The organism is Stenotrophomonas sp. A3_2, from assembly GCF_036624925.1.
Lineage (GTDB): Bacteria > Pseudomonadota > Gammaproteobacteria > Xanthomonadales > Xanthomonadaceae > Stenotrophomonas > Stenotrophomonas hibiscicola.
In genome coordinates this window covers 1-55,638 of sequence record NZ_JAZKVY010000358.1, presented here as the reverse complement: position 1 = coordinate 55,638, position 55,638 = coordinate 1, and the positions used below count along the sequence as shown (strand labels likewise).

Here is a 55,638-nt window from a genome sequence, read left to right as displayed (position 1 = left end):
TGTCATCCAGGGCCGGCGCACGTTCAACAACATGCTGAAGTACATCCGCATGACCGCCAGTTCCAACTTCGGCAACGTGTTCTCGGTGCTGGTGGCCTCCGCCTTCCTGCCGTTCCTGCCGATGCTGCCGCTGCAGCTGCTGGTGCAGAACCTGCTGTACGACATCTCGCAGATCGCCATTCCGTTCGACAACGTGGACGAGGAACTGGTACGCAGGCCGCTGAAGTGGAACCCGGCGGACATCGGCCGCTTCATGGTGTTCTTCGGGCCGATCAGCTCGATCTTCGACCTGACCTGCTTCGCGCTGATGTGGTACGTGTTCGATGCGCGCACCGCCGCCGACCAGAGCCTGTTCCAGTCCGGCTGGTTCGTGGTCGGCCTGCTGACCCAGACCCTGATCGTGCACATGATCCGTACGCCGAAGGTACCGTTCCTGCAGAGCATCGCCGCGCCGCCACTGCTGCTGATGACCGGCCTGATCATGGCCATCGGCGTGGCCCTGCCGATGAGCCCGTTGGCCGGTTACTTCAAGCTGCAGGCGCTGCCGGCTGGCTACTGGCCGTTCCTGGTGGCGATCCTGTTCGGCTATGCGGTGCTGACCACCGCGCTGAAGAAGTTCTACATCCGCCGGTACGGGTGGCAGTAAACGCCCGCCGCTTGTCCAGGGAGAAACACAATGGACATCGATCCCAACCTGCCGGCCTTCAACGCCGGCGCGACCTTGAGCTCGCTGATCAGCCTGTCGGTGGCGTTCCTGCTGGGCACGGCCATCGGCTTGGAGCGGCAGCTGCGCCAGCGCACCGCAGGCCTGCGCACCAACACGCTGGTGGCGGTGGGCGCGGCAGTGCTCGTCGATCTGGCGGTGCGCTTCCATGACCTGTACGGTGGTCCACCCTCGCCGCTGCACGTGGTGGCCTATGTGATCTCCGGCGTCGGCTTCCTCGGCGCCGGTGCGATCATGAAGGACGGCGCCCAGGTGTCCGGCCTGAACACCGCCGCCACCCTGTGGGGCTCGGCGGCGGTGGGTGCGTGTGCCGGCATCAAGCTGCTGCCGGAGGCGGTGTTGGCAGCGGTGTTCGTGCTGGCCGCCAATACCCTGCTGCGGCCGGTGGTGAACCGCATCCAGCGGCAGCCGCTGCCGGAAGCGTTCAGCGAGGCGACCTATGCGATCAACGTGGTCTGCCAGCGCGAGCAGCAGGCCGAGGTACTGGACCGGTTGTTGCTGCTGCTTGAGCAGGCGCATTACCCGGTGCGCGCGGTGGACCAGCGCCCGTTCGGCGAGCGCGATGTGGAGATCGAAGCGGTGCTGTACGCCACCACGGTGGATGCCGGTGAGCTCGATGCCGTGCTCGGCACAAGCCCTCATCGCCCCCGCCATTCAATTGCTGTGCCGACCAACGGTCGGCACCTACCAGGAGTCGGCACCCACCGCACGAGAGCACGCCGACCAAGGTCGGCATCCAACGGTGATGGCTTTGCTATCCTTTTCCCCCACGCCAGGGAGCTCCCCGATGCCATCGCTGTCGCCCCGCCGCCCGCTGGTGCTGCTGGCCCTGATCGTCGTGATGGCGGCGATCTTCCTGATCGACACCGTCACCGATTATGCGGTTGCCGCGGCCTGCTTCTATGCAGCGGTCATCCTTGCGGCGTCGCGCGTGCTGGGCGCGCGCGGGCTGATCACCCTGGCCATCGCCTGCATCGCGCTGACCGGGTTGAGCTTCTTCCTGACCCGCTTCGGCACCTACCGCATCGGCCTGGTCAACTCGGTGATCGGCATGCTGGTGATCGGCATCACCACCTATCTCGCTCTGAACATGGAAGCGGCCAAGGCCGCAGTGCAGGAAGCGCAGGGCCGCCTGCTGCGGGTGGCACGCGCGTCCACCGTAGGCGAGCTCACCACCTCCATCGCCCATGAAGTCAACCAGCCACTGGCCGCAATCGCCAGCAGCGCCGAAGCCTGCCAGCGCTGGCTGGCGCAGGACCCGCCGAACGTGGACAAGGCCCGGCAGACCGTGGCCCGCATCCTCGCCGACGCGCACCGCGCCGGTGACGTGATCGCCCGCATCCGCGGTCTGACCCAGGGCGCGGCACCGGAACGACGCGCCTTCGACCTGAACCAGGCGGTGGAGGAAATGCTGGCGCTGTCGCGCAGCGAACTGAACCGGCATGGCGTGGCCGTAGCCCTGCTGCTGGACCCCGACCTGCCACAGGTACACGCCGACCCCGTGCAGGTGCAGCAGGTGATCGGCAACCTGATCCTCAATGCAGTGGATGCAATGGAAGCCATACCCGCAGGCGACCGGCGTCTGTCGCTGCTGACCCGGCGCGACGGCCAGCGTGTCAGCCTCAGCGTACGCGACCGTGGCGTCGGCCTGCCCGCCGACCATCCCGAACGCGTCTTCGATGCGTTCTGGACCACCAAGTCACACGGGCTGGGCCTGGGCCTCAGCCTGAGCCGTTCGATGATCGAAGCCAACGACGGCCAGATCCGCGCCGAACGGCCGGCAGGCGGCGGTGCCTGCTTCGTGTTCGACCTGCCCATCGTCACGGATGCCCAACATGCGTAGGCCCGCTACCCCTGCCGTCGATCCGGCACCCATCGTGTATGTGGTCGACGACGATCCGTCGGTGCGCGCGGCGCTGGAAGACCTGCTGGCATCGATGGGCTTGCGGGTGCACGCCTTTGCATCCACCCAGGCGTTCCTTGAACACGACCTGGTAGACGCACCGGCCTGCCTGGTGCTGGACGTGCGCATGCCCGGCCAGAGCGGCCTGGAATTCCACCGCACGATGGGCAACCATGGGTTGCGGCTGCCGGTGGTGTTCATCACCGGCCACGGCGACATCGCCATGGGTGTCAACGCAATCAAGGACGGCGCCATCGAATTCCTGACCAAGCCCTTCCGTGACCAGGAGCTGCTCGATGCCATCCACAGGGGCATCGAGATCGACCGCCAGCGCCGCCGCGACGGCGACGTGCTGTGCGCCCTGCAGCAGCGCTGGGATTCATTGAGCGCGGGCGAGCGTGAGGTGGTCGATGGCGTGGTGCGCGGCCGCCTCAACAAGCAGATCGCCGCTGACCTCGGGGTCAGCGAGATCACGGTCAAGGTGCGTCGTGCGCAGGTGATGCGCAAGATGGGCGCGCGCACCCTGGTTGACCTGGTACGCATGTACGACCGCCTGCAGGCGGGGACGCCATGAACGCCTACGTCGCCTTGCTGCGCGCGGTCAACGTCGGCGGCACCGGCAAGCTGCCGATGCGCGAACTGGTGGCGATGTGCGAGGACGCAGGCTTCGCCGATGTCCGCACCTACATCGCCAGCGGCAACGTGGTGTTCCGCAGCTCGCTCGACGAGGCGGGCGTGCGCCAGGCCCTCGGCGAGCGGCTCAAGGTCTATGCTGGCAAGCCGGTGGGCGTGCTGGTGCGCTCGGCCAACGAGATCGCCGGCGTGGTGGCGCGCAATCCATTTCCGCAGGCGGCCGGCAACCGTGTGGTCGCCCTGTTCCTCGACGGCAGCCTGCCCGCCGATCCGCTCGACGGCGTGACCGGCCTGCGCGACGAACAGCTCGCACTCGGCACGCGCGAGATCTTCATCCATTACGGAGACGGCATGGCCGGCTCGCGCCTGCGGATGCCCTATGCCCAGCAAGGCACTGCCCGCAACATGAACACGGTGGGCAAGCTTGCCGCGATGGCCGCCGCGCTGGCCTAGCCTGCCAGCATTTCTTGTGCAGCGGTGCTGAAGTCGAGTGTCAATCGACTGCTCAGCGCTTGCGCTCGATGGCGGCTGGAGCGCTTTGCTGACGCAACGGATCACGCCCGCTGCAGGCGACGCTTCAACCGCGTATCCATCAACCCCACGGCCAGCAGCACCGCACTGGTCAGCCAACCGGCGGCCAGCAGATGGCTGTGCGGCAAGACCACGCCCAACACAACCAGCGCCATGGCACCGAACAGATGCGAATACGGGGCGCGCCCGTACACAACGCGCTTGTAGAGGGCGCTGCCAAGCAGGTAGATCAACGGCCCGGCGGCCAGCACCGCTGCATATACCGGCGTCATCGCCGCTTCCGGGTGATCCATCACCAGGTCGTTGCCCACCGCGGTGGCGATGATGCCGGCGATCAGCAATGCATGCACATAATGGAAGTTGGCCCCCATCCGTCCGGGGTCTTCCGCGTGGGTGATGGCCTCTGTGGCATCGTGGCTGGAGATGCCAAAGTACAGCCACCACATGGCAATCGTGCCGGCGAAGGTGGCCAGCACCGCCGATACCACTTCAAGGTCCCAGTGCTCGACGTCGCTGAGCACACCCCCTGTGGCCAGCAACGTCTCACCCAGTGCGACGATGACGAACAGCTGGCAGCGTTCGGCCAGGTGCCCCCCCTCAATGGTCCAGTCGCGGGTGTGCGAACGACCCATGCCCGGGAACGCGAAGCCAAACATCGGCGAGATGTATTCGCAGGCCACCGCCATCGCCCACAGTGCCAGCCGCAGGTGGCCCTCGGCCGCCGCGCCGGCCAGCCAGAAACAGGCCGACACGCTGACCCAGGCCAGCATGCGGCGGAAGTTCGGCGCCAACGGATGGTTGCGGCCGACCTCCAGCAACACGAACGCGGTGCGTCCGACCTGCATCGTGGCGTACGCCCCGGCGAAGATCCACGCACGATCGGCGAATGCCTCGGGAATGGACGAGGACATCAACAACGCCAGCAGCATGGTGCCGAACATCAGGCCCCGGATGCGCGGCGCCTCCGGGTCGAACCAGTTGCTGACCCAGCACGCGTATTGCCAGCCGAGCCAGACCGCGAACCACAGCACCAGGGTCTGCAGCACGCCGGCCAGGTCCAGGTGATGCAGCAGATGGTGGCTGAGCTGGGTGACCGCGAACACGTAGACCAGGTCGAAGAACAGTTCTTCGTAGGTCACGCGGGCATGATGGCCATCGCGGTGGCGCAGCGCGGGCAGGCGCAGTCGGGTACTCATGCAACTCCTTCAGCGCGCCAGGCGCCAGTACAGGAAACCGGCCAGCAGCGCCGGCACGGCGAACACCAGCAGCAGGATCGGCAGCTCCTCGCGTACTGCGTAACCGGCCCTGCTGACCCCCACCCACATGTTGGCCACGGCCACCAGCAGCCAGGTGGCGATGAAGGCGATCAGCGCCGTGGACAGCTGCGAGGTGCCCACGCTCCAGAGGCGGCCAAACAGCAGGAACACCCCTAGCAGGAGCACGCCACCCAGCATCACCATGAGCACATGCATGGTCCACCTCCTTGAGCCTGAAAGCAGACTAGCCCCGGCCGATTCTGCGCTCCAGCCTGTGGAGATGGATTCACAATCCACAGCAAGCGAACAATCCCTGCATCGACTGCGGCGGAGCTTATGGCAGCCATGAATTATTCGCGAAACGGCCGGCGCGGCCCGCGTGCTAGCTTCATCGGCCCCAGTCCAGACACCTTTCTGCCATGCGCCTCTGCCTGACTACCCTCGCCCTGGCTGCCACGCTTGCCTTTGATGTCACTGCCGCCGACGAACCGCTGCCCCAGCTCCGGGCCTACACGGTGGACAGTTCATGGCTGCAGCCGATGGCACCGCTGCAGATTGCCGACCACACCTGGCAGATCGGCACCGAGGACCTTACCGCACTGCTGGTCCAGACCGCCGACGGCGCCGTGCTGCTGGATGGCGGCATGCCGCAGATGGCCGGTCACCTGCTGGACAACATGAAGCTGCGCGACGTGGCCCCGCAGGACCTGCGATTGATCCTGCTCAGCCATGCGCATGCCGACCATGCCGGCCCGGTGGCGGAACTGAAGCGCCGTACCGGTGCAAAAGTGGTGGCCAACGCCGAATCGGCCGCGCTGCTGGCGCGCGGTGGCAGCAACGACCTGCACTTTGGCGACAGCATCACCTTTCCGCCGGTCAGCACCGACCGCATCATCATGGATGGCGAGGTGGTCAACGTGGGCGGCATCGCGTTCACCGCGCACTTCATGCCGGGACACACCCCGGGCAGCACTGCCTGGACCTGGACCGATACCCGCGATGGCAAGCCGGTGCGCATCGCCTATGCCGACAGCCTGAGCGCGCCGGGCTACCAGCTCCAGGGCAACGCCCGCTATCCCCGCCTGGTCCAGGACTACCGACGCAGCTTCGCCATGGTGCGCGGCCTGCCCTGCGACCTGTTGCTGACTCCGCATCCGGGCGCCAGCAACTGGAACTATGCTGCTGGCAGCAACGCCAGCGAGAACGTACTGAGCTGCAAAGCCTACGCGGATGCGGCCGAGAAGAAGTTCGACGCGCAGTTGGCCAAGGAAACGGCCACGGCACGCTGATCCTGTAGAGCCGAGCCCATGCTCAGCTTGCCGGCCAAACACAGCCGAGCATAGGCTCGGCTCTACACAAGACGCGTCGGAGAGTGCCGGTCAGGACGACCGGCACCCTCCGTCCATCAGCCGCCCTGACCGTGCTCGGCAAACGGCTCGGTGCTGCCGTCGGTGCGCACCAGCTCGACGGTGTACGGCTGCACGTAGCCGTCCGGCATTTCCATGCCCGGCGAACCGGCTGGCATGCCGGGCAGCACCAGCCCGCGCGCGGCCGGGCGTTCGGCCAGCAGGCGCTTGATGTCCTCGGCCGGGATGTGACCCTCGACCACGTAACCGCCGATCTCGGCGGTATGGCAGGAGGCCTTGCCGACCGGCACGCCCAAGCGGACCTTGATTGGATTCATGTCATCGGTGTCGCGCACATCGACCTGGAAGCCGGCGGCCTTCAGGTGGTCGACCCAGATGCCGCAGCAACCGCAGCTGGCGGTCTTGTGCACGATGGCGACCGGCAAGGCTGGATCGATCTTGGCCGGGCTGGCCTGGGCCGGTGCTTCGCTGGCGACCGGTGCCGCGGAGGATTCTTCGGCGGCACGAGCGCAGGCGGTCGTGGCCAGCACGGTGCCCAGCAGCAGGCCGAGGGAAAGAGTACGGTTCATTGAGTGATTCCTTTGCAGAGGCGGGCAAAGCGGCCCGCCACCCACGCATTGAAGGCGCAGGTAGCGCCGAGAGAAAGTCGAACAGTCATGGCAGGCGCTTGAGGCCTGCAGGAATTCACGCGATGGGGGGACGCAACGGATCCGGCATCAACGGGGGCGCGCGTTGCTGGCTACTGGCTGGAGCGGGCGCCTCGCGCCAAAGGGAGGCTGGTGTCCCGTTCAGCGTTGCCAACATGCCCAAGTACGCCAGCGGGCATTCGCACTGGCCACTCTGGCAAGCCGCCGGACCTGCATCATCGCAACACCCCGCCGAAGCTATCCCGGCCGAGTGCGGTGCCACGCAATGGTCCTGGCTGGCCGGACCGCTGTAGGAAGACGCGGCGAGCGCCAGCGCCGGTGCATTCAGCACCAGGGCAACAAGCAGCATCCATCGCAGTATGAGGCCAGGCAGGTTCACCCGCCGATGATAGCCGATGCACAACTGCACAGCATGGGGTGGCAGCGCCCACGCCCGCCTGGCATCCACGCTGCCGACTTGCGCGACGGCCCCTGCTATGGCGAGATGGCGATCGTGGCCCACTGCCTTGCCATGCCCCTGTCCCTGACACGGAGTTTCTCCCATGAATGGATTCATGCGAACACTGCTTGTGATGCTGTTGTTGTCGTGCGCGACCATCGCCCACGCCGGTGCATCCGGTGAAGATGAAGCAAGCGAACGCGCCGAAGTCTCCCGGCAGGCAAAGCAACTGCTGGAGAAGCAGGATTTCGCCAGACTGGAGCAACTCGCCAGTCGTTACCGGGATACGGATCGCTACTTCAGCAGCGGTGTCTGGAAGCTCTCGGCGTACTACGTTGGCATCGGCTATGCCTTCAGCATGAGCAACCGTGACCCGGCCTATTGGCAGGGTCGCGAGAAACTCGTGCAGGCATGGATCTCGCGCTACCCCAGGTCGCCGTCGGCGCGCCTGGCCATGGCTGAGATGCTCAGCCACCAGGGATGGAGCATCCGCGGCCCCGGCTATGCAAATACGGTGAAGGAAGAGGACTGGGCTCCGTTCAAGGCGCTGCAGCAGCAGGCCGTTGACTACCTGCTGAAGTACAAGGACATCGCCAGCACGGACCCGTACTGGTACGAGTCGATGGAACACCGGGCGATCGAACAGAGTTGGGATGCAGACCGCTTCTTCGCATTGCATGACGAAGGCATCGCGCGCTATCCGGGCTACTTCCCGCTCTACTTTGCTGCCGTGCGCTATTTCGCTCCGAAGTGGGGCGGCGATCCGGCTGGCCTGGAAGCCTATGCACGCAGGGTCATGGCTGCGGCCCCACCGCAGGACCAATACATGCTGTACGCCCGTATCTACTGGGTCGCCTCGCAGCGGGAGTACGAGGACCGTCTGTTCACCGAGTCGAAAGTGAACTGGCCGACCATGAAGCGCGGCTTCGAAGACGTGATGTCACGTTATCCCTCGCCATGGAACCTGCAATCATTCGCGTACTTCGCCTGCCAGGCCAACGATCCCGTCAAGGCCCGTGAACTGCTGGCGCAGATCCAGGAACCGATCGTTGGCGCCTGGCGGGATACCGCCAACTATTTCCGTTGCTCCTTTGCGCTGGATGAACCCAATCCACATGCCGGAAGCCCATAGGACTGGATTGATCCACTGCTAGGTGACCGCCGGCATCGCCCGCATCCGCACCGGGATCGACTTGGCTGCGGGGGTGCCGCTGATCCCGTCGTGGTAATCCAGCGGCAGCAACGGGTTCAGTTCGGGGTAGTAGCCGGCCAGCGCGCCGCGCGGCATCGGGTAATCGAGCACGGTCAAGCCTTCGATGCGTCGCTGCACGCCATCACTGCTGATCGTCTCCAGGCTGACCAGCGCCTCCTTCCGCAGCCCGCGCGCCAGCCGGTCCTCGATGTTCATGAACAGCACCATGCGATCGTTGTACACGCCGCGATAGCGATCGTTGTAGCTGTAGATGGTGGTGTTGTACTGATCGTGCGAGCGCACGGTGGCCAGCCGCAGCATGTCGGGATCGTGAACCGGATCATCCACGTCCAGGCCAGGCATCACCAGGATGTTGGCCTTGCCATTGGGCGTGGGCCAGACGCGGCGACGCGGCGGGATATCCAGATGGAAGCCGTGCGGCTGCTGGATGCGCTGGTTGAAGCCGGTGTAGATCTCCGGGTACACGGCCGCGATCAACTCACGGATGTGTGCGTAGTCGTGCATGCAGCCTGCCCAGTCGACCCTGCTGCGTGGCAGCGTGGCCATCGCCATGCGACAGACGATCTCGACCTCGGGCAACACATCGGGGCTGACCGGCTCGAGTACGCCCCGCGAGGCGGTCACATTGGACATCGCGTCTTCAATGGTGACGAACTGCTCGCCGGCCGGCGTGACGATGCGCTCCGAGCGCGCCACCACCGGCAGGATCAGCGCATCGCGGCCATGAACAAGATGCCCACGGTTGAGCTTGGTGGCGATACCCACGGTCAGGTCCAGGCCACGCATCGCCTCGTACGCGCGCGGTGTGTCAGGCACTGCATGGATGAAATTCCCGCCCAGGCCGATGAAAACCCTGGCGCTGCCCGCCAGCATCGCCTCGATCGACTCGACCACGTGATGGCCATGCTCGCGCGGCGGGTCGAAGCCGAATACCTGCTGCACGCGGTCCAGGTAGGCCGGCTTCGGCTTTTCATCGATGCCGACAGTGCGGTCGCCCTGCACATTGGAATGGCCCCGGATCGGCCCGATGCCAGCACCGGGCTTGCCGAAGTTGCCACGCAGCAACAGCAGGTTGGCGACCTGCTGCAGCAGGCGCGAGCCGTACTGGTGCTGGGTCAGCCCCATGCCGTAGCAGATCACGGTGGCATTGGAGCGGATGTAGATCTCCGCACAGCGACGGATCTGCGCCTGCGAAATGCCGGACACCTGCACGATCTGATCCCAGTCCTGCGCCATCACGTCGTCGCGCAGCGCCTCCAGGCCCACCGTGTGTTCGGCGAGGAATGCATGGTCGAGCACACGCTCACCCTGCGCCTCGCGCTCGAACATCACCTTCATCATGCCCTTGATCAGGGCCAGGTCGCCGCCGATGCGGATGTGCACGAACTCGCTGCTGATCTCTGTCGAACCGAACGTGGCCATCTGCACCACGTCCTGCGGTTCTGCGAAGCGGATCAGCGCGCGCTCGGGCATCGGGTTGACCGCCACGATCGGGATGCCGCGTTTGCGTGCCTCCACCAGGTTGCTCATCATCCGCGGCGAATTGGTGCCGGTGTTCTGGCCAATCACGAAGATGGCCTCGGCGTGATCGAAATCCTGCAGCACGATGGTGCCCTTGCCCACCCCGATGGCCGGCGGCAGCCCGCGGCTGGTCGGCTCGTGGCACATGTTCGAGCAGTCCGGGAAATTATTGGTGCCGAACTCGCGCACGAAGATCGAATACAGGAACGCCGCTTCGTTGGGCGTGCGCCCGGAGGTGTAGAACTCGGCCTGGTGAGGACTGTCCAGTGCCCGCAGGTGACGGCCGATCAGTGCGAAGGCATCGTCCCAGCTGCACGGCACATAGTGATCGGTCGCAGCGTCGTAGCGCATCGGCTCTGTCAGCCGCCCCTGCATCTCCAGCCAGTAGTCGGTCTGCGCCATCAGCTCGGTCACGGTGTGCCGGGCGAACAGCTCACGACCGGCACGGAACTGCGTGGCTTCCCAGGCCAGTGCCTTCGCGCCGTTCTCGCAGAACTCCAGCTTCCTGCGTTCGTCGGCATCGGGGAACGCACAGCTGGGGCACTTGAAGCCACCGGGCTGGTTCATCGCCAGCAGCGCCTTCGACCCCTTGCCGATCACACTCTGCTGCAGCAGCACTTTGGCGGTGGCACCAGCGGCACCCCAGCCTCCGGCCGGCTGGTTGTAGGGCTTGTAGCGCGGCGGTTTCTGCTCGGACATGTTCGGGAACCTGGCGGAAGGAACGCAGCAACGAACGGCACAACGCGGTCCGGCGGTGCATTCAGTGGCACGACCAGCCGCACAGTCAAGCACGGCCCGCGGCGCTTCGCCAGAGGGCACAGGCTGTTTTCAGCACAACCTGCCATGGCAACGGTTACAGCCGCGTCTGCGCGCGACCACTGCGCTATCCTCGAAACCGCAGGCGGTGGCCCGCCCGCGTTTCTCCCTTGTCCGGACGCGCTGCATGCCTGATTCGATCCCGCCGCACACCCCGCCTGCCGGCACCGCCCAACGCCCGTTGCAGCGCTGGCGCGGCGGCACGCAACAGCAGCAGGTCGACGTGGTGGCCGAGGAAGTGCCGGTGGCGCTGCGCTACAACGATGCCGCCTTTGCCGTGATGATGGCCACACCCTGTGATCTGGAGGACTTCGCACTCGGATTTTCGCTCAGCGAAGGCCTGATCAGCGCGCCCTCGCAGCTGCTGTCGATCGATATCCACCCACAGCTGGAAGGCATCGAGCTGCAGATGACCGTGGACGAGGCTGCGCCCGGCGCAAACCTCGACCCCGACAATGGGCGCCTGCTGCCCGGCCGTGGTGGCTGTGGCCTGTGCGGCACGCGCCAGCTGGAAGAAGTGCTGCGCCCACTGCCGCAGATCCGCGAGCGCCGCAGCTATTCCGCCACCGCCCTGCAGCGGGCGTTGGCCAGCCTGGCGCAGCACCAGCCGATGAATGCGGCAAGCGGCTCGATCCACGCCGCGGCCTGGGCCGACGCCAGTGGGCGCATCGGCTGGGTACGCGAGGACGTGGGCCGCCACAATGCACTGGACAAGCTGATCGGTGCCCTGCACCACAACGAACACGCCATCGAAGGCGGCCTGCTGGTGATTTCCAGCCGGGCCAGCTACGAGATGGTCAGCAAGGCAGTGCGCGCCGGCGCCAGCGTGCTGGCGGCGGTGTCCGCGCCGACCGCGCTGGCGATCGATCTGGCCCGCAGCGCCGGCCTGTGCCTGGTCGGGTTCGCGCGGGAAAGCGGGTTCAATGTGTATACCCATCCGGAGCGGCTGCAGGCGCACGACGGCCACGCCCGCTGAGGATGGCCGGGAGCACTGCGTCCCCCGGCCCGGTACACCTCAGCGCAGCGCGACCTTCGGGAAGTCCACCGGCACGTCGAACGCCACGTTGACGTAGTTGGTGAACAGGTTGAGCGCCACATGCGCGAGGATCTCGACGACCTGCTCATCATCGAAGCCAGCCGCGCGCAGCGCCTGCACGTCGCCGTCGGCGATCTGCGCACGCTGCTCGACCACCTTCAACGCGAAGTCGAGCGCCGCCGCAGTGGCCGGGTCGCTGGACTGGCCGATCTGCGCGGCAGCCATCTGCTCGCTGCTGGCGCCGGCCTTGCGGCCCAATGCCGTGTGCGCGGCCAGGCAGTACTCGCAGGCGTTGCGGTTGGCGATGGCCACGGCGATCTGCTCGCCCAGCAGCGGCGACAGGCGACCGCCGCCCAGCGCGCCGAACGAACCCCACATGCTCTGCAGGGCAGCCGGCGAGTTGGCCACGGCGCGGAACATGGCCGGGGTGGCGCCGAAGGCAGCGTGGACCTGGCCCAGCAGGGCCTGGCGGTCGGCGGTGGTGTTGGCGGCATCGATCAGGGGGACACGGGACATGGTGGATCTCCTTGGGAAAGCGCCCGGGATTGGACGACCCGCTCATCCTAGGTAGACTCCCTGGACGCCACATCCTCAATGCGCCACATATGTTGTCCATACGTCCATGAGCATGCGCGCCGCCACCCCTGCGCCAGATCGACTCTCCTCTCTGCTGGAACGCTTCCGGGTGCAGGCGGCCCTGTTCCACAGTGGCCCGCTGTGCGGGCAGCATGTCTTCGAGCCGCAGCCCGGTCGTGCGTTCCTGCACATCCTGCGCCAGGGTGAGATGGAAGTCCGTCATCCTGGGGGCGATAGCACGCTGCCCCGGTTGAAGGTCGATACACCCAGCCTCCTGCTGTATCCGCAGCCGCTGCACCATGTGTTCTTCAACGCTCCGCTGGACGGCCCGGATTTCACCTGTGCCACGCTGGATTTCGATGGTGGCGCGCGCAATCCGATCGTGCAGTCGCTGCCACCGGTGATGGTGGTGCCGCTGGCCGCGATCACCGAACTGGATGACACCCTGCAGCTGCTGTTCGCCGAAGCCGATCGCCAGCGCTGCGGGTCACGGCTGCTGACCAACCGCCTGTTCGAGGTGGCGCTGATCCAGATCCTGCGCTGGGTGGTCGACCACCCGGATGCAGCCGGCGTCAGCCACGGGTTGATGCGGGGGCTGTCCGATGCGCGGCTGGCACGCACGCTGGTGGCGATGCACCAGGCACCGCAGGACGAATGGACGCTGCCGCGCATGGCCGCGACCGCCGGCATGTCGCGCAGCGCGTTCGCGGCCGTGTTCAAGGACGTGATGGAGGCAACGCCAGCCAGCTACCTGCTGGACTGGCGGCTGAGCCTGGCCTGCGCGCAGCTGCGGGCAGGCGTGGCGGTCAAGCAGGTGGCGATCGAGGTGGGGTTTGCCGATACCGCCTCGCTGTCGAAGGCGTTCCGCAAGCGATTGGGGGTATCGCCCAGGGCGTGGCTGGCCGCGAGCGCCGCGCAGGCTGGGCAGACGCGCGAGCGGTAGAGTCGACTGTCGGTCGACTAGCGCGCGAAGCGCGGGGTTTTCGTTGTCTGAGCGAAGAGCAGTCGACTGACAGTCGACTCTACAAGTGCGGTGATCCGTCAGACTTCGCCAACAGCCCGGCGATGCGCTCGGCAACACGGGCGCGCACGCCTGCATCCAGCTGGCCCTGGTACATCGCCTCGTAGATCCACAGGCCATCGGCAGCCAGCCGCGCCACGAAATTGTCGAGCGCTGCGCTGTCTTCCGCTGTACCCGCCTCCGGCGGCAGCGGTGCCCAGCGACGCACCGCCGGTCCCCACGGGCGCTCTTCGGCGTCCGGGTCGGCCGATTCCAGCATGAACATCAGTTCGGCACGGGTGGCGCTCTGGGCAGACACGCGCACGAAGGTCTGGTAACGCTCCAACGCAGTGGCCTGCTCGGCGGTCTTGCCCAGCAACGCTTCCATCGACGTCTCCCAAGCCTGCACCAGGTGCTCGTCGATGCCGCGCAGCAGCGCCTCGCGCGAAGGGAAGTGGTACAGCAGGCCGCCGCGGGTCAGCTTGGCCTCGGCCGCCACCGACTCGAAGGTGACCGCACGCACGCCGTCACGATTGATCACGTTGACGGCGGCGTCGAGGATGCGGTCGCGCTTGCTGGTTCTCATTGCCTCATTTTACGCGATCGGCCGCGCCCTCGCGGCTGCCGACGCGGCCGCGCAGCAGGCGCGCGATGATCGCCGCACCCAGCGCCAGCACCGCCGTGATCACCAGCAGCACGATCTGGTAGCCAAGGTCATACGCGGCCGCAGCCAGTGCGAACCACTCGCCCTGCCCGCTCTCGCGCGCGGCATGCAGCGCCTGGGTGAAACCCTCGCGGGCAAGCGCGGGCATATCGGCCGAGACCGGCAGGAACGCGCTGTACATTGCGGCACTCAGGCTGCCCAGCATCGCCACCGCCAGCAGGCCACCGAACTCATAGGACACTTCTTCCACCGACGAGGCCATGCCCGCACGGTGCGCCGGCACGTTGTTGAGGATGGCGGTGGACGCCACCGAGATGGCCGAACCCATACCGAAGCCGGTGATGGCCATGCCAGCCACCACCCAACCAAGGCCGTGCGGGAAACCGAACGCCACCACGCCGACGCCCAGCGCACCTCCGGCCAGGCCACCACAGATCAGCGGGCGCAGGCCAACCCGGTGCAGGATGCTGCCGCCGAGCAGCGCACTGGGCAGGCTGCCCAGTGCCGCCACCGACACCAGCAGGCCCGCCTGCAGCGGCGTGAAACCTGCCACCAGCTGGAAGCGCTGCGTGGTGACCAACTGCAGGCCGGCCATCGCGAACAGGGTGAACACCGCCGACAGCGTGCCGGCCAGGAACGCCGGATTACGGAAGATCGCAAAGTCCAGCAGCGGGTACGGCAGCTGCTGCTGGCGGCGCGCGAACGCCGCACCGCTGATGACGGCCAACACCAGCGCGCCTGCGCCCAGCGCATATGAGGGCGGCGTGGCGATCAGCGACTTGATCGCCAGCACCAGGCCGGACAGTGCAGCCAATGCCAGCACTGACGACACCAGGTCCCATGGCCGCGAGGTGTCGCGCCGTCCTTCCGGCGCCAGCAGCAGCGTGGCCACGAACGCGACCACCACCACCGGCACGTTGATCAGGAACACCGAGCCCCACCAGAAGTGCTGCAGCAGCCAGCCGCCAATGATCGGGCCGAGCGCCGCACCGACAATGGCGACCGAACCCCAGATCGCGATGGCGATGTTGCGTTCGCGTTCTTCGTGGAAGCTCAGTCCGATCAACGCCAACGTGGCCGGCATCATCGCTGCGGCACCGATCGCCAGGAATGCACGCGCGGCAATCAGCTGCGTTGCAGAGTCAGCGAACGCCGCTGCCAGCGAGGCCACGCCGAACACCACCAGGCCGATCAGGAACATGCGGCGGTGGCCGATGCGGTCGCCCAGCGTACCCGCCCCCAGCAGCAGACCGGCCATCACCAGCGGATAGGCGTTGATGATCCACAGCGCCTGGCCGGCACTGGCCGAGAGTTCTTCGGTCAGCGTGGGCAGTGCGGTGTAGAGCACGGAGTTGTCGAGCGTGACCAGCAACAGGCCAGCGGCGACGGTGAACAACAGTGCCCAGCGACGGGCACGCGACAGGGCCGGCGCACCGGCCAAGGGCTGGGACAAAGCCATGGGAGAACCTGGTGGGGTGGAGTACGGTCATAACTATACAGGATGTCCTGTATAGTTATGAAAACAGCGCCACCGATTCAGATTGGGGCCCGGGCAATGTTCATGTTGTCGTGCCCCTCATGCCGGGTCATGCCCGGTGTCAGGGATGATCACCGGCAATCTTCCGGCAGCGCGGCAATCGCCGATACCACCGCGCTCTGCATGCCCTGCCCCACGGCGGCGTCCAGCTCGCCGCCGATGCCCCCATGCTGGCGCCGCAGCTCGTCCTCGCACAGTCCACGCACGCGCGCACGGGCATTCGCGCGCAGGCTGCTGCACCGCCAGTCGGCGCCACCCAGCGGCAGCACCGAATACACCACGCTGTTGCAGGCGTTGCCGGCACGCTGCTGCAACGGCAGTCCACCAAAATCCCGCGGTTCGCTGCTGCGTTGCGGGTCGAAGTAGCTGTCCGGAAACGTGCGCGCGTACTGTTCGATATCCACCGCCATGCTGCGCCCACCGGCCAACGGCATCTGCAGCGGCTGCCCGCACGGCGTCGCATCGGCGCGGTGCTGGATGTACTGGTAGATCGGCCGGTCCAGCGATGGGTCCTGCTGGGTCACCGCGCTGACTGCCGCCAGCACCGGCAGCGATGCACGATTGGCCATGCGCGCCAGCAGCCCCGCCTGCGCCGGCTGGCAGCGGTCGCGCAATGTTGCTGCGAGCAGGAAGAGCACGTCGTTGCGAAACGCGGGGTCATCAACCAGACGCTGTTCGATACGCTGGCTGGCATCGGACGCCGGTGCCGGAAACGCGACTGCCGGCGGAGCAGCGGGTGCCGCCCGCCGCTGCCACCACACCAGCAGCACAACTGCGCCCAGCAGCACCGCGGTAGCCATGAGCCATCGCCTGCGCATCAGTTGCGGATCGCCGTCAGCGTGGCTGCCGCGGCATCGTAGGACGCGCTGGCGATGTCCGCGTCGAAACGCTTCACCTGCAGGCGGCCGGCAAGCCGGTACGGATCCCACAGATCGCCCAGCGCGATCGGTGTCGCCAGGGTCACGTGGATGATCTGGTTGGGTGGCGGCGGCGGCACATGGATGCACGCGCCGTAGAACGGCACGAACAGCAGCTCATCGACCAGGCCGGCATCGTTGGTGCCGAGCGGCACCACGTAGCCATCCAGATCCACCGCGCGACCGTCGACAGCATCGACCACGCGCGAGGAGCCGAACTGATTGGCCCGGTCCGGGCTGGAATGGTCGATCTCCAGCCCCGGTGGCGTGCCCGAGCCGGTGTCGTCGATCAGGCCACCCACGCCCTCCATGCCATTGCGTGACAGGCCGATCTGCGGGGGTGGGCGCTGGTAGGTCACTTCGTCGGGTCGCAACGCGTCCCAACGGTCGATGGGGGCTTCGGCCGTGGCGGAGGGCGCCGGCTTTTCCTGCGGCCCGACCACCAAGGCATCGCCGCCCGGCGCCGTACAGCCTGCCAACCACAGGCATCCCACCGCCAGCAACAGGTGACTACGGTTCATAGGGCCTCAGCTGTGCGTCACGCATGGTGTAGGCCGAACCGGCCAGATCGTCATCCAACCGTTCGGCGCGCAGGGTGCCTGCCAGGAAGAACGGTGAGTACATGTCCGGCATCTCGATCGGGCGCGGCAGCACTACGTGCACGATCTGGTTCGGTGGCGGTGGTGGCACGTGGATGCAGGCGCCGTAGTACGGCACGAACAGGAATTCGGTCAGCCGCCCGTCCTGCGCGTTGGCCAGTGGCACCACGTAACCCGGCAGGCGCACCGGCCGCTGCAGCACCGTGTCCACCGTGCGGAAGGTACCGAACTGCGGCATGCGCCGGTTGCCGTTGTGCTCGACCTCCGGGCCCTCGCCCCGCTCCAGCGCGGCCAGCTCGTCCTTGGGCATCATCTGCAGCCAGTCCAGCTCCTGCTCCACAGCGCCTGCAGGGTCATCGCGGTCGACGACCGGCGAGGGTGGCAAGGCCTGTACGCCGGTATCCACCGGCCGCTCACAGGCGGCCAGCGCCAGCACCATTGCCACTACCCGCATCCATCGCATGCTCAGCCTCCCGGTGAAAGGCCATCGGCCAAGGTGCGCCGGTAAGCGAGCAACGCCGGGACCAGCCCGGCTACGGCGCTGATCAGCAGCACGCCCGCAGCCCATGCCAGTTCACGGCCATCCGGCCAGACATGGGTGATCGACAGACCGAAGGTGGCCAGTACCCAGCCGCGCCCGGCAATGCTGGCGACCACCAGCAGCGACAGGGCCAGCACGCAGGCCACCGCACTGGTCGCCACCGCCTCCACCACCAGCAGGCCAGCGATGTAACCCGGTCGCGCGCCGGTGGCACGCAGGATGGCCATCTCACGCCGCCGCTCCTGCAGGGTGGAGACCAGCAGCGCCACCAGGGAGCCCATGCCCAGCAGCACCACCATTGCACTGATCAGCTGCAGGGCTCGCTCGGCGGTGCCCAGCGACTGCCACAGCTGCTGCAGGGTCACGCCGGGCAGGATCGCCAGCATCGCCTCGTCCGGATGCTCGTTGATCCTGCGCTGTACCGAGAACGTGGAGATGCGCGAGTTCAGGCCGAGCATGAAGGCGGTGATGCTGGTCGGTGTCAGGTCCAGGTGGCGCGCCTGCTCGGCGCTGACGCTCTGGCTGCGCAGCTGCACGCCCGATCGCCAGTCAACATGGATCGCCTCGATGGCCGGCAGCGAGACCAGCAGCGACGAATCCACCGGCGTGCCGGTGCGCTGCAGGATGCCGGCAACGCGGAACGGCTTGTCGGCATGCGTGGCCAGCGTGACCGCGCCGGTGCCGTGCGCCAGCACGATCTCGTCGCCGAGGCCGACCTTCTGCGCGCGAGCCACCTCCGCGCCGATCACCGCGTCATACAGATCATCGAAGGGCCGCCCCTGTGCAAAGGCCAGCGCGTGGCCGGAACCATAACGATAGTGTTCAAAGTAGCCGCCAGTGGTACCCACTACCCGGTAGCCGCGCCAGGAATCGCCCAGCGACAACGGCACCGACCACTTCACCTGCGGCAATGCGGACAGCTCCTGGTAGGACTGCCAGGACACGTTGTTGGTCGGGTCGCCGATATGGAACACCGAGTACAGCAGCAGGTTCACAGGTCCCGAGCGCGCACCGACGATCAGGTCGGTGCCCGATACGGTGCTGGCGAACCCTTCGTGCGCCTGCGTGCGCACGCGTTCGACGCCCAGCAGCAGCACCACGCTGAGGGTGATGACCAGCACGGTCAGGCCCACGCTCAACGCGCGGCTGCGCAGGCTGGCCCAGGCAAGCTCAAGCATGGCCGGCACCTGCCTGGTTGATCTCGGACAGTGAAATGGTGCGGTCGAACAACGGCTGCAGGCTGTCGTCATGGCTGACCACCAGCACCGTGGTGCCGGCCGCCTGGCACTGCGCGGACATCAGCTGCAGGAAGGCGGTCGCCGCTTCGCGGTCGAGCGCCGAGGTAGGCTCATCGGCCAGCAGCAACGCCGGCCGGCCGATCAGGGCGCGCGCTGCCGCCACGCGTTGTTGCTGGCCAACACTGAGCGTACCCGCCCGCCGCTGCATCAGCTCAGGATTGAGCTGCAGGGCCTGCAGCAGGCGGGCGATCTCGGCATCCAGCGGCCCGCTGATGCGTGCGCTGCGCAGGCGCGAGAAGCGCAGGCCCAGCGCGATGTTGTCGCGCACGGTGAGGAACGGCAGCAGATTGAACTGCTGGAAGATCACGCCCAACTGGTCGGCACGGAAACGATCCCGCGCCGCACCCCCCATGTCCTGCAGTGCGTGGCCGGCCACCTCGACACGGCCCTTGCCGGGCAGCAGCACGCCCGCCAGCAGGCCCAGCAGGGTGCTTTTGCCGCCACCGCTGATGCCGCGCAGCAACACGCTGCTGCCCTGCTCGACCCACAACCGCGGGATGTCCAGCACCAGCCGCGTGCCGTAGCCGAACTGCACGTCTTCCAGCGAGATCACCGGTGCCGCGCTCACGGTGCCAGCACCACGCGCAGGTTGTCGGGCGTCAGCACACTGCGGTTCTGGCCATTGGCGGTTGCACTGTTGACGATGACTTCGTGCAGGCCCGGGAACAGCACGGGCAAGCGCACGACGATCGCCCGCAGCTCGGCAGGTTTGGCACAGTGGTACTGCAGCGTCGCGCTGAAACCTGCGTGCCGGTGCTGTCCCGGCGGCGGCGCGGCGGCCGTCGCGTCGAAACCCTCCGCATCGGCTTTACCGGTGGCCAGACGGCACTCTGCAGCGGTGGGCAAGGTGACCCAGTTGCCGCCCTTCAGCAATGACGTCGCCCGTGCCAGCGCGGCCTGCTCGGCTGCATTGGCCGGCGGCCGCTCGTAATCGAGGATGCCGATGCCGGGGGCCTGAAGGGCGAATTCCAGGGTTTGCTGGTCAAGCGCAACATCCACTGTTGCCTGGCCATGCACGTGCGGTGCGTGCTGGCGGATGTCATGGGCCTGTGCGGCGCTGGCAGCCAGCAGCAGGAATAGAACAGCAGGAAGCTTCATGGGGGAGTCTCCAATTGTTACTATGTAACATTATGGACCATATCCCCACGACGCCCGCAAGGGCCCTGGCCCAGCCGCCAACTTCGGCACGCTGGCACCCCCGCTTCGATCTTGCCGGTGCCTGGCTGTCCCTGGCCTGCGCCGCCCACTGCATCGCCCTGCCCCTGCTGCTGGCCTTCGTGCCGGCAGCGATGATGGCGCTGCGCTCGTTCCAGCATCCCGGCCATGGCGCGATGACATTGCTGCTGATGATGTCGCGCTGGGAGTGGCTGTTCGCGCTGCTGGCCTCCTCGCTGGCCTTGGCGAGCACCTCGGCCGGGGTGCACCGGCACGGGCGCTGGCAGCCCCTGCGGCTGGCCTGCGCCGGCGCCATCCTGCTGCTGTCGGCCTCTCTGTATCTGCCGCTGAAGGAATCGCTGCTCTGGCATGGCGTAGTGACAGCCAGTGGTGGCGCGCTGCTGGCGTTCGCTCACATCGGCAACCGGCGGGCGCTGCGCAAACGATAGTGCCGGCCGCAGGTGGGTTGGAGCACGCCATCCACGCATGGCGTGGATCTACCGATGCGCTCGACGCAGCCAACGGTAGTGCCGGGCCGCTGGCCGGCAGCTGCGGTGATCCGGCAGGAAAGCCGGCCAGCGGCCGGCTCTACCCTTCTCTATTCGTCGAACGGTCGCTGTCCCAGCGTCTGCGTCACGTGGTCGACGAAACACGTGATGCGCGCGGCCAGCGCGGTGTTGCGGTAGTACACCGCGTTGATTGGCTGCCGCACCTCCTGCGTCTGCCTGGCCAACAGCTGCACCAGGCGGCCATCACGCCGGTCCTGGCGGGTCAGGAAATCAGACAGGCAGGCGATGCCCAAACCGGCCACCGCCATCTGCCGCAGCGTCTCGCCGCTGGATGAAGCGATCGCCGGCTCGATCACGAAAGGCCCGCCATCGGCATCGTGCAGCGGCCATTCGTTCAACGAACTGGGCTGGGTGAAGCCCAGCAGGTCGTGCTCGCGCAACTGCTCCACGCGCGTTGGCGTGCCGCGGCGGCGCAGGTACTCGGGGCTGGCCACCACGCGGATGCGGCTGTGGCCGATCGGCCGCGCATGCAGGGTCGAGTCGCGCAACACACCGATGCGGAACGCCACGTCGGTGCGCTTTTCGATCAGGTCGGTGATGCCCTCGTTGGAATTCAGCTCCAGCTCCACCTGCGGGTAGCGCTCGCGAAAGCCCTCCAGCAGCGGCACGATCACGTGCAGCATGAACGGCGTGGCGGCGTCCACGCGCAGGCGCCCGACCGGCTGCAGCCGCCGCGCGGCCATCTGTTCCTCGGCCTCGTCCACCGTGGCCAGGATCGTGCGCGCGTACTCCAGGAACGCCGCGCCCTCTTCGGTCAGTTCCAGCCGCCGCGTGGTCCGCCGCAGCAGCGTGGTCTGCAGCTTGTCCTCCAGCCGCGCCAAGGTGCGGCTGGTGGCGGAGATGGTCAGCTCCAGCTCTTCGGCCGCGGCCGTGATCGAACCGCTGTCGACCACGGCCACGAAGGCCTTCAGCTCATCCAGGGTGGTTTTCATTTTTTACCTCGGCGCAAAAGCATTTCCCGTATACACGGCTTAATCAACAAATGTAAAGCGCCCACACTTCGCCCTGTCCCGAGCCCACCGGCTCTCAACGAAGTCCCTGGAGTCCATCATGAGCGTTCCTTCCTTTGGCGTCGGCACCTTCCGCCTGACCGGCCAGACCGTCATCGATTCGGTGCGCAACGCCCTCGACGTCGGCTACCGTGCGGTCGATACCGCGCAGATACACGGCAACGAAGCCGAGGTCGGCCAGGCCATCGCCGAATCCGGCGTGCCACGCGACCAGCTGTTTCTGACCACCAAGATCTGGGTGGACAACTACGCCGCCGACAAGCTGATCCCGAGCCTGCGCGACAGCCTGGCCAAGCTGCGCACCGGGTACGTCGACCTGCTGCTGATCCACTGGCCGGCGCCGGGCAATGGCGTTGAACTGCGCGAGTACATGACCGCGCTGGCCGAAGCCAAATCGCTGGGCCTGACCCGTCAGATCGGTGTGTCCAACTTCAACATCGAACTGACCCGGCAGGCCATCGAGGTGGTCGGCGCCGGCGAGATCGCCACCAACCAGATCGAACTGAGCCCCTACCTGCAGAACCCGGCACTGACTGCCTTCCTGCAGGAACAAAGCATCACCGTCACCTCCTACATGACCCTGGCCTACGGCAAGGTGCTGAAGGATCCGGTGCTGGCCGCCATCGCCGACAAGCACCAGGCCACCGTGGCCCAGGTCGCGCTGGCGTGGGCACTGCAACTGGGTTACTCGGTCATCCCGTCCTCGACCAAGCGCGAGAACCTAGCCAGCAACCTGCTCGCCCAGGACCTGCACCTGGATGCCGATGACATGGCCGCGATCGCTGCGCTTGACCGCAACGGCCGCGAAGTCGATCCGCCGGGCCTGGCACCGGCCTGGGACTGAGGAGCCTCGCCATGGGCAGTGCGTTGGCGCGGCTGCAGGCCGGTGGTTTCAGCATCGGCATCGAAGCACCGCTGGACAATGACTGGACGCCGCTGGGCGAACAGGCACGACGCGCCGCGCGACGCCTGCCCGGCGAACCGGACCTGCAGCGCCATGCGGAACTGGCACAGCTGGCCGACCGTCTCGGCTTCCGTGCGCTGTGGGTGCGCGACGTGCCGGTGTACGACCCGGCCTTCGGCGATGCGGCGCAGGTGTTCGAGGTGTTCAGCTACCTCGGCTACCTGGCCGGCATCACTGGGAAGATCCTGCTGGGCACCGGTGCAGTGGTGTTGCCGATCCGGGAGCCGTTGCTGACCCTGAAGTCGGCGCGCAGCGTGCAGCGGCTCAGCGGTGACCGCCTGCTGCTGGGCGTGGCCAGTGGCGACCGCCCGGTGGAGTACCCGCTGTTCGGCCGCGATTTCGACACGCGGGGCAGCCGCTTCCGCGAGCAGATCGCATTGCTGCGCGAAGGCGCCGCCGCGCACCTGCCGCAGGGCTTGGACGTGCTGCCTGCGGTTGGCCCAGCCCTGCCGTTGTTCGTGGCCGGCCTGGCCCAGCAGCAACCGGCGTGGATCGGCCAGCACATGGATGGCTGCCTGGCCTACCCGGGCACGCCACAGGACCATGCGCAGCGCGTGGCGGCCTGGCGCGCCGTGGCCGGCAACAAGCCGTATGCCAGCTTCATCCACCTGGACCTGGTGGCCGATGCCGATGCCCCGCTGCAGCGCTGGCGCTTTGGGCTGCGCGGCGGCCGCAAGGCCCTGCTGGCCGAGCTGCACGCCACGCAGGCGGCCGGTGTCGACCACATCGGCCTGCAGTTCCGCCGCAACGAACGGCCGTTGGCCGAGACCTTCCACGAGATCGCCGAGTACGTGCTGCCGCACTTCCCGGCCCATGCCGACGCCGCTGCGCCGCATGCCCCGCTTGCCGCCCCCGCGACGGCCTGACAGTTACCGGAGCTTTGCCATGAAGATCAAGACCCTGGCCGCGCTTGCGCTGGCCACCCTGCCGCTGTCCTTCCAGGCCACCGCCGAGGACTGGTATCCCTCTGCCTACGGCGCCAACGACGAGATCGGCGCCGCCAACCTGCTCACCACGGACGTGGTCAAGCACGCGGTATCGCTGGTCAGGACCGGCAAGACCTATCCGCTGGCGGTGCCGGTGGACAAGAACCTGCCCGCGTTCCGCCACCGCAGCTTCCGCCTGTACAACGTGCAGGTCGGCCAGCAGGCCGGCACGTCGCTGGGCCCCAACAAGTTCACCTTCAACGATGAACTGGTGAACGCCTGGACCGGCGTTGGCACCCAGCTCAACGGCATCGGCCATATCGGCATCGACAACGTCTACTACAACGGCAACAAGGCCGCCGACTTCGTCACCGTGGACGGCGTGCGCAAGCTCGGCGTCGAGAAGGTGCCGCCAATGGTCACCCGCGGCGTCGTGCTGGACATGACTGCGTACTACGGCAAGGCGATCGTGCCCGGCGGCACCGAGTTCACCGTGGCCGACATCCAGGCCGTGCTGAAGAAGCAGGGCCTGAGCCTGCGCAAGGGCGACGTGGTGCTGTTCAACACCGGCTGGCTGGAACTGGTCGGCAAGGACGACAAACAGTTCCTGGAAGTGGAACCGGGCATTGGCATGCAGGCGGCGAAGTGGCTGGCCGACCAGGGCATCGTCGCCTTCGGTGGCGACACCTGGGCCTCGGAGGTCTACCCGAACCCGAACGGTGCCGAGGAGTTCCCGATCAACCAGTACATGCTGGCCAAGCGCGGCATCTACAACCTGGAGCTGATCGACAGCCGTGCCCTGGTGCGCGACAAGGCCTGGGAATTCCTGTTCGTGCTCGGCCAACCGCTTTACGTCGGCTCGACCCAGGTCAACATCAACCCGGTGGCGATCCGATGAACACTGCCCCCGCCTTGCCGTTGTTCGCCGGCCGCCGCTTCCGCGTCAGCTATGACGGCCTGGCCGCCGACAATGTCTACAGCGCCGATGGCAGTCACGTGCGGTACGCCATCGTCTCCGGCGCCTACGCCGGTGCGCAGGGCGACGCCGCCTGCGAGTGGCAACAGATCAGCGAAGGGGTCTATGCCATTTCGTGGCAGGAAGCCGATGGCGCTACGGTCGTGCATGTCGATGACTTCGCGTGCGGGCATTCGCTGGCCTGGTTCACCGCCACCGATGGCAGTTTCCATCGCATGCAGGGGCCGCTGCACGCGCTGTGATGCCGGCCAGCGGCCGGCACTACCCCCTGCGGTCGGACAGCTTCGCGTGCCGCTCCGGTAGGGCCGGCCGCGGGCCGGCAACCCCGGTCTGCTCGAACACCCCGGCCACCCAGTCGATGAACACCCGCAAGCGCGGCGACGGCGTGCGGTTGCGCGGGTAGACCAGGCTCAACGGGCTTGGGGTCGGCGGCGCGTCCGGCAACAGCTCCACCAGCTGCCCGCGCGCGATATACGGGTCCATCCGGTAGCGCGGAGCCTGGATGATGCCCAGGCCCGCCAGCGCGGCGCCGAGGAACGCATCCGCACCGGACACACGCACCCGCGCCGGCAGCGGCACGTAGCGCACCTGCCCGCCCTGCTGGAACTCCAGCGGAATCAGCTGGCCGGTGGCGCTGGAGCGATAGCCCACCATTTCATGGCCGCCCAGCAGGGACGCGATGCTGCCGGGCACACCCTTGTCCTGCAGGTAACCCGGCGAGGCCACCGTCACCTCGCGCAGCATCGTCAACCGGCGCGCCGCCAGATCGCTATCGGCCAGCGTCCCCACCCGCAACGCTGCATCCACGCCTTCGCGCAGCAGGTCGACATAGCGGTCGCCTTCGCTGACGTCCAGTTCGATCTCCGGGTAGCGCTGCAGGAAGTCCGGCAGCTGCGGAAACAGCAGGTGCCGGCCCAGCGTGCCGTGCACTTCAATGCGCAAGGGGCCGCGCGGCGGCGCGTCACGGAAGGCGGCCTCGGCATCGTCCATGTCGGCGATCAGGCGCAGGCAACGGCCATAGAAGGCCTCGCCTTCCAACGTCGGCACCACCAGCCGCGTGGTCCTGTGCAGCAGGCGCACGCCCAGCCGCTGTTCCAGCGCCTTGATCGCGTCGGTCACCGTGGCCCGCGGCAGGCCGAGGTCCTCGGAGGCCCGGGTGAAGCTACGGCGCTCGACGATACGGACGAAGGCGCGCATGGCCGTAAAGCGGTCCATTGTTCGGCTATCCGGATGATGTTGGCGGATTATGCAGGATTATCCGAACGTGCGATGGCGCGAACATGGCCCTGCGCCGCTCCGGCGCGCCCCAGTGGAAGCCACCATGACCCTCTCCCCCGCCCGCTCTGTCGCTCTGGTCACCGGCGGCTCCCGTGGCATCGGCGCGGCCATCTCCCGCCGCCTGGCCGCCGATGGCCACGCGGTCGCGATCAACTATGCGGGCCGCCGCGACGACGCCGAAGCCTTGGCGGCCGAACTCGACGCAGCCGGCGCGCAGGCCATCGCGCTGCAGGCCGATGTGGCCGATCCGCAGGCGGTCTACCAGCTGTTCAACGCCATCGAGGCCCGTTTCGGCGGCATCGACGTGGTGGTCAACAGCGCCGGCGTATTGCAGCTGGCGCCGCTCGCCGACACCGACGACGCCCTGTTCGAGCGGGTGATCGGCATCAACCTCAAGGGCGCCTTCAACGTGCTGCGCGAAAGCGCGCGACGGGTGCGCGACGGCGGGCGCATCGTCACGCTGTCCACCAGCGTGGTCGGGACCCGGCTGGAGAACTACAGCGTGTATGCGGCCAGCAAGTCGGCGGTGGAGACCATGGGCGCGATCCTCAGCAAGGAGCTGCGCGGGCGCAACATCACCGTGAACGCCGTGGCGCCGGGCCCGACCGCCACCGATCTGTTCCTGGATGGGAAATCGCCCGAGCTGATCGAGCGGTTGGCGAAGATGAACCCCCTGGAGCGGCTGGGTACGCCGGAGGACATCGCCGGTGCGGTGGCGTTCCTGGTTGGTGCCGATGGCGGGTGGATCAACGGCCAGGTGCTGCGCGCCAATGGCGGGATGGTGTAGTCCGCACAGGTGGCATCCACGCATGGCGCGACGCCCTTGTAGAGCCGAGCCCATGCTCGGCTGCTCTTCGCGCAAAGGCCAGAAGCAGCCGAGCATGCGCTCGGCTCTACAGGTAGGTCAGGCGATGCGCGCCTCGCGGCGGCGATGCACCCAGTAGTACAACGTGGGCAGTACCAGCAGGGTCAGCAGCATCGCCGACAGCAGGCCGCCGATCACCACCACCGCCAGCGGTTTCTGGGTCTCGGCACCAATCGCATGCGAGGTGGCCATCGGCAGCAGGCCGAACATCGCCAGCAGTGCGGTCATCAGTACGGTGCGCAGGCGCTGCAGCGAGCCCTGCACGACCGACTGCAGCAGGTCCATGCCCTGCTCGCGCAGCTGCGCGAAGCGACTGAGCATCACCACCCCGTTCAGCACCGCCTGCCCGAACAATGCAATGAAGCCGATCGCCGCCGACACCGACAGTGGAATCCCAGTCAACCACAGGGCGAGGATGCCCCCGATCATCGCAAGTGGCACGTTGGCCAGGATCAGCGCGGCGCTGCTGATGTCCTTGAAGGCATCGAATAGCAGCACGAAGATGATCAGCACCGACAGCGGAATCACCCAGCCCAGCCGCTTCATCGCACGCTGCTGGTTCTCGAACTCGCCAGACCACTCCAGTCGGTAGCCGTCCGGCAGCTGCACGTTGGCGTCCACGCGCTTGCGCATGTCGGCCACCACGCTGCCCATGTCACGGCCGGCGATGAAGATGCTCACGGCCTTGACGCGCTGTGCGTTCTCGCGCGAGATGTTGATCGCGCCGCTGGCCATGCGGAAATCGGCGACGTCGGACAGCGTCACCGTGTGGCCATCGCCGATGCCGACCGGGACCGTGCGCAACTGTTGCAGGTCACGGTCGGCGTCGTCCAGGCGCAGCGTGATCGGGAACCTGCGGTCACCTTCCCACAATTCACCGACCTGGCGCCCGCCCAGTGCGGTCTCGATCACCTCGTCGATGTCGCGCACGTTCAAGCCATAGCGCGCGGCGCGGTCGCGATCGATCTCGATCTGCAGCTGCGGCAATGAACCGTCACGGTCGATGAAGGCACTCTCTACGCCCTCCACGCTACGCACCTGTCCCAGGATCGCCTGCGCCTGCTGGTTGAGCACGTTCAGATCCGAGCCGCTGACCTTGATCACCACCTGGCCCTTGATCTGCGAGATGCTCTCCAGGATGTTGTCGCGCACCGGCTGCGAGATCGAGAACTCGGGGCCCGGAATGCGCTGCTCCAGCGTGCGCTGCAGGTCGCTCACCAGCTGTCGCTTGTCCACGCCTTTCGGCCATTCCTTCTCCGGCTTCAACGCCACCAGCGCCTCGATCTGGTTGGCGCCCTTGGCATCGGAGCCGTCTTCCGGGCGTCCCAGCTTGGCCACCACCGTCGATACCTGCGGGAACGTGCCGACCAGTTCGCGGATGCGCCGCGACTGCTGCTGCGCTTCGGCCAGGCTGGTGCTGGGGTCTAGCGTGGCGGTCAGCCAGATCGAGCCTTCGTCCAGCTCGGGCAGGAACTCCGATCCCAGGCGGGTGCCCAGCGCCAGCGTGCCCACCAGCAGCGCGACTGCGGTCAGTACCACCGCACGCGGGCGGGCCAGTGCGCGCTCCAGGACCGGCCGGTACCAGCCGGTCAGGCGGTCCATCAGCGGATTGCCATCGCGCATGCGGTCCCGTCGCAGCCACCAGTAGCAGAACAGCGGCACCACGGTCAGCGCGAGGATCAACGCACCGATCAGGGCCGAGGTCACCGAGTACGCCATCGGTGCGAACATGCGGCCTTCCTGGCGCTGCAGCGTGAAGATCGGGATGTGCGCGGCGATGATGATCAGCATCGAGAAGAACGTCGGCCGGCCCACTTCCGATGCAGCTGAAAGAACGGTCGAGAACCGTGTCTTCCGATCGGCCGCAGGTGGCAGCTTCGACAATCGCGAGACGATGTGCTCGGTCACGATCACCGCGCCATCGATGATGATGCCGAAGTCCATCGCACCCAGCGACAGCAGGTTGGCCGGCACACCCCACAGATGCAGGCCGAGGAAGGTCGACAGCAGGGCCAGCGGCATCATCGCAGCAACGATCAGCGCGGCCCGGGCGTTGTACAGGAACAGCCACAGCACCAGGAACACCAGCACCGCGCCTTCCAGCAGGTTGCGGAACACGGTATTCAGCGTGGTCGAGACCAGCCACGAGCGGTCGTAGAACGGCTCGATGCTGACCCCGGCCGGCAACTGGTTGGCCTCGATCTCAGCGATGCGCGCATGCAGGGCGTCGAGCACGTCGGACGGGTTCTCGCCCTTGCGCATCAGCACCATGCCGAACACCGCATCGTCGTTGTCGTCCTGGCCGACCAGGCCCTGCCGGGGCAGCCCGGTATCGGCGATGCCGGCCAAGTCGCGTACCAGGATCGGCGTTCCTCCGCGTTGCGCCACCACCACGTTGCCGACGTCGGCCGGCGAGCGCATCAGGCCCACGCCACGGATCAGGAACTGCTGCTGGCCGCGTTCCACGTAGCCGCCGCCGGCATTCGAGCTGCCCCTCTCCAGCGCCTCGGCGAACTCACCCAGGCTGATGCCGCGATCACGCAGCTTGTCCAGGTCCGGCTTGACCTGGAAGGTACGCGCGAAGCCGCCGAAACTGATCACATCGGCCACGCCCGGCACGGTGCGCAGGCTGCGCTCCATCGTCCATTCCTGCACGGTGCGCAGCTGGGTTGGCGTCATGTGCGGGCCTTTCAGCACATAGCGGTAAATCTCACCTACCGCCGAGCTCATCGCCTCCAGTTCCGGGGTCACCCCTTCCGGCAGCTCCACGCCCTGCAGGCGCTCCAGGACCTGCTGGCGTGCGAAGTAGTCATCGGCCTTGTCGTCGAAGGTCAGGATGATCATCGACAGGCCGAACTGCGTATGCGAGAACACCCGCACCGAATGCGGGATGCCGGACAACGCCACCTCCAGTGGCATCGTCACCTCCCGCTCGACCTCTTCGGCGGCACGGCCCGGGTGCAGCGACACCACGGTCACCTGGGTGTCGGATACATCCGGAAAGGCCTCCACTGGCAGCACGCGGAACGCGGCAATGCCAGCGCCGATGAACAACAGCAGCGCCAGCATCACCATCAAGGGCTGGCGCAGGCAATAGGCAATCAGGCGATCGATCATGGCGCGGCGTGCCCCGTGCCGGTGCTGACGGTTGCCGGCGCGCTGTCCACCAGTTGCTGCAGCAGCAGGCCGCCCTCGACCACCACCCTGCTGCCAACCGCCAGGCCGTCACGCACCCACAGCCGGCCATCGCCCAGCTCCTCGGCATGCACGGCGCGGCGCACGAAGCGGCCCTTGCCCTCCTCCACGAACACCACCTGCTTGCCGTCGATCAACAACACGGCCGCATCGGGCAGCGAGACACCGCCCTCGGCCGGCAACGCCACCTGGGCGCGCACGTACTGCCCCGCCTTGAAACCGCGTGCGCGGTTGTCCAGCTCGGCGCGCGCCTGCACCACGCGGCGTTCGCTGTCGACGAAGTCATCCACGTGCTGCAGGGTCGCCTGCAGCGGCTGTCCATCGGCCCCGGGCACGCTCACCTGCATGCCCGCCTTCAAACGTCCGGCCAGGCCCTCCGGTACATCCAGCTGCAAGCACAGGCGGTCCGGATCGCCAATCACCGCCAATGGCCGTTCGCTGTCGGGGCTGACCGCCATGCCCGGGCTCATCCGCCGCTCCACCAGCACGCCATCGATCGGCGCGCGCAGCGGCAGGCGCTGATCGACGTGCTGGCCATTGCCATAGGCCTTGGCGAAGGCGGTTGCACGCGCATGATCGGCCTGGCTGCCGGCGAAGTTGGCCTCGGCCTCGTCCAGTTCGCGGCCCGACGCCACACCCGCCGCATGCAGCTCGCGGGTGCGCTCCAGCTCCTTGCGCGCCTGCTGCAGCTCGGCGCGGCCGCGCACGCCCTCCGCCTGGGCCTGGCCGAATTCGGGCGAAGTGATCCAGGCGATCACCTGGCCCGCCTTCACTTTCTGCCCCGGCTGTGCCTCGATACGCGCCACCTGCCCCGCCAACGGCGTACGCAGCGCGCTGGAGCGCGTCTCGTCCCAGACCACCCGGCCCGGCAGCTGCAGGCTGGCGCTGGCGCCGGCGGTGACCGCCTCGCTGCGTAGCACGTCCAGCTGGCGGCTACCGGCAGGAAACTGGATCTGGCCAGCACTGACCTTCGGCGCGTCCTCGGTATACGACGCCGGTTCGCGGCCGCAGCCGCCCAGCAGGGCCAGCGCCAGCAAGGCCGGCAGCACGGCCTGTCGCGCCTGCGGTCGATAAGCGACGGTGGACTTCATCGGGACTCTCCTTCAGCAACGGATGTGGCCGCTTCCCAGCGCGCCAGAGCAATGGCATGGTCGGCACGCGCTTCAATCAACGCGGCCTCGAACTCGCGCCAGCTGCGGCGCGCATCCAGCAGATCGGTCAGGCTGGCGGCGCCGCGGCGGTAGGCCAGCTCGATGCCCTGCACCGCCCTGCGTGCGGCGTCGGACTGCAGTCCTTCGTAGTCGCTCCGGCGCTGCGCGGCGGACTGGGCGCTGGCCCGCAACTGGTCCAGTTCGGCACGCGCTTCGCGCTGCAGCACCTGCAGCTCCAGCGCGGCGCTGTCACGGTCGGCCTCGGCACGCTGGATCGCGCCGCGTGCACGTGACGGGCCGCCGAGCGGAATGGTCAATGACACTCCCCAGGTGACACCGCTGATGTCGGTCGGCTCGCGCTCGACCTCCACACCCAGCTGGATGTCGCGATGGCGCTCACTGCGCGCCAGTGCCACACCGGCGTCGGCCGCGGCCAGGCGCGAACGTGCCGCGCGCAGATCGGCACGCTGCTGTGGGTCGAACGCACGCGTATCGACCCTGCCCGCGGGGTCTGGCCACGGATCATCGGCGCTGAGGTCATGGCTGTCGTCGCGGCCGAGCAGCAGCCCCAGCGCATGCCGTGCATCGCGCAGATCCAGGGCCGCCTCGCGCGCCGCATCGGCCACCGCCAGGTCGTCCACTGCCAGCCGCGCGCGGTCGACCGGCGCCATCGCCCCGGTGGCAACCTGCTTGTCCGCCGCCGCCATCTGCTCGGCCGAACTCTGGCGGTTGGCATCGGCAATCTGCGCCCGCTCCTGTGCGCCCTTCAGAGCGAAATAGGCTTCATGCAGTGCCACCTGCTGCCGGCGCCGGGTATCGAGCATGTCCAGCCCGGCCACTTCCAGCAGCGCGTCCGCCTGGCGGATGCGCAATGCGCGCTTGCCGCCGCGCTCCCAGGTCCAGCCCAGGCCCACGGTGCTGTCCACCCGCTTGTCCTGCCAGCGTCCCGAGCCGATGCCATGCTTGGGGCTGATCTTGCTGGTGCCGATCGACAACTCGGTCGCCGGGCGCAACGCCGCCGTCTGCACATCGCCCTGCACGCCGCGCAGCTCCAGTGCCGCCGCACGCAGGTCCGGGTTGTGTGCTTCCATGGCGCGCTGCGCTTCCTGCAGGGACAGCGCCGAAGCGGTGGGCGCGCACAGAAGAGTGGCCAGCACGGCCGCAAAACGAGGGGAGAAATTCATGCACGTCACGGTAAGGTGATGCACTTGCGCCAAACTTGCCCCAACCTTGCACGAAGCTTGCAATGCGAATCCTGCTGATCGAAGACGACGCCGCGCTGGCGGATGGACTGATCCGCGCCCTGCAGGGCGCCGGCCATCTGTGCGACCACCTCTCGCGTGGGCTGCACGCGCCGGCGGCACTGGCCAGCGCACCGTATGACGTGATGGTGCTGGACCTTTCATTGCCTGACGTCGATGGCCTGGACCTGCTCTCACGCCTGCGCAACGACGGCGTCACCCTGCCGGTGCTGATCCTGACCGCACGCGATGGTGTGGAGGACCGCATCCTCGGCCTCGACCGCGGTGGCGACGACTACCTGGCCAAGCCCTTCGCCCTGGGAGAACTGGAAGCGCGCCTGCGTGCGCTGTCGCGCCGCCGCAGCGATGCACCGGCGCAGAAGCGGCTGGGCCGGTTGTGTTTCGACAGCGTCCGCAATGAAGTGCAGGTGGACGGTCAGCGCATCGAGCTGACCGCGCGCGAGCTGTCGCTGGTCGAGGCACTGATGCAGCATCCCGGCCGCACGGTTACCAAGCAGCGCCTGTTCGACGCGCTGTACAGCTGGGACCACGAGGCCAACCTGTCGGTGATCGAAGTGCATGTCAGCCGCCTGCGCCGCAAACTGGAACAGACCCACGCCGGCGTCGGCATCCGCATGCTGCGTGGGCTTGGATACCGGTTGGAGGCCGTGGGTGACTGAGCGCGTGCACAGCCTGCGTGGCCTGCTGCTGAGACGCCTGTGGCTGCCACTGCTGCTACTGCTGTTGTGCAGCGCAGTGGGTTCATTCGCCTTGGCGCGCTTCTACGCCGGCCAGGTCTACGACCGCTGGCTGCTGGATTCGGCGATGTCGTTGTCCGAGCTGGTGACGGTGCAGGACGGCCGCGCGTCCATCGAGATCACCCCGGCGGTGTCGCGCATGTTCACCTGGGACACCGCCGACGAAGTGCATGGCGAGGTGGTCGACGCCGCGGGTGGGCGCCTGTATGGCGACTTGCCCGAGGCATTGCCACGCCCGTCGATGTCCGCCGGCAGCGACGACCCGGTCTACTATGACGCGCGGCTGCGTGGGCAGGCCGTGCGCATGGTCGAAGTGGTGGTCAACGCCGGACCGGGTCATGACATCCGGCTGCGCGTGGCCGAGACACTGCGCAAGCGGCACCGGCTGGAGCGCAAGCTGCTGCTGACCAGCGTTCCGTTCCAGGCTGCGATCCTGGCACTGGCGGCATGGCTGGCCTGGTCCGGTACAGGCGCTGCCGCACGCCATGCCAACCAGGTGGCACGGCGGTTGGCCAGCCCACGCCGCGACCCGCTGGCGCCGCTGGAGCCGGCGCAGGAGGCGCCGCGCGAACTGTGGCCGGCGGTGGAGGCCTACAACGCCCTGCTGCAGCGACTGGACGCCATGCAGGCCGCGCAACGGCGCTTCGTCAGCAACGCCGCGCACCAGCTGCGCACGCCGCTGGCGGCAATGCAGGTGGAGCTGGAGAGTTCATTGCGGCAACAGGATCCGCAGGCCCAGCAGCTGGCGCTGTCCGGCACGCTGGCCGGGCTGGCACGGCTGCAGCACCTGGTCAATCAGCTGCTGATGCTCAGCCGCTCGGAAGATCCACAGGGCAGCGCACTGCCGCTGCAGCCGCTGGATCTGGCCGCGCTGGCGCGGGGCGTGGTCGAGCGCTACGCCGACCGTGCGTTGGCGGCGGGCGTGGACCTGGGTTACGACGGACCCGACGACGGCGTGCAGGTACAAGGCGATCCGCCGCTGTTGCGCGAGGCACTGGGCAACCTGCTGGACAACGCGCTGCGCTACGGCGCCGTGCCCGGCGTGATCACCCTGGGACTACAGCGGGATGCCGAGGGCGTGCAGGTGTGGGTGGACGATGACGGTACAGGCATCGCCGAAGCCGAACACGCGCGCGTCACGGAACGCTTCTATCGGGCGAGCAGCGAGGGCGACGGCTGCGGGCTGGGGCTGGCGATCGTGGCCGAGATCGCGCAGCGGCATGGCGCGACCTTGATGATTGATACCGCCCCGATCGGCGGTGCGCGGGTGGGGTTGCGGTTCCGATGAGCGCTGTTGAACCACCCTTGTAGAGCCGAGCCCATGCTCGGCTGCTCCTGGCACGATGCCTGGGCCGAGCATGGGCTCGGCTCTACAGGTTCCTGGTCACCCGTGAAGCGTGCCGACCAAGGTCGGCACCTACCGAGTGCGCGTCATCGGCTCATCGAATAGGGCGCCTGCGCGCCCTGCCCCGGCCAATCCTTGTTCGGCTCGGCCTGCATGGTGAAACGCAGCTCGCCACCTGCCAGGATCTCGTCATGGCGCAGGAAGGTGCGCTGCAGCGGCTTGCCGTTGAGGCTCACGTTGCCGACGTAGGTGTGCCTGTCATCCAGCCCATCGGCCACGATGGTGAACGCCTTGCCGTTCGGCAGGCGCATCGCGGTCTTCGGCAGGAACGGGCGGCCGAGGATGTACTCGCCCGAGCCCGGGGCCACCGGATAGAAGCCCAGGGCGGTGAACACGTACCACGCCGACATCTGGCCGACATCATCGTTGCCGGCCAGGCCATCGGGGCGGTCGGCGTACTGGGTGTCCATGATCTGCTTCAGGCGCGCCTGGGTGCGCCACGGCTGGCCAGCGTACGAATACAGGTAGGCCACATGGTGACTGGGCTCGTTGCCATGCGCATACCAGCCGATCAGGCCGGTGATGTCTTCCATGTGCTCGAAGATGGACGGATCCACCTTGGCGTTGAATACATCGTCCAGGCGCGCGAGCAGCTTGTCGCTGCCCCCGTGCGCCGCCGCCAGGCCGGCGACGTCCTGCGGCACGTACCACGAGTACTGCCAGGCGTTGCCCTCGGTGTAGTCGGTGCCATAGCCGCTGGCGCTGGGGTCGAACGGCGTGCGGAAGCTGCCATCGCGCTTGCGCGCACGCATGAAGCCGGTGTCCTTGTCGAAGGCATTGCGCCAGTTGCCGGCACGCTTGTCGAAGGTCGCCGCGATATCGCCCTTGCCCATCGCCTGCGCCATGCGTGCGATGGTCCAGTCATCAAAGGCGTACTCCAGCGTCTTGCTGGCGGCCTCGCCTTCCTCGTCGATCGGCACATAGCCCAGCTCGCGGTACTGCGCGATGCCGTCATAGGGGCCGTAATTGGCGGTCTCGACCATCGCCTTCAGTGCCTTGTCGGCATCGAAGCCACGGATGCCCTTCACGTAGGCATCGGCAATCACCGGCACCGCGTGGTACCCGATCATGCACCAGTCTTCCAGGCCATGGAACGACCACACCGGCAGCATGCCGTAGGGGCTGTGCTCGTGGTGGGCCAGCATCGAATTGACGAAGTCGCTGTTGCGCTTCTCCGGCTGCACCAGCGTCAGCAACGGGTGCAGCGCACGGTAGGTGTCCCACAGCGAGAACGTGGAATAGTTCGTGTAGCCCTCGGCCTTGTGCACGGCATTGTCCGGCCCGCGGTACTGGCCATCGGCATCCATGAACAGCGTCGGCCCCAGCAGGGTGTGGTACAGCGCGGTATAGGCACTGCGGCGGGCGTGCTCGGGCGCATCGATATCGAGCACCGACAGCGCCTGCGTCCATTCCTGTTTCGCCTGCGCACGCACGCGGTCGAAATCAAAGTCGGCCACTTCCGCGTCGAGGTTGGCAATGGCGCCGGCTTCGCTGACCGGCGAGATCGCGACCTTGACCACCAGCGGTGCATCCAGCTTGCCGAATGCGAAGGTACCGACCAGCTGGCGGCCCTCGACCTGTGCGCGCTGCGCTGGATCCTTCTCGCCCGGCGGCGGGAAGCCCTTGTAGACGATGTCCTGCTCGGTGTTGTGCAGCTCATGCCCGGAAAGCGGCCGCGAGAAACGCATCGCGAAGTACAGCTGGCGACCCGGCGCCCAGCCGCGCGTCTCCCGGAAGCCGGTCACGGTACCATCTGCGCGCACCCGCACCCGCGACCACAGCACCTTGCCCGGGTAGTCGTACATGCTGGTGCGCATGTCCAGCAGCACCTTGGCGTCGGCGCCCCTGGGGAAGGCGTAGCGATGCACGCCCACGCGCGCACTGGTGGTCAGCTCGGCGCGCACCTTGTAGTCGTCCAGGGTGACGGCGTAGTAGCCCGGCTCGGCCTTCTCATCGTCATGGCGGAAGCGAGAGGCATAGCCGCTGCCCGGCTTCTCAGGATCGCCACGCTCCAGGCCGGGACTGCCGGTGAACGGCATCAGCAGGATGTCGCCCAGATCGGAATGGCCAGTGCCGGAAAAATGCGTGTGCGAGAAGCCGACGATGCTGCTGTCGTCGTAGCGGTAGCCGGCTGCCCAGCCATAGGCCTTTTCGCGTGGCTGGATGCGTGTGTCCGGGCTGAGCTGGACCATGCCGAACGGCACCGTGGCACCCGGGTAAGTGTGGCCTTCACCACCCGTACCAATGAACGGGTCGACCGAGGCATAGGCCTTGTCGGCGGCGGTTCTGGCAGGCGCGGCCGACGCCAGGCCGGAAGCGAACATCGCCGTGGCGGCGACAGCGATCAGGAGACGACGGTCCAGCGTGGGCATCGGCATTTGGATCGATTCAGGTGATAGCGGGATCCTAGCACCGGGCCTGTCACGCCGCATGCTGCAGTGCGACTGCCCGGTGTCCCGCACCGGGTTCACTCTTCAACCGGGAAGTGCGCTCTGCAACGACATGAGATCCGCGCTGTCCAACGGCCTTACCACCCGCGCGATCTCCTCTCCATCGCGCAGCAGCACCACCGTCGGCCACAGCTTCACCTTGAACGCTCGCCCCAATGGCCTTCCCTTGCCATCCTCGATCTTCCAATGCGGCAGATCGTTCGCTTCGACAAAGGCCTGCAACGCGGGCTGCGCGGCCTGGCAATGACCACACCAGGGCGCACCGAACTCCAGCACCTGCCAGCCAGGCTGCGCCGCCACCTCCGCAGAGGTGGGCTCGTTCGCAAGGTGATCACGCATGAACGGCATGAGCGCTACGCCGCCAGTGCCTTCTGGATGTCTTCCAGCGGCGCGTTGGTCAGATCCTTGGCAATATCCCCGAGCAATCGCGCCTGGACCTCTTTATGCAGCAGCGGACGAATGCGGCCCAGCGTGGTCGGGTCGGCGATCAATACCAGGTGCGCATAGCGGTTCTTCAAGGCATCTTCGTTGAGCTGTTCGGCCACCTGCTTGGCGAACGTGGCCTCATTGAGCTGCGAGACCGACATGTCCTTCGGCACGGCACCCGCAGGCCCCTGCCCGGATACACCCTGCTCGCTGATGTCCTGCAGGCGCAGTTCGCCTTCCTGCTTCAGGGTCAACTGGTGGTTGCTGCCCACGTTGGTGAACACCCGCGCCGAACCACCGTCGGCTACCACGATCAGGGTTCCTTCGGGAATCGTCCGCGCCATTGCATCCTCCATCAATCCGAAAAGTGGGTGTGCGCTCCACCTTATGCACGCCGATGTCACCAGAGCGGGTACAGGATGTGATCCCGTCATCGCAATCTGCAATCAGCGCTAAATTTGTCCGCCTGCCTGCCGCTATGGCCTCCATCATCGCGAGGAACCTCTGTGTACGCTGGCTCACTGTTCCACGTCTGCTTTGCCACCAGCCTGGCCATTGCCGGCTGTGCCGGTTGCATCCACCAGTTCCTGCAGGGCCAACCGTTCTTCGCCCTGGCCATCATGCTCTCGGTGCTCACCATGATCGGCGCCGCACTGGTCACGCGGAAACTGGCACTGCCGGGCGCCTTGGCGATGGCCTGCACGGTGTTCGGTTTGGTGGCGAAGTCGGCCTGAGCCTTCTGAACAGGCGAGGTGGAACACAGCGTGCAGATCGGCCTGCTTCGCTGCATGCTCACGCCGATGCCGTTATGATGAACGGATGATCGACACGACCCACTACGTGACGGGCGCACCTGTTACGTGGGAAGCACTGCCGACCGGCGCTTCGCTTGCCACGAATGCTCCCGCCCTGCATTTCCATCGCCTCGCGCTGGATCCCGGCGGATGACGTCCGCAGGCGCTCTGCCTGCACCCCTACGCTGATGTGATACCTGGCCGCTGACTGCTCGGCCGCTGTGATCCCGTTTTCGCGTCTCCGCCCCTGCGGCGGTGCTTTGCCGTGCGCGTGGCGTTGCGCCTGCACACATTCCCCCGGCCCCCACGCCGCCTTCCGATGCCCCTGCGCCACTTGCGCCTGCATCGCCGTTTCCGATTTCCGGGATACACCACAGCACCCATTCCCCTATTCCATACCTACAAGGGAGCCCCTATGCAGGACACGCCCGATTCCCATGCCCACTTCGGCTGGTTCAAACGCCGCCGCCACCTGAAGGTCGATGAGATCACCGTCGTCGACAAGCCCATGCTCAAGCGCGCCGTGGGCGCCGCCGCACTTGGCAATGCCATGGAGTGGTTCGACTTCGGTGTCTACGGCTATCTGGCCGTCACCATCGGCCAGGTGTTCTTCCCGTCCAGCAACCCCACGGCACAGGTGATCGCCGCCTTCGCCACCTTCACCGTGGCATTCCTGGTGCGTCCACTCGGCGGCCTGGTGTTCGGCCCGCTCGGCGACCGTTATGGGCGCCAGAAAGTGCTGGCGTTCACCATGATCCTGATGGCGCTGGGCACGTTCTCGATCGGCTTGATTCCCTCCTACGAGCGCATCGGCATCTGGGCACCGGTGCTGTTGCTGCTGGCACGTGTGGTGCAGGGATTCTCCACCGGCGGCGAGTACGGCGGTGCGGCCACCTTCATCGCCGAGTATTCCACCGACCGCAACCGCGGCCTGATGGGCAGCTGGCTGGAGTTCGGCACGCTGGGCGGCTACATCGCCGGCGCCGGAACCGTGACCGCGCTGCACATGCTGTTGAGCAGCGAACAGATGCTGGACTGGGGCTGGCGCATTCCATTCCTGGTGGCCGGGCCGCTGGGCCTGCTCGGCCTGTACATGCGCATGAAACTGGAGGAAACGCCGGCCTTCCGCGCCTTCGCCGAGGAAGCCGAGAAGCGCGAGCACGACCGGCCCGGGCTCGCCGCGCTGTTCCAGATACATGGCCGCCAGTTGCTGGTCTGCATGGGCCTGGTGCTGGTGTTCAACGTGACCGACTACATGCTGCTGACCTACATGCCCAGCTACCTCAGCGTCACCATGGGCTATGCCGAGAGCAAGGGCCTGCTGCTGATCATCATCGTGATGCTGGTGATGATGCCGCTGAACATTGTCGGCGGATTGTTCAGTGACAAGCTTGGCCGTCGCCCGATGATCATCGGTGCCTGCATCGCGCTGCTGGTGCTGGCCGTACCCTGCCTGCTGCTGATCGGTAGCGGCAACGACTGGCTGATCTTCCTCGGCCTGATGCTGCTGGGCCTGGCACTGGTGTGCTTCACCAGCTCGATGCCGTCCACGCTGCCGGCGCTGTTCTATACCCCGGTGCGCTACAGCGCACTGTCGATCGCCTTCAATGTGTCGGTGTCGCTGTTCGGTGGCACCACGCCACTGGTGACCGCATGGCTGGTGGAACGTACCGGCGATCCGCTGGTGCCGGCCTACTACCTGATGGGCGCGGCAGTGATCGGCCTGGTCACCATGCTGTTCGTGAAGGAGACCGCTGGCCTGCCGCTGCGCGGTTCACCGCCGGCGGTCGGCAGCGACAAGGAAGCCGCCGCACTGCTGAAGAGCGATGTGCCGGTGACGGTGGACCCGATCTTGCCGCCGCTGCCGGACGTTGCGGAGCCCGAGCAGGTGAAGCCGGCCTGAGGCTCGCCGAAGCCGGCGTTGTACGGCCAAGCCCGCGCGCGGCTGCCTTTCGGGGGATCAGCCGAGCGTGGGCTCGGCTCTACAACGTACGCGCCCTCAATCGCGCGCAGCGTTCAACTCCATCGCACGCATTACGATGGGTTTGGCCCAGTCCGGCGTGTGCAGCAGCTCGGCCACCGAGACCGGGTACTGCAGCTGGCCGTGCGCCATCGCCAGCACCGGCAGCGGCTCGACGCAGCCGTCGGCGCCGGCGGGAGCGCTGTTGTCGTAGACATGCAGCTCGGCCAGGTGTGGCAGCAGTTCCAGCAGGTTCTCGCGTGCCGAATCGAAGCGGGCGTGGATCTTCTCCACCGGAATGTCATGGCCGCCGGCGGCCACCCGCGCTGCAACACGGGCAATGTGCAGGTCCACCGTGGCCAGGCCACAGAACCAGATCGCGACGTGATGGTGCTCGCAGGCCTCGCGCAGCAGGCGCGGAACGGTGTTGCCGCCCAGCGTGGTCTCGAAGGCGAAGTCCGTGCCATCGGCCATGGCCTGGCGCAGGCGGCGGGTGCCTTCCTGCCAGGCCTCGGCATTGGCGTCGGGCAGCGGCCAGCCCGCCTCTACCAGGCGGCGGGTGAACGAATCGGGGTTGAACCAGCCCAGCCCTTCGGCTTCCAGCCAGGTTCCCAGCAGCGAACTCTTGCCGGCGCCGTTGACGCCGGCCAGCACCAGGATCCGCCCCATCGGTCAGAGCGGACGGCCGAGGGTGACCTTGCGGCCGCGGCGGATCGGCTGGCCCAGCACCTTGCCCAGCCCCTCACCGCGCTGCAGGCCAGCCAGGGTCTGGTCGAATTCGCCGCGCAGGCGCAGCAGTTCTTCACTGCGCTCACCGGCATCGCTGCCGGCAGCCTTGGCCAACAGCTCTTGGTAGGTGCGGATATCCACGATCACCGCTTCGGGGTGGTTGTGGTTGGTGATGACCAGCGCCTGCTTCTCACGCACGGTACGCATCAGGCTCGGCCAGCCCCTGGTCTTCACAGACGAGGCCGGGGCCTTCTCAAGTCCAGGCAGATCCAGTGGCAGGGTCATGGCACGGCTCCAGGCAGAAGTGGATAATGGCCACTATACCCAATTTGGCCAAATTGGATATAAATGCCGTTTCACGCGCCGGAGCCGGTCTGTGGCGCATCGGTCTGCAGCAGGCTGTCACGCTCGCGCAGTGGGAAGCGGATCCAGGCATCCAGCCCCTGCGGATCGAAGTGCAGTTCACCACTGCCGGCCAGCTCATAGGGCACGCGCTGCTCGATCAGCGCACGGCCCAGGCCGCGCTGGCGCGGCAGCTCCCAGTCTTCCACGGCGGCATGGCGTTCACACCAGTGCAGGCCCAGCCATGGCTGTCCGTCCTGCACCTGCAGGTGCCAGGACACGTCGATCCGGCCATCTTCATGGGTCAGCGCACCATGCCGCAGGGCGTTGGTCGCCAATTCGTGGATCGCCAGGGACAGCACTTCGGCCGCCTTCGGTGGCAGCAGTACATCCTCGCCCTGCAGGTGATAGGCGGCGGTGACCGGCGTCTGCGCTGCGATCTCCTCATCGAGCATGCCACGCAGGCAGACCCCGGCATTGGCGCCACGGGTAAGCAGGCTCTGCGTGCGCGCCAGCGACATCAATCGTCCGCACAACCGTTCAGCGTAATCATCCACACTGCTGACCGACTCACGGGTCCGCCAGGCAATGGCATGGATGGTCGACATGATGTTGCGCACCCGGTGCTGCAGTTCGGCCAGCAGTACCGATTGGCGCTCGGTGGCACGCTTGAGATCGTCGATGTCCACAGCGATGGCGAATACGCCCGTCACCTCGCCGTCTGCATCGCGCAGCGGCGCGGCGGCCACACGGGTCCAGCGCGCGCGCCCGTCGTCATGCTTGAACTGGAACTCCAGCCCGGGCACTACCGTCTCACCGCGCAAGGCCCTGGCTATGGCGAAATCCCTGGGTTCGATGCGCGAGCCGTCGGGGTGCCATCCCTGCCAGCGGTGGTGGTTGGGCAGATCCGTGGAGGGCACCTTGCCGGTGGGAAGGTAGGTGCGCATCTGGTCGTTGGAGAGCTGCAGGCACCCCTCGGCATCGACGATGCAGACGCCCACCGGCAGTACCTTGAAGGCCAATGCCAGGCGGCGGTCCGCCTCCCGCCGCTTCTGCTCTTCGCGTTCGCGGGCCGACTGGGCCACATGCGCCGCCGTCGTCTCGAACATGGTGACCAGCACGCCGCTGACGCGCCCCTCTTCGCCACGGATGGGGCTGTAGGTAATGGTGAACCACACATCCTCCAACCGCCCGCGGCGCGCGAGGGGATAGAGTTTGTCCTCGTAAGTGATGGTTTCGCCCTGCCAGACGCGCTGGTAGATCGGCCCGTTGATATGCCACACCTCGGGCCAGCATTCACGGGTCGGCTGGCCGAGTCCGCCGGGATGCTTGTCGGCCAGGATCTCGGCATAGCCATCGTTGTAGAGCTGCACCAGCTGCTCGCCCCACAGCACGATCATCGGGAAACCATGCGCCAGCATCAGGTCGACGGTGGCGCGCAGGTGTGGCGGCCACCGCTCATACGCTCCCAGCGGCGTGGATGACCAGTCATGGCGGGCGATCCGCGCAGCCATGCCATCGTGGCGCCCGTGCGGGTGCGCTGCAGGTGGCATGCCGCCACACAGCTCGGTGGCGCGGATGCCTTCAGGACGGCGCGACATGCCGCGCGATCAGGCGATGCCCGCAGAGACCTGCGGCGTCGCCACCAGCCCGGCCAGCTGCTGCACCAGGGCTTCAATGTGATACGGCTTGGTACAGCGCGGCGCGCTGGCGAAGCGGCTGGGCAGGTTGTCGTCGTAACCGGAGGTCAGCAGGAAGGGGGTACCCGCCTCGGCCAGCCGATCGGCCAGCGGATAGACCTGCTCACCGCCCAGGTTGATGTCCAGCAACGCCACATCGATGGGATGGGTATCGACCAGCTGCCCCAACGCCTGCAGGTCACCGGCAGGCCCCACCACCTGTGCGCCTTTCAGCTCCAGATAGTCGACCAGGAACATCGCGATGGCGAATTCATCCTCCGCCACCAGTACACGCAGCCCTTTCAGGCCCTCTGGTTTGTTGCCCGCTTCCAGCACGACCGGCGCTCCTCGATACACGCGGCCCACCTCTGCCGCAACGCCCGCAGGATGCGCGAACCGGGCTACAAGAGCGCGTGATGATGGATGAAGGTCGCGGCCACGGCGCGTTCACCGCGGCATTGCAACGCCGCGTTCAGAAGGCCCGTTCCCACTTCAGGCTGAGCAGGCTGCGGTCGTGGCTGTACAGCCAGCCGACGTTGCTGTCGATGCGCGCGTAGCGCAGGCTCAGGCTGGGTACCAGCCCGGCCACGGCCAGGCGCTCGCTGCGCACGATGGCGATCAGGTTCTGTTCGTCGTCCTGCCTGCGCGCCTCCAGCAACGGACTCCAGGTGTCGTAGTCGCGCTGGCGCAGCGACACGAATACGGTGGCCGTGGTGCCACTCCACTGCCGCGCCGCGCCCAGCCGCAGGCCGCGCTGGCGGTAGCCGTTGGCCGGGTCGGCTGCGCTGCTGTCGGTGACATCCAGCCCGGCGAAGACCGTCCAGCGTGGATTGAGCGCGCGGAACCAGGTGGCGTACAGCGATGCCAGCTCGCCGTCGTAGTTGCTGGCAAGGCCCTGCTGGCGATAGCGCTGGCGCTTCCAGTCAGCCTCCAGCTTGAGCAGGCTGCGTGCATCCAGGGCGTACTGCCATTCCGCGTGCACGCCGCTGCCGCCCTGCAGCGCATGGTTGCCCAGGCCCTGGTAGTCATGGCTGGGGGCGAGCATCACGGTCTGCCGTGCACTACGCCAGCTGTAACCCGCCTGCACGTTGGCATTGAGCTCGTTGTACGCACTGTGCCCGCGCCATGCCTGGCCGAAGGCGAGACCGCGCACGTACAGCCCATGATGCCCGCCGAGCACCCAGCGCCGTTCCAGGCTGGCGTCGTAGTCGAGGCCCGCCGCGCGCTGGGCGTCCGGCAGTTTCCGTTCGATGATGCAGGCGTCGCCCACGCCGAACAGGCAGGTGCGGCTGGCCGAGCTGCGGTTGATGTTGTCACTCCATGCCGGGCCGGCGGACAACGCGCCTTTCCAACGCTGGCGCGCCTGCAGGGCACTCAGGTAACCGTCCACGCGCGCGCGGACGCCGGCCGTGGCCGGATCATCGGCATTGATGCCTGCAGCGATGGCTGTGAACAGCGCGGCCGCATCGCGATCGCGCTGGTCTTCCGCATAGACACGCGCCAGCTCGAGGCGGGCTGGCAGAAAATCCGGCTGCGCAGCCAGCAGGGCTTCGTACTCCTTCGCCGCGCGACGATGGTTGCCGGCCACCCGTGCCAGCGCTCCCTGCGCATGGTGGCGCAGCAGGGGATCATGCCCAGGCAGTTCGATGTACTCGTCGAGAAACGCAGCGGCGGCCTGCCATTGCTGATGCTGCAGAGACTGGTAGAGAGCCTGGCCCAGATCATCGACGGTGCGCTCCACGCGCAGCGTCTGGCCGTCGATGGTGATGGTTGGCCGCTCCGACTCGGCCTGCTGCAGGCGCTGCTGGTCCTGCTGCTGGTGGCGCAGCTCAGTGCCCTGTTCAAGCACGCGTCGAAGATCGTCCTGCTGGGCGCGCACATCGGTGGCGGCCAACAGCAGTACGACAAGGAAGATGGAATGGCGCATGGTCGATCCGTGGTGATGCATGCAGCGGGCCGAAGCAGGGACTGGCGGATCGCGGCTTGTCCCTGCCCTGCCCCGTCAGGGGCGTGGCGATCAGTTCTTGCTGCCGCCGAAGGCGGTGTCGTACTGGCTGTTGCCGCTGAAGGTGGCGATACCGGCCAGGGTGGCCGCGTTGGCGCCGAAGAACTGGCCCTGGGTGGTGCCGGCAACGCTGCCGTTGGCGGTGGCGGTGCCGGCGAACGAGGCGTTGGCGCTGTTGATGTTGGCGTTGACGTTGATCGACAGGCCGCCACCGCTCAGGCCACCGAGCAGGGTGCCATTGCCGAAGTTGGCGCGGAACGTACCCGACAGCAGGTTGCTGCCATTGAACTTGTTCAGGCCTGCCACGCTGTAGGTGGCCACGCCGGCCGGCAGCGTGGTGCCGGCACGGTCACCGACGAAATAGACCTGGCGGTTGTTGAAGCCACCAGCGGCGCCATCCTTGGACCACTCGCCGAACCACACATCGCCGCTGCCGACCTTCACGAAGTTGAAGTGGCCCATGCCGGAATGGCTGCCAGGGGTACCGGTGATCGGCATGGCCAGCGTGCGTACGGTGACACCATTGACGGTGGTCGGGGCCGAGTAGGCCGCCAGGCCCTGGAAATCGACCGGCTTGGCATTGGACACGGTGCCAACGCCGATACCGGCCTTGCCGGCCGAGTGCGGGCCGCCGTTGACTTCCGACGCACCCACCTTGACGTACAGCTGCGCATCGGTCGCCGGGCTGGCAGCGCCGACGATGTCGGCCGCCTGCGCAGTGCCGGCCAGGGCCAGTGCAGCGGCGACGGCCAACAGGGAACGGTTGATCATTTTCATGGTATTGCTCCTTGGGTTGAGGGAACTACGGGTACAACACAAAAAGGAACGGCGGCGGATCAGTTGCGCTGACCGCCGAAGGACGTATCGAACTGGCTGTTGCCGGCAAAGGTTGCGATGCCGGTCACCGCACTGGCACCGGCGCCGAAGAACTGGCCGCTGCTGGTACCGATGATCGAACCATTGGCGATGGCCGAACCGCTGAACGCACCGGTGGCGCGATCCAGCGTGCCGCTCGCGGCGAGCCTGTATCCGGTCCCGACCAGGCCGGCGGTGACGGTGCCGGTATCGAAATTCGCCCGCAGTGCGCCTTCCAGCACGCCGCTGCCATCAAAGCGGTTGATGCCAGCCAAGGTGTAGGTCACGATGCCTGCTGGCAGCGAAGTACCGGCACGGTCACCGACGAAGAACACCTGGCGGTGATTGAAGCCCGCCTGCGCGCCGCTGGATGACCATTCACCGAACCAGACATCTGCAGTGCCCACCTGCACGAAGCTGAAGTGGCCCACGCCAGCGGTGGCGAACGGCAGGCCTGCGTCCGGGTCCAGCATGCGGACCGTGGTTGCGCCACGCACCACCGTGGTGGCGTAGGGCACAAGGCCGGCGACGTCCACTCGCGCCGCGTTGGCATACGGCCCCAACGAAATGCCTGCGCGACCGGAACGGTGCGGACCGGCATTGAGTGTCGATTCGCCTGCGTTGATGTAATGGACGCCGTCCTGGGCCGGGCTCTGCCCGCCAGCGATGTCGGCAGCCATGACCGGCATGGAAGCCAGCAGGCCGATCGAAAGTACAAGGGTGCGGGGCTGTTTCACGGTTGATTCTCCCTGTCGAATGCGGACTCAGAAGCGTGCGGTGATGCCAAGCTTGATCGTGCGGCCCGGTGCTGGAAGCGTTGAGCGTGTTGCCGGGTCGACGTAATAGCGGTTGCCGAGATTGCTGCCGACCAGCTCGACGCTGGCGTGCTGGTTGAAACGCCAGCGGGCGTAGGCATCCACCGTGGTGATGTTTCCCCAGGTGAAGGGCACGTTCTGCCAGAGCAGGCTGCTGCCCCCGGCGATCAGGCGGTCGCGGTAGGCCTGCAGGTCCGGATTGTCGTGCCGCTGGTAGTGCACGATGCGGCTGCCCAGCTCCAGGCGCTCATCGAACAGGCGGGTGCCGAGTGACCAGTTCACCGACAGCTTCGGCGTGGCCTGGGTCAGCAGATAGCCGCTGACGAAGCCATCCTGGACGCAGTTGGGCACCCGCCCCTGGTCCGCATCCAGCCGTACCGCCGAGCTTTCATCGCAGACTTCGTTTTCAAGGATGCGGCTGATGCCCAGATCGGTGAAGAAGCGCCGGTTGTCGAAGCGCGCCTGCAGCTCGATGCCGCGGATGGTCTGCTTGTCGATGTTGTCGAACATGAAGTACGCATCACGCTCGATGACATTGCGGGTCTTGTGCACGTAGTAGGCCAGCTTGACGTCGGCATCGGCGGTGTTGCCGAACAGCCCGGAAAGGTTGTGCACGTACCCCAGCTCGTAGTTGTAGGCATGCTCCGGCTTGAGTGGATACAGCGGATTGAGGCTGCTGGAGAACGCAATGGTGCTTTCGAACATGCTGGGGAAGCGCACCGCCTCGCTGTAGCGCAGATAGGCACGAGCGGCCGGCGAGAAACGCACAGTCGCCGAGAACGTCGGCAACCAGGCGTGATCGCGGTGCCGTTCGTTGCGCCCGGCCACCGACTGCATCGCCCCGCCCCCGATCCTGCAGCGGATGTCGGTGCCGAGGACCATCGGCAGCAGCCCGGGGATGGCGGCGACCTGGCCGTTGAGGCAGGGATTGGTGGCTCGGCTGTAGTTACCGTTTGCATCGGGCAACCAGGGAATGCCGTGCTGGACCTCCCTGGGTGTCTCGTACTTGCGCAGCAGGTCGGCCAGCGACTGATCGACGATCCAGCCCATGCCGATGCTGTCCCAGAATTCCCGCTCACTCTCGAGTGCGTCGATCTCGCCCTGCAGGCTGTCCGGCCGCGGCGGCAGTTCATTCACCCGGTACTGCGCTTCGCGCGGCACGATCGAGGTCGTCTGCAGTTCCGGGTGGGCCTGCAGGAAGTCGTCGAACGCCCAGTAACGGCTGTAACGCACGCCGGCATTGAGGGTCAGGAAGTCGACCGGACGCCATTCCAGAGTGAGGTAGCCCTCGCCCTCCTGGCGACGGCCGGCACGCGGGTACATGCGCCAGCCGTCGGACGGGCCGAAATACGGGTCGCGCGAGCCGAGCTTTTCGTATTGCCAGTTGCCACCCACGGTCAGGTCGAGGGTGGAATGCAGCGCGAAGCGGTTGCTCAGGGTCAGGCCGGTGCGGTCGTTGCGCGCATTGGCCAACGCGGTGTTGCGCAGGATCGGGCTTGCGTCCGGGTTCCATGCCGGGTTGCCTGGCGCGAAGTTCGGGAAGCCGCCTGCAGTGTAGGTATCGCTGTCTGTCTCCGTGCGCCACAGGTTGACGTAGAGGTCCAGCCAGCGGCTGCCGGCCGGCTGGAAGCGGTACTCCAGGTTCCAGGCATCGGACGCAACCCGGCTGAGCGGCCACTGGATGCGCCCATAGTCCGGTGCCGACAGGATGCGCGACGGCATGATCTCGCCATAGTGCGACAGCGTTCGCCGCCAGGTCGCCTTCAACCGCTGGTCATCGTTGATCTGCCAGCTGCCCTTGACCAGCCAGGACTCCTGTTCGCTGGAAGTATTGGGCACTTCATCGCCGGGCTTGAAGTAGCGCGCCAGCGTGGTGATGTAATCGATGCCCTGGTACTCGAACTGCTCGCGCCGGTCCTGGTCGTAGTAGGCGCTACCGTTGGACCCGGAGAAGTAGTTGCCGCGCTTGCGCCAGGCATAGGCGGCCATCAGGTCGACGTTGTCGCCACGCACGCCCAGCGCCAGGCGCCAGGCCTGGTCCTCGCCATCGAAGGGGTTGTTGCCACTGCGCGACTTCACCGGCACCACCAGGGTGCGGTCGTCGTAGGGCGAGTTCGGCGAGCCCTGCGGGAACCCCGGCACGGTGCGGTAATCCTCGCCGGTGTGCAGCCGCGGCAGGCGTGGCGCCACCGCATTGCTGCTGCCTTCGATCTTCAGCTCCCCGCCGAAGCGCTCACCCGTTTCCACGATGTCATCGACGTCGATGGTCTTGATCACCAGCGCGCCACCGATCCCGCGGTGCACATCGCGCACCAGCCCTGGCCCCTTGATGACCTGGATGCCACCCATCAGGTTGGGATCGATGTAATTGCGGTTGCTGACGCCGTTGTAGCCGCGCCAGACCGTGAGCGCCTGTTCGCCACCGTCGATGCTGACCGGCACCCGCCCCGGGCCCTGGATGCCGCGGATGTTGATGTCCAGTGCGCCGCTGTTGCGCGCATCGCCACTGAACACACCGACCAGATCCTTGACCACGTCGGCCGGGTTGGAGCCGCGGTAGCGCTCCACCCGGTCGCGCCCCGAATACGCCGTGGTCAGGTCCAGCGCGAACACATCATCGTAGCCGCGCCGATCACGCGCCTCGCCCCCTTCCGACTGCAGGCGACCGGCCACGTCCAGAGTCTCGGTTACCCGCACCCCTTCCCCTTCACCCGCCTCCACTGCGGCCCGCAGGCTCCAGGTGCCGTCCATGCCGCGCTGTGCGCGCACGCCACTCCCGCGCAACAGCTGCTGCAGCGCCTGCATCTGGCTGTACTCGCCTTTCACCGCACTGGAGCGGCGGCCCTCCACCAGGTCACTGCGGAACACCACCTGCACATCGGCCTGGCGGCCAAAGGCACGCACAGCGTCGGCCAGGGGCTGTTCCGGAATCGTGTACTGGCGCAACGGCGCGACGACCGCCGGTTGCGCCTGCACGCCGGGCGCCCAGGCCAACGGCAGCAATGCAGTGGAGATGGCCAGGGCCAGGGCGGTGACGCGACGATGACAGGCGGATGCCGTGGACGGCATGGACAGGAACTCCTCAAGCGTGGCGGAACCACGGGCACATCCGGTGCCGGTGGCATGTCTGGCTAGAGGAGAAACGGTGTTTCGCTCTGGCTATACCTCTATAGACAGCAGGGCACAGCGAGTGCCCACGGTTTTTTAATGTTTTTTTCATGCGACCGGTTCATCCGGGCATTGCGCGAGCCTCACCACACCACCAGCGCGCCGCCGGGCAAGCGCTGCACACGCAGCCCTGCCTGCGCGGCCACCGCATCGATGGCGGCCTCCGGTTGCTGCAGATGGAACAGACCACTGACCCGTAAGTCCGCGCCCTGCCCGCCCAGTACCCAGACCGGTGCACGACGGTAGCGCGCGAGATCAGCGATGGCCTGCGCGGCCGGCTGATCGTCGATCACTACCTCGCCACGCCGCCACGGCGCCATCGTCTCGAGATCTTCCAGCTGCACCGGCCGCAGCCAGCGACCGTCACGGAACACCCGTGCCTGCCCGGCATGCAGGCGCTGCACGCTGCCATCGCCTGGGCGCACATCGACCACGCCCTCGCTGACCTGAGTCACGACCGTGGTGTCCCGCATCGACACGCTGAAGGTGGTGCCGATGTCACGGATCTGGCCACCGCCGGCCTCGACCTGGAACGGTCGCTGTTCATGCACCACCTGGAACCAGGCCTGGCCGCGCAGCAGGCGCAGGTGCCGCCGCTGACCATCGAACTCAACCGCCAATGCGGTGCCCGCATCGAGTACGGCGGTGCTGCCGTCCTCCAGCTGCACCATGCGCGGTGCATCGCTGCTGTGCAGGTCACTGCGTGCCAGCAGCAGCGCGTGTGGCGCAGCGGCAACCATCAGCACCACTGCGGCAGCACTGGCCAGCAGCCACGGCAGGCGGCGGCGCGACGCGATCGGGCGCAACCCTTGGCGATCAGCCGTCAACCCGGGCAGCGCGGCCAGCACCTCGGGCCCGGCGGCATCCAGGCCCTGCCAGAAGGCCTGCTGCTGGCGCCATGCCAGCGCATGGCGGGGATCGGCCTGCAGCCAGCGCTGCAGGGTTCGTTGCTGACGTTCCGGCAGCGGGCCTGCACTGCACCGGATCACCCAGCGCAACGCCTGCCTGGCCTGACGCGGCGAGGGTTCGGACGTGTTCATGGTTGTGGCCTGCCGCACCACGAACGGGTGCGCCTTCCTGTTGTGACAACGGCGGGCGCGATCTGCCCACGGCAATCGCAGCTCATCAATGCACTCCCTGCTGATGCTGCTGGATCAACAGCGCCGCGCGCAGCACATTCTTGCCGACCAGGCTCTTGGAAATACCCAGCCTGGCGGCGATCTCGCGCTCGCTCAGGCCCAGGTAGCGGTTGAGCACGAAGCACTCGCGTACCTGCGCCGGCAAGGCAAGGATGGTCCGGGTGATCTCGCGCAGCTGCGCCTGGTCCAGCACCTGGGCCTCGCCATCATGGCCTGCATCGGCCATGTCGACAGCGTACTCGGCCATCGCACGCCGCTCGCGGGCGTCGGACTGGCTGCGGTTGAGCGCGTGGTGGTAGGCCATCCGGTACAGATAGCCGCGCGGCTCGAGGATGGGCGGATCGCCGGGCACGCTGCTGGCCTTCAGGTACAGGTTCTGCAGGGTGTCCTCGGTACTGGCCGGGTCGAGATAGCGCGCGATGAAGCGAGACAACGCACGGCGCTCGCGGATCAGCAGCTCGACCAGCGCCAGGGCATTGGGAGACATAGGTGCCAAGGCCGGACCGGGGAATGATGGGCGTGATGGCGACGGTCCGGACGTGGATTGTGGGCTGCGCAGCCGCAGGCGGCAAGCCGCACCCCAAACCATCATCCACGCATGGCAGGTTCAGTAGATCCACGCCATGCGTGGATGGAAGACCTAGGGCTCGTCCAACGCATCGAAACGCTCGGCGAGGTAGCCGATCAACGCACGCACCGCTGGCAGCAGCCCCCGCCGCGACGGGAACACCGCATGCACGATGCCGTGCCTCGGCACCCACTCCTGCAGCACCGGCACCAGCGCGCCACTGGCCAACTCATCGGTGATCATCATCCGCGGCAGCATCAACAGCCCGACCCCGGCCACCGCGGCTGCGCGCAACGCGATCATGTCATCGCTGACCAGCCGCGGGCGGTGATGCACGCTGGCCTGGACCTCGCCGGGCCCACTGTATTCCCACACATGCTGCTGACTGGGCGAGGCCAGATCAACAGTCGGCATCATCGCCAGATCGGCCGGCACCTGCGGCGCGCCCAGCCGCTGCAACAGCGCCGGGCTGGCACTGGTGCACCAGACCCGGCGCGCCAGCACGCGTACCACCAGGTCACTGTCCTCCAGCGGCGGCGGTCGCACCCGGATCGCCACGTCCACACCCTCGCCCACCACGTCGACGCGCCGGTTGGTGGCCTCCAGCTGCACCGTCACCTGCGGGTGCAGGGCGAGGAAATCGGCCAACATCGTGCCGATGCGTGCATGCAGGATCGCGATCGGGCACGCCAGGCGGATCGTGCCGCGCGGCTCGGCGCGTGACATCGCAATTGCTTCTTCGGCCGCTTCGGCCTCGACCAGCATGGCCTTGCAATGGCGGTAGTAGTCCTGGCCGACCTCGGTGACCGAGAAGCGCCGGGTCGAACGCTGGATCAGGCGCACGCCCAACCGTTCCTCCAGCAGCGCGATACGCCGGCTCAGTTTCGACTTCGGCATGGCCAGCGCCCGACCGGCCTGCGAGAAGCCGCCGTGCTCGACCACCATGGCGAAGTAGAACAGATCGTTGAGGTCACAACGGCGGATATCTGCGATGAACACGGGACGATCTCCTGCGGCTCATGGCCTGCGACCATTGTTCACCAGATAGGACTATGACGGCAAATATCGGCGCCTACCCGGTCAATTGTCACGGCGTTATCGTCTCCGCAATGAAGAACAGCGGCCGGCAGCCCCGGCCAGGAGATCGCCATGAAGCGTGTCACCGGTACCTACAGCGCCCCCCGCCCGCACTGGGTGGGCGACGGATTCCCCGCCCGCTCGATGTTTTCCTACAACACCCACGGCCAGCACCTGAGCCCGTTCCTGCTGCTGGACTATGCCGGCCCCTACACCTTCGCTCCCAGCGATACCCCGCGTGGCGTTGGCCAGCATCCGCATCGCGGTTTCGAGACCGTCACCATCGTCTATGAAGGTGAGGTCGCCCACCGCGATTCAACCGGGGCCGGCGGCACCATCGGCCCGGGTGACGTGCAGTGGATGACCGCTGCCTCCGGCATCCTCCACGAGGAATTCCACACGCCGGAATTCAGCAGGCGCGGCGGCACGCTGGACATGGTCCAGCTGTGGGTGAACCTGCCCGCGCAGGACAAGATGGGTGCGCCGGGCTACCAGACCCTGCTTGACGCACAGATCCCCTCGGTTGAACTGCCCGATGGCGCCGGCCGCGTGCGTGTCATCGCCGGTCGATTCGACAACCACGCCGGTCCGGCGCGTACCCACACGCCGATGGATGTCTGGGACATCCGCCTGCGGCAGGGCCATCACGCCGAGCTGCCGGTGGCCGATGGCCGCACGCTGGCGTTGGTGGTGCTGAAGGGCACGGTGCGGATCAACAGCGGCCAGCCAGTCGGCGAGGCACAGCTGGTCACCTTCGACCGCAGCGGCGAAGACGTGTTCGTCGATGCGGACAGCGACGCCACCGTGCTGCTGCTCAGCGGTGAGCCGATCGACGAGCCGGTGGTGGGCTACGGCCCGTTCGTGATGAACAGCCAGGCCGAGATCGCGCAGGCGGTCAACGACTTCAACAGCGGCCGCTTCGGCCAGATCGCGCACTGATCGTTTCAATGCTGCGGGTATTGGCCCGCCGCACCCTCCGGCCATCGCCCACCTTCTCCGGGAGACTGACCATGAGTACCCCCGCCAACTTCAACGGTGCCCGCCCGGTGATCGATCCGGACAACGCCACGATGCTGCTGATCGACCATCAGAGCGGCCTGTTCCAGACCATCGGTGACATGCCGTTCACCAGCGTGCGCGCCCACGCCACCGCACTGGCCAGGATGGCCACGCTGGCAAAGATGCCGGTGATCACCACCGCCTCTGTTCCGCAGGGCCCGAACGGCCCGCTGATCCCGGAGATCCACGACGCAGCCCCGCATGCCCAGTACGTGGCACGCAAGGGTGAGATCAACGCTTGGGACAACCCGGAATTCGTTGCCGCAGTGAAGGCCACCGGCCGCAAGCAGCTGATCATTGCCGGCACCATCACCAGCGTGTGCATGGCCTTCCCGTCAATCGCCGCCGTTGCCGATGGCTACCAGGTGTTCGCAGTCATCGACGCGTCCGGCACCTATTCGAAGATGGCCGAGGAGATCACCCTGGCCCGCGTGGTGCAGGCCGGCGTGGTACCGATGGACACCGCCGCGGTGGCCTCGGAGATCCAGCGCACCTGGAACCGCGACGATGCCCAGCAATGGGCCGAGGTCTACACGAAGATCTTCCCGAACTACCAGTTGCTGATCGAAAGCTACCTGAAGGCGCAGGAGGTGCAGAAGAGCCACGAACCGTTGGATTCTCAACGCAGCTGAGCTGTCCCGGTGCCGGCCGACCGCCGGCACTTCCCCGAACCAGGAGACCCATCATGTCCAGTGAACCGATCCGCGACCCGGTCAGCGACCACCTGCTGACCCCGCAGAATTCCGCCTTCATCATCATCGACTACCAGCCGGTGCAGGTGAACTCCATCGCCTCGATGGACCGCCAGCTGCTGGTCAACAACATCGTCGGCACCGCCAAGGCCGCAGTGGCTTACGGTCTGCCGCTCGTGCATTCGACGGTCAACGTCAAGACCGGCCTGAACAAGCCGCCTATTCCACAGCTGCGCAAGGTGCTGGGCGACTACCCCACCTACGACCGCACCACCATCAATTCCTGGGAGGACGTCGAGTTCCGCAAGGCGGTGGAAGCCACCGGACGCCGCAAGCTGATCATGACCGCGCTGTGGACCGAGGCCTGCCTGACTTTCCCGGCTCTGGATGCGTTGAAGGAGGGCTATGAGGTGTATGTGGTGGCCGATGCCGTCGGCGGTACCTCGCTGGCCGCGCATGATGCCGCGTTGCGCCGCATCGAACAGGCCGGTGGCCAGCTGATCAGCGTGCCGCAGCTGTTCTGCGAGCTGCAGCGCGACTGGGCCCGTTCGGAAACGGTGCCGGCCTTCATGAACCTCTTCATTGAAACCGGGGGTACGGCGGGCATCCAGTTCTCGTACGATCGTACCGAGTAATTGGTAATTGCGTGGCGGCGCCGACCCTGGCTGGCGCCGCCCTTGGGAACGGTCGAGCATGGCTCGACGCTATAGACAGATGGAGAACGTGATGGCCTACGCACGCATTTTTTCGACCGCCGACAACTACCTGCACCACATCAGCAACGGCACATTCGATGTGGATGCGGACGAGCCTGCCTCGCTGGGCGGCCAGGGCAAGGGCTTCGCACCGTTCGACCTGTACCTGGCCTCGCTGGCGGCGTGCACCGCCATCACCCTGCGCATGTATGCGCAGCGCAAGGGCTGGGAACTGGGCGAGTTCCATGCCGAGCTGCGCTCGGAACGTGACGCGGATGGTCGCTTCCATGTGCACCGCGTGCTGCATGCCAGCGCCGCGCTGAGCGATGCGCAGTGGCAGCGGTTGCTGGAGGTGGTGGAAAAGACCCCGGTGACCCTGGTGATGCGCGAAGGTGCGCGCATCACCAGTGAACGCGGGGCCGCCGCGTAACCCCATCCATGCATGGCGTGGATCTACAGACGACGCTCGCCGGG

The 55,638-nt window shown here is 67.0% G+C and carries 55 protein-coding genes and 1 pseudogene (1 of these 56 only partly in view); 24 read left to right on the top strand and 32 right to left on the bottom strand.

The window, feature by feature from the left end:
- The 5 genes and pseudogenes from mgtA to R5H29_RS19455 all read left to right on the top strand — a co-directional run.
- Positions 1-646, top strand: partial view of a magnesium-translocating P-type ATPase gene (mgtA, locus tag R5H29_RS19475; RefSeq protein WP_332329662.1) — the 3' end only. Its footprint begins 2,114 nt before the window's first position; only the last 646 of its 2,760 coding nucleotides appear in the window; its start codon lies beyond the left edge, outside the window; the stop codon is at positions 644-646.
- A gap of 30 nt (positions 647-676) precedes the next feature.
- Positions 677-1,372, top strand: a pseudogene (locus R5H29_RS19470) (MgtC/SapB family protein); the annotation flags it as partial.
- 139 nt (positions 1,373-1,511) lie between these two features.
- Entirely contained in the window at positions 1,512-2,567 is a 1,056-nt protein-coding gene (locus R5H29_RS19465; RefSeq protein ID WP_171953041.1) for a sensor histidine kinase, read from the top strand.
- Positions 2,560-3,201, top strand: a complete 642-nt coding sequence (locus tag R5H29_RS19460) for a response regulator (RefSeq protein ID WP_332329661.1) — start codon at positions 2,560-2,562, stop codon at positions 3,199-3,201. The genes R5H29_RS19465 and R5H29_RS19460 overlap by 8 nt, the downstream gene beginning before the upstream one ends.
- Positions 3,198-3,713, top strand: a complete 516-nt coding sequence (locus tag R5H29_RS19455; protein WP_180876805.1) for a DUF1697 domain-containing protein — start codon at positions 3,198-3,200, stop codon at positions 3,711-3,713. Before R5H29_RS19460 ends, R5H29_RS19455 begins: the two co-directional genes overlap by 4 nt.
- Positions 3,714-3,814: 101 nt before the next feature.
- On the opposite strand, the gene R5H29_RS19450 is transcribed toward R5H29_RS19455, so the two are convergent.
- Together R5H29_RS19450 and R5H29_RS19445 are read right to left on the bottom strand one after the other, a co-directional pair.
- Positions 3,815-4,987, bottom strand: coding sequence for a low temperature requirement protein A (locus tag R5H29_RS19450; protein ID WP_332329660.1), 1,173 nt, complete (start codon positions 4,985-4,987; stop codon positions 3,815-3,817).
- Between the two features lie 9 nt (positions 4,988-4,996).
- A complete protein-coding gene (locus R5H29_RS19445; RefSeq protein ID WP_332329659.1) occupies positions 4,997-5,263 on the bottom strand; it encodes a hypothetical protein in 267 nt (88 codons plus the stop codon).
- Positions 5,264-5,466: 203 nt separating this feature from the next.
- Between R5H29_RS19445 and blaL1 the strand changes: the two genes are divergently transcribed.
- A complete protein-coding gene (blaL1, locus tag R5H29_RS19440; protein WP_332329658.1) occupies positions 5,467-6,336 on the top strand; it encodes a L1 family subclass B3 metallo-beta-lactamase in 870 nt (289 codons plus the stop codon).
- A 116-nt stretch (positions 6,337-6,452) separates the two neighbouring features.
- On the opposite strand, the gene R5H29_RS19435 is transcribed toward blaL1, so the two are convergent.
- Positions 6,453-6,983 (bottom strand): DUF411 domain-containing protein, encoded by a 531-nt coding sequence (locus R5H29_RS19435; protein WP_332329657.1) that lies wholly within the window; start codon positions 6,981-6,983, stop codon positions 6,453-6,455.
- 632 nt (positions 6,984-7,615) lie between these two features.
- Between R5H29_RS19435 and R5H29_RS19430 the strand changes: the two genes are divergently transcribed.
- Positions 7,616-8,632, top strand: coding sequence for a DUF4034 domain-containing protein (locus R5H29_RS19430; protein WP_332329656.1), 1,017 nt, complete (start codon positions 7,616-7,618; stop codon positions 8,630-8,632).
- An 18-nt stretch (positions 8,633-8,650) separates the two neighbouring features.
- On the opposite strand, the gene R5H29_RS19425 is transcribed toward R5H29_RS19430, so the two are convergent.
- A complete protein-coding gene (locus tag R5H29_RS19425) occupies positions 8,651-10,933 on the bottom strand; it encodes an FdhF/YdeP family oxidoreductase (RefSeq protein WP_332329655.1) in 2,283 nt (760 codons plus the stop codon).
- Between the two features lie 244 nt (positions 10,934-11,177).
- On the opposite strand from R5H29_RS19425, the gene fdhD reads away from it, so the two are divergent.
- On the top strand, positions 11,178-12,026 hold the full coding sequence (fdhD, locus tag R5H29_RS19420; RefSeq protein WP_288041585.1) for a formate dehydrogenase accessory sulfurtransferase FdhD: 849 nt from the start codon (positions 11,178-11,180) through the stop codon (positions 12,024-12,026).
- A gap of 39 nt (positions 12,027-12,065) precedes the next feature.
- On the opposite strand, the gene R5H29_RS19415 is transcribed toward fdhD, so the two are convergent.
- Complete coding sequence (locus R5H29_RS19415) at positions 12,066-12,602, bottom strand: carboxymuconolactone decarboxylase family protein (protein ID WP_019659816.1); 537 nt, start codon at positions 12,600-12,602, stop codon at positions 12,066-12,068.
- A 106-nt stretch (positions 12,603-12,708) separates the two neighbouring features.
- Here R5H29_RS19415 and R5H29_RS19410 point away from each other — a divergent pair, with 106 nt between their 5' ends.
- A complete protein-coding gene (locus tag R5H29_RS19410; RefSeq protein ID WP_332329654.1) occupies positions 12,709-13,605 on the top strand; it encodes an AraC family transcriptional regulator in 897 nt (298 codons plus the stop codon).
- Between the two features lie 79 nt (positions 13,606-13,684).
- Here R5H29_RS19410 and R5H29_RS19405 read toward each other — a convergent pair whose 3' ends face one another.
- From R5H29_RS19405 to R5H29_RS19370, 8 genes are all read right to left on the bottom strand, one after another.
- Positions 13,685-14,248, bottom strand: a complete 564-nt coding sequence (locus R5H29_RS19405; protein ID WP_111101893.1) for a TetR/AcrR family transcriptional regulator — start codon at positions 14,246-14,248, stop codon at positions 13,685-13,687.
- 4 nt (positions 14,249-14,252) lie between these two features.
- The gene (locus R5H29_RS19400; protein WP_155029622.1) at positions 14,253-15,785 is read right to left on the bottom strand and encodes an MFS transporter; all 1,533 of its coding nucleotides are present in this window, start codon (positions 15,783-15,785) and stop codon (positions 14,253-14,255) included.
- Between the two features lie 149 nt (positions 15,786-15,934).
- Entirely contained in the window at positions 15,935-16,681 is a 747-nt protein-coding gene (locus R5H29_RS19395) for a hypothetical protein (RefSeq protein WP_332329653.1), read from the bottom strand.
- Positions 16,681-17,301 carry a DUF3299 domain-containing protein gene (locus R5H29_RS19390; RefSeq protein ID WP_332329652.1) on the bottom strand — a complete coding sequence of 207 codons (621 nt, stop codon included), beginning with the start codon at positions 17,299-17,301 and terminating at the stop codon, positions 16,681-16,683. The genes R5H29_RS19395 and R5H29_RS19390 overlap by 1 nt, the downstream gene beginning before the upstream one ends.
- Entirely contained in the window at positions 17,291-17,842 is a 552-nt protein-coding gene (locus tag R5H29_RS19385) for a DUF3299 domain-containing protein (RefSeq protein WP_043396119.1), read from the bottom strand. Before R5H29_RS19385 ends, R5H29_RS19390 begins: the two co-directional genes overlap by 11 nt.
- A gap of 2 nt (positions 17,843-17,844) precedes the next feature.
- Positions 17,845-19,098, bottom strand: coding sequence for an ABC transporter permease (locus R5H29_RS19380; protein WP_134729099.1), 1,254 nt, complete (start codon positions 19,096-19,098; stop codon positions 17,845-17,847).
- Positions 19,091-19,786 (bottom strand): ATP-binding cassette domain-containing protein, encoded by a 696-nt coding sequence (locus tag R5H29_RS19375; RefSeq protein WP_134729097.1) that lies wholly within the window; start codon positions 19,784-19,786, stop codon positions 19,091-19,093. The genes R5H29_RS19380 and R5H29_RS19375 overlap by 8 nt, the downstream gene beginning before the upstream one ends.
- Positions 19,783-20,316 (bottom strand): DUF2796 domain-containing protein, encoded by a 534-nt coding sequence (locus R5H29_RS19370; RefSeq protein ID WP_134729095.1) that lies wholly within the window; start codon positions 20,314-20,316, stop codon positions 19,783-19,785. The genes R5H29_RS19375 and R5H29_RS19370 overlap by 4 nt, the downstream gene beginning before the upstream one ends.
- A 32-nt stretch (positions 20,317-20,348) precedes the next feature.
- On the opposite strand from R5H29_RS19370, the gene R5H29_RS19365 reads away from it, so the two are divergent.
- Positions 20,349-20,822, top strand: coding sequence for a MerC domain-containing protein (locus tag R5H29_RS19365; RefSeq protein ID WP_134729093.1), 474 nt, complete (start codon positions 20,349-20,351; stop codon positions 20,820-20,822).
- Between the two features lie 149 nt (positions 20,823-20,971).
- Here R5H29_RS19365 and R5H29_RS19360 read toward each other — a convergent pair whose 3' ends face one another.
- Entirely contained in the window at positions 20,972-21,874 is a 903-nt protein-coding gene (locus R5H29_RS19360) for a LysR family transcriptional regulator (protein ID WP_155029627.1), read from the bottom strand.
- Between the two features lie 118 nt (positions 21,875-21,992).
- On the opposite strand from R5H29_RS19360, the gene dkgB reads away from it, so the two are divergent.
- The 4 genes from dkgB to R5H29_RS19340 are packed head-to-tail and all read left to right on the top strand — an operon-like array spanning position 21,993 to position 25,060.
- The gene (gene dkgB / locus R5H29_RS19355) at positions 21,993-22,796 is read left to right on the top strand and encodes a 2,5-didehydrogluconate reductase DkgB (protein ID WP_332329651.1); all 804 of its coding nucleotides are present in this window, start codon (positions 21,993-21,995) and stop codon (positions 22,794-22,796) included.
- An 11-nt stretch (positions 22,797-22,807) separates the two neighbouring features.
- Positions 22,808-23,782 carry a TIGR03571 family LLM class oxidoreductase gene (locus R5H29_RS19350; protein ID WP_134729087.1) on the top strand — a complete coding sequence of 325 codons (975 nt, stop codon included), beginning with the start codon at positions 22,808-22,810 and terminating at the stop codon, positions 23,780-23,782.
- 19 nt (positions 23,783-23,801) lie between these two features.
- Positions 23,802-24,740: a cyclase family protein gene (locus R5H29_RS19345; protein ID WP_332329650.1), complete on the top strand. Its 939-nt coding sequence runs from the start codon at positions 23,802-23,804 to the stop codon at positions 24,738-24,740.
- A complete protein-coding gene (locus R5H29_RS19340) occupies positions 24,737-25,060 on the top strand; it encodes a MoaF-related domain-containing protein (protein ID WP_332329649.1) in 324 nt (107 codons plus the stop codon). Before R5H29_RS19345 ends, R5H29_RS19340 begins: the two co-directional genes overlap by 4 nt.
- A 19-nt stretch (positions 25,061-25,079) precedes the next feature.
- Here R5H29_RS19340 and R5H29_RS19335 read toward each other — a convergent pair whose 3' ends face one another.
- Positions 25,080-26,033, bottom strand: coding sequence for a LysR family transcriptional regulator (locus tag R5H29_RS19335; RefSeq protein WP_332329648.1), 954 nt, complete (start codon positions 26,031-26,033; stop codon positions 25,080-25,082).
- Positions 26,034-26,139: 106 nt separating this feature from the next.
- Between R5H29_RS19335 and R5H29_RS19330 the strand changes: the two genes are divergently transcribed.
- Entirely contained in the window at positions 26,140-26,883 is a 744-nt protein-coding gene (locus R5H29_RS19330; RefSeq protein ID WP_111098525.1) for an SDR family oxidoreductase, read from the top strand.
- A 117-nt stretch (positions 26,884-27,000) separates the two neighbouring features.
- Here the strand turns inward: R5H29_RS19330 and R5H29_RS19325 are convergent, their stop codons facing one another.
- The 3 genes from R5H29_RS19325 to R5H29_RS19315 are packed head-to-tail and all read right to left on the bottom strand — an operon-like array spanning position 27,001 to position 32,491.
- Positions 27,001-30,078: a CusA/CzcA family heavy metal efflux RND transporter gene (locus R5H29_RS19325; RefSeq protein WP_332329647.1), complete on the bottom strand. Its 3,078-nt coding sequence runs from the start codon at positions 30,076-30,078 to the stop codon at positions 27,001-27,003.
- Positions 30,075-31,247, bottom strand: coding sequence for an efflux RND transporter periplasmic adaptor subunit (locus R5H29_RS19320; protein ID WP_332329646.1), 1,173 nt, complete (start codon positions 31,245-31,247; stop codon positions 30,075-30,077). The genes R5H29_RS19325 and R5H29_RS19320 overlap by 4 nt, the downstream gene beginning before the upstream one ends.
- Positions 31,244-32,491 carry a TolC family protein gene (locus R5H29_RS19315; RefSeq protein ID WP_332329645.1) on the bottom strand — a complete coding sequence of 416 codons (1,248 nt, stop codon included), beginning with the start codon at positions 32,489-32,491 and terminating at the stop codon, positions 31,244-31,246. The genes R5H29_RS19320 and R5H29_RS19315 overlap by 4 nt, the downstream gene beginning before the upstream one ends.
- 62 nt (positions 32,492-32,553) lie before the next feature.
- Between R5H29_RS19315 and R5H29_RS19310 the strand changes: the two genes are divergently transcribed.
- Positions 32,554-33,228, top strand: coding sequence for a response regulator (locus tag R5H29_RS19310; protein ID WP_019659837.1), 675 nt, complete (start codon positions 32,554-32,556; stop codon positions 33,226-33,228).
- Entirely contained in the window at positions 33,221-34,594 is a 1,374-nt protein-coding gene (locus R5H29_RS19305) for a sensor histidine kinase (RefSeq protein ID WP_332329644.1), read from the top strand. The genes R5H29_RS19310 and R5H29_RS19305 overlap by 8 nt, the downstream gene beginning before the upstream one ends.
- Positions 34,595-34,737: 143 nt before the next feature.
- Here the strand turns inward: R5H29_RS19305 and R5H29_RS19300 are convergent, their stop codons facing one another.
- From R5H29_RS19300 to R5H29_RS19290, 3 genes are all read right to left on the bottom strand, one after another.
- Entirely contained in the window at positions 34,738-37,089 is a 2,352-nt protein-coding gene (locus R5H29_RS19300) for a GH92 family glycosyl hydrolase (RefSeq protein WP_332329643.1), read from the bottom strand.
- A gap of 96 nt (positions 37,090-37,185) precedes the next feature.
- On the bottom strand, positions 37,186-37,509 hold the full coding sequence (locus R5H29_RS19295) for a thioredoxin family protein (RefSeq protein ID WP_019659840.1): 324 nt from the start codon (positions 37,507-37,509) through the stop codon (positions 37,186-37,188).
- Positions 37,510-37,514: 5 nt separating this feature from the next.
- Positions 37,515-37,931, bottom strand: coding sequence for a host attachment protein (locus tag R5H29_RS19290; protein WP_019337746.1), 417 nt, complete (start codon positions 37,929-37,931; stop codon positions 37,515-37,517).
- A 162-nt stretch (positions 37,932-38,093) separates the two neighbouring features.
- Here R5H29_RS19290 and R5H29_RS19285 point away from each other — a divergent pair, with 162 nt between their 5' ends.
- The 3 genes from R5H29_RS19285 (at position 38,094) to proP (ending at position 40,284) form a co-directional block, all read left to right on the top strand.
- On the top strand, positions 38,094-38,321 hold the full coding sequence (locus R5H29_RS19285; protein ID WP_019337747.1) for a hypothetical protein: 228 nt from the start codon (positions 38,094-38,096) through the stop codon (positions 38,319-38,321).
- 85 nt (positions 38,322-38,406) lie between these two features.
- Positions 38,407-38,535 (top strand): hypothetical protein, encoded by a 129-nt coding sequence (locus tag R5H29_RS19280; protein WP_256202341.1) that lies wholly within the window; start codon positions 38,407-38,409, stop codon positions 38,533-38,535.
- A 261-nt stretch (positions 38,536-38,796) separates the two neighbouring features.
- Positions 38,797-40,284 (top strand): glycine betaine/L-proline transporter ProP, encoded by a 1,488-nt coding sequence (gene proP, locus R5H29_RS19275; protein ID WP_332329642.1) that lies wholly within the window; start codon positions 38,797-38,799, stop codon positions 40,282-40,284.
- Between the two features lie 96 nt (positions 40,285-40,380).
- On the opposite strand, the gene R5H29_RS19270 is transcribed toward proP, so the two are convergent.
- From R5H29_RS19270 to R5H29_RS19220, 11 genes are all read right to left on the bottom strand, one after another.
- Positions 40,381-41,010, bottom strand: a complete 630-nt coding sequence (locus tag R5H29_RS19270; protein WP_180876758.1) for an AAA family ATPase — start codon at positions 41,008-41,010, stop codon at positions 40,381-40,383.
- 3 nt (positions 41,011-41,013) lie between these two features.
- The gene (locus R5H29_RS19265) at positions 41,014-41,355 is read right to left on the bottom strand and encodes a type II toxin-antitoxin system prevent-host-death family antitoxin (RefSeq protein WP_010485378.1); all 342 of its coding nucleotides are present in this window, start codon (positions 41,353-41,355) and stop codon (positions 41,014-41,016) included.
- Between the two features lie 71 nt (positions 41,356-41,426).
- Positions 41,427-43,013: a PAS domain-containing protein gene (locus tag R5H29_RS19260; RefSeq protein ID WP_332329641.1), complete on the bottom strand. Its 1,587-nt coding sequence runs from the start codon at positions 43,011-43,013 to the stop codon at positions 41,427-41,429.
- A gap of 9 nt (positions 43,014-43,022) precedes the next feature.
- Entirely contained in the window at positions 43,023-43,427 is a 405-nt protein-coding gene (locus R5H29_RS19255) for a response regulator (RefSeq protein WP_019659844.1), read from the bottom strand.
- 136 nt (positions 43,428-43,563) lie between these two features.
- Positions 43,564-45,018, bottom strand: coding sequence for a surface lipoprotein assembly modifier (locus tag R5H29_RS19250; protein WP_332329640.1), 1,455 nt, complete (start codon positions 45,016-45,018; stop codon positions 43,564-43,566).
- A 90-nt stretch (positions 45,019-45,108) separates the two neighbouring features.
- Complete coding sequence (locus R5H29_RS19245; protein ID WP_019659846.1) at positions 45,109-45,873, bottom strand: Slam-dependent surface lipoprotein; 765 nt, start codon at positions 45,871-45,873, stop codon at positions 45,109-45,111.
- A gap of 59 nt (positions 45,874-45,932) precedes the next feature.
- Positions 45,933-46,688 carry a Slam-dependent surface lipoprotein gene (locus R5H29_RS19240; RefSeq protein ID WP_332329639.1) on the bottom strand — a complete coding sequence of 252 codons (756 nt, stop codon included), beginning with the start codon at positions 46,686-46,688 and terminating at the stop codon, positions 45,933-45,935.
- 27 nt (positions 46,689-46,715) lie between these two features.
- Complete coding sequence (locus R5H29_RS19235) at positions 46,716-49,835, bottom strand: TonB-dependent receptor domain-containing protein (RefSeq protein ID WP_332329638.1); 3,120 nt, start codon at positions 49,833-49,835, stop codon at positions 46,716-46,718.
- Positions 49,836-50,017: 182 nt separating this feature from the next.
- On the bottom strand, positions 50,018-50,974 hold the full coding sequence (locus R5H29_RS19230) for a FecR domain-containing protein (protein WP_332329637.1): 957 nt from the start codon (positions 50,972-50,974) through the stop codon (positions 50,018-50,020).
- A gap of 85 nt (positions 50,975-51,059) precedes the next feature.
- Positions 51,060-51,560: an RNA polymerase sigma factor gene (locus R5H29_RS19225; protein WP_332329636.1), complete on the bottom strand. Its 501-nt coding sequence runs from the start codon at positions 51,558-51,560 to the stop codon at positions 51,060-51,062.
- A gap of 153 nt (positions 51,561-51,713) precedes the next feature.
- Positions 51,714-52,640 carry a LysR family transcriptional regulator gene (locus R5H29_RS19220; protein WP_332329635.1) on the bottom strand — a complete coding sequence of 309 codons (927 nt, stop codon included), beginning with the start codon at positions 52,638-52,640 and terminating at the stop codon, positions 51,714-51,716.
- Positions 52,641-52,790: 150 nt separating this feature from the next.
- Between R5H29_RS19220 and R5H29_RS19215 the strand changes: the two genes are divergently transcribed.
- From R5H29_RS19215 to R5H29_RS19200, 4 genes are all read left to right on the top strand, one after another.
- The gene (locus R5H29_RS19215) at positions 52,791-53,657 is read left to right on the top strand and encodes a pirin family protein (RefSeq protein WP_227844269.1); all 867 of its coding nucleotides are present in this window, start codon (positions 52,791-52,793) and stop codon (positions 53,655-53,657) included.
- 71 nt (positions 53,658-53,728) lie between these two features.
- Positions 53,729-54,409 (top strand): hydrolase, encoded by a 681-nt coding sequence (locus R5H29_RS19210; RefSeq protein WP_332329634.1) that lies wholly within the window; start codon positions 53,729-53,731, stop codon positions 54,407-54,409.
- 53 nt (positions 54,410-54,462) lie between these two features.
- Positions 54,463-55,104, top strand: coding sequence for a hydrolase (locus tag R5H29_RS19205; RefSeq protein ID WP_332329633.1), 642 nt, complete (start codon positions 54,463-54,465; stop codon positions 55,102-55,104).
- Positions 55,105-55,195: 91 nt separating this feature from the next.
- Positions 55,196-55,594, top strand: a complete 399-nt coding sequence (locus R5H29_RS19200) for an OsmC family protein (protein ID WP_332329632.1) — start codon at positions 55,196-55,198, stop codon at positions 55,592-55,594.
- Positions 55,595-55,638 lie beyond the last annotated feature (44 nt).

Bases quoted from the DNA above. Each gene is read 5' to 3' on its own strand.
- R5H29_RS19465 (WP_171953041.1), top strand. From the start codon at position 1,512: ATGCCATCGCTGTCGCCCCGCCGCCCGCTGGTGCTGCTGGCCCTGATC.
- R5H29_RS19460 (WP_332329661.1), top strand. From the start codon at position 2,560: ATGCGTAGGCCCGCTACCCCTGCCGTCGATCCGGCACCCATCGTGTAT.
- R5H29_RS19455 (WP_180876805.1), top strand. From the start codon at position 3,198: ATGAACGCCTACGTCGCCTTGCTGCGCGCGGTCAACGTCGGCGGCACC.
- R5H29_RS19450 (WP_332329660.1), bottom strand. From the start codon at position 4,987: ATGAGTACCCGACTGCGCCTGCCCGCGCTGCGCCACCGCGATGGCCAT.
- R5H29_RS19445 (WP_332329659.1), bottom strand. From the start codon at position 5,263: ATGCATGTGCTCATGGTGATGCTGGGTGGCGTGCTCCTGCTAGGGGTG.
- blaL1 (WP_332329658.1), top strand. From the start codon at position 5,467: ATGCGCCTCTGCCTGACTACCCTCGCCCTGGCTGCCACGCTTGCCTTT.
- R5H29_RS19435 (WP_332329657.1), bottom strand. From the start codon at position 6,983: ATGAACCGTACTCTTTCCCTCGGCCTGCTGCTGGGCACCGTGCTGGCC.
- R5H29_RS19430 (WP_332329656.1), top strand. From the start codon at position 7,616: ATGCGAACACTGCTTGTGATGCTGTTGTTGTCGTGCGCGACCATCGCC.
- R5H29_RS19425 (WP_332329655.1), bottom strand. From the start codon at position 10,933: ATGTCCGAGCAGAAACCGCCGCGCTACAAGCCCTACAACCAGCCGGCC.
- fdhD (WP_288041585.1), top strand. From the start codon at position 11,178: ATGCCTGATTCGATCCCGCCGCACACCCCGCCTGCCGGCACCGCCCAA.
- R5H29_RS19415 (WP_019659816.1), bottom strand. From the start codon at position 12,602: ATGTCCCGTGTCCCCCTGATCGATGCCGCCAACACCACCGCCGACCGC.
- R5H29_RS19410 (WP_332329654.1), top strand. From the start codon at position 12,709: ATGAGCATGCGCGCCGCCACCCCTGCGCCAGATCGACTCTCCTCTCTG.
- R5H29_RS19405 (WP_111101893.1), bottom strand. From the start codon at position 14,248: ATGAGAACCAGCAAGCGCGACCGCATCCTCGACGCCGCCGTCAACGTG.
- R5H29_RS19400 (WP_155029622.1), bottom strand. From the start codon at position 15,785: ATGGCTTTGTCCCAGCCCTTGGCCGGTGCGCCGGCCCTGTCGCGTGCC.
- R5H29_RS19395 (WP_332329653.1), bottom strand. From the start codon at position 16,681: ATGCGCAGGCGATGGCTCATGGCTACCGCGGTGCTGCTGGGCGCAGTT.
- R5H29_RS19390 (WP_332329652.1), bottom strand. From the start codon at position 17,301: ATGAACCGTAGTCACCTGTTGCTGGCGGTGGGATGCCTGTGGTTGGCA.
- R5H29_RS19385 (WP_043396119.1), bottom strand. From the start codon at position 17,842: ATGCGATGGATGCGGGTAGTGGCAATGGTGCTGGCGCTGGCCGCCTGT.
- R5H29_RS19380 (WP_134729099.1), bottom strand. From the start codon at position 19,098: ATGCTTGAGCTTGCCTGGGCCAGCCTGCGCAGCCGCGCGTTGAGCGTG.
- R5H29_RS19370 (WP_134729095.1), bottom strand. From the start codon at position 20,316: ATGAAGCTTCCTGCTGTTCTATTCCTGCTGCTGGCTGCCAGCGCCGCA.
- R5H29_RS19365 (WP_134729093.1), top strand. From the start codon at position 20,349: ATGGACCATATCCCCACGACGCCCGCAAGGGCCCTGGCCCAGCCGCCA.
- R5H29_RS19360 (WP_155029627.1), bottom strand. From the start codon at position 21,874: ATGAAAACCACCCTGGATGAGCTGAAGGCCTTCGTGGCCGTGGTCGAC.
- dkgB (WP_332329651.1), top strand. From the start codon at position 21,993: ATGAGCGTTCCTTCCTTTGGCGTCGGCACCTTCCGCCTGACCGGCCAG.
- R5H29_RS19350 (WP_134729087.1), top strand. From the start codon at position 22,808: ATGGGCAGTGCGTTGGCGCGGCTGCAGGCCGGTGGTTTCAGCATCGGC.
- R5H29_RS19345 (WP_332329650.1), top strand. From the start codon at position 23,802: ATGAAGATCAAGACCCTGGCCGCGCTTGCGCTGGCCACCCTGCCGCTG.
- R5H29_RS19340 (WP_332329649.1), top strand. From the start codon at position 24,737: ATGAACACTGCCCCCGCCTTGCCGTTGTTCGCCGGCCGCCGCTTCCGC.
- R5H29_RS19335 (WP_332329648.1), bottom strand. From the start codon at position 26,033: ATGGACCGCTTTACGGCCATGCGCGCCTTCGTCCGTATCGTCGAGCGC.
- R5H29_RS19330 (WP_111098525.1), top strand. From the start codon at position 26,140: ATGACCCTCTCCCCCGCCCGCTCTGTCGCTCTGGTCACCGGCGGCTCC.
- R5H29_RS19325 (WP_332329647.1), bottom strand. From the start codon at position 30,078: ATGATCGATCGCCTGATTGCCTATTGCCTGCGCCAGCCCTTGATGGTG.
- R5H29_RS19320 (WP_332329646.1), bottom strand. From the start codon at position 31,247: ATGAAGTCCACCGTCGCTTATCGACCGCAGGCGCGACAGGCCGTGCTG.
- R5H29_RS19315 (WP_332329645.1), bottom strand. From the start codon at position 32,491: ATGAATTTCTCCCCTCGTTTTGCGGCCGTGCTGGCCACTCTTCTGTGC.
- R5H29_RS19310 (WP_019659837.1), top strand. From the start codon at position 32,554: ATGCGAATCCTGCTGATCGAAGACGACGCCGCGCTGGCGGATGGACTG.
- R5H29_RS19300 (WP_332329643.1), bottom strand. From the start codon at position 37,089: ATGCCGATGCCCACGCTGGACCGTCGTCTCCTGATCGCTGTCGCCGCC.
- R5H29_RS19295 (WP_019659840.1), bottom strand. From the start codon at position 37,509: ATGCCGTTCATGCGTGATCACCTTGCGAACGAGCCCACCTCTGCGGAG.
- R5H29_RS19290 (WP_019337746.1), bottom strand. From the start codon at position 37,931: ATGGCGCGGACGATTCCCGAAGGAACCCTGATCGTGGTAGCCGACGGT.
- R5H29_RS19280 (WP_256202341.1), top strand. From the start codon at position 38,407: ATGATCGACACGACCCACTACGTGACGGGCGCACCTGTTACGTGGGAA.
- proP (WP_332329642.1), top strand. From the start codon at position 38,797: ATGCAGGACACGCCCGATTCCCATGCCCACTTCGGCTGGTTCAAACGC.
- R5H29_RS19270 (WP_180876758.1), bottom strand. From the start codon at position 41,010: ATGGGGCGGATCCTGGTGCTGGCCGGCGTCAACGGCGCCGGCAAGAGT.
- R5H29_RS19265 (WP_010485378.1), bottom strand. From the start codon at position 41,355: ATGACCCTGCCACTGGATCTGCCTGGACTTGAGAAGGCCCCGGCCTCG.
- R5H29_RS19260 (WP_332329641.1), bottom strand. From the start codon at position 43,013: ATGTCGCGCCGTCCTGAAGGCATCCGCGCCACCGAGCTGTGTGGCGGC.
- R5H29_RS19250 (WP_332329640.1), bottom strand. From the start codon at position 45,018: ATGCGCCATTCCATCTTCCTTGTCGTACTGCTGTTGGCCGCCACCGAT.
- R5H29_RS19245 (WP_019659846.1), bottom strand. From the start codon at position 45,873: ATGAAAATGATCAACCGTTCCCTGTTGGCCGTCGCCGCTGCACTGGCC.
- R5H29_RS19235 (WP_332329638.1), bottom strand. From the start codon at position 49,835: ATGCCGTCCACGGCATCCGCCTGTCATCGTCGCGTCACCGCCCTGGCC.
- R5H29_RS19230 (WP_332329637.1), bottom strand. From the start codon at position 50,974: ATGAACACGTCCGAACCCTCGCCGCGTCAGGCCAGGCAGGCGTTGCGC.
- R5H29_RS19225 (WP_332329636.1), bottom strand. From the start codon at position 51,560: ATGTCTCCCAATGCCCTGGCGCTGGTCGAGCTGCTGATCCGCGAGCGC.
- R5H29_RS19215 (WP_227844269.1), top strand. From the start codon at position 52,791: ATGAAGCGTGTCACCGGTACCTACAGCGCCCCCCGCCCGCACTGGGTG.
- R5H29_RS19210 (WP_332329634.1), top strand. From the start codon at position 53,729: ATGAGTACCCCCGCCAACTTCAACGGTGCCCGCCCGGTGATCGATCCG.
- R5H29_RS19205 (WP_332329633.1), top strand. From the start codon at position 54,463: ATGTCCAGTGAACCGATCCGCGACCCGGTCAGCGACCACCTGCTGACC.
- R5H29_RS19200 (WP_332329632.1), top strand. From the start codon at position 55,196: ATGGCCTACGCACGCATTTTTTCGACCGCCGACAACTACCTGCACCAC.